This window comes from Pseudomonas sp. JV241A (assembly GCF_900275665.1).
Lineage (GTDB): Bacteria > Pseudomonadota > Gammaproteobacteria > Pseudomonadales > Pseudomonadaceae > Aquipseudomonas > Aquipseudomonas wadenswilerensis.
The window spans coordinates 54,566-108,444 of sequence record NZ_OPYO01000020.1; the positions used below are offsets into that span (position 1 = coordinate 54,566).

At 62.4% G+C, this 53,879-nt stretch carries 59 protein-coding genes and 1 tRNA gene (2 of these 60 running past the window's edge); 34 read left to right on the plus strand and 26 right to left on the minus strand.

All coding sequences use genetic code 11. The features are described 5' to 3' along the window. The 13 genes from JV241A_RS12465 to JV241A_RS12525 all read left to right on the plus strand — a co-directional run. On the plus strand, nucleotides 1-837 hold the 3' portion of the coding sequence (locus JV241A_RS12465) for an FAD-dependent oxidoreductase (protein WP_134062787.1). 279 nt of this gene lie to the left of the window's left edge; 837 of the gene's 1,116 nt are visible here — the last part of the coding sequence; its start codon lies beyond the left edge, outside the window; it ends in the stop codon at nucleotides 835-837. Further along, the gene (locus JV241A_RS12470; RefSeq protein WP_134062789.1) at nucleotides 830-1,066 is read left to right on the plus strand and encodes a (2Fe-2S)-binding protein; all 237 of its coding nucleotides are present in this window, start codon (nucleotides 830-832) and stop codon (nucleotides 1,064-1,066) included. Before JV241A_RS12465 ends, JV241A_RS12470 begins: the two co-directional genes overlap by 8 nt. Further along, nucleotides 1,063-2,319, plus strand: coding sequence for an FAD/NAD(P)-binding oxidoreductase (locus tag JV241A_RS12475; RefSeq protein WP_134062791.1), 1,257 nt, complete (start codon nucleotides 1,063-1,065; stop codon nucleotides 2,317-2,319). Before JV241A_RS12470 ends, JV241A_RS12475 begins: the two co-directional genes overlap by 4 nt. Nucleotides 2,320-2,375: 56 nt before the next feature. After that, a complete protein-coding gene (locus JV241A_RS12480) occupies nucleotides 2,376-3,125 on the plus strand; it encodes an AraC family transcriptional regulator (RefSeq protein WP_115086968.1) in 750 nt (249 codons plus the stop codon). Nucleotides 3,126-3,353: 228 nt separating this feature from the next. Further along, on the plus strand, nucleotides 3,354-4,172 hold the full coding sequence (locus JV241A_RS12485) for a transporter substrate-binding domain-containing protein (RefSeq protein WP_010223880.1): 819 nt from the start codon (nucleotides 3,354-3,356) through the stop codon (nucleotides 4,170-4,172). Nucleotides 4,173-4,182: 10 nt separating this feature from the next. Beyond that, nucleotides 4,183-5,964: an aconitase family protein gene (locus tag JV241A_RS12490; protein WP_134062793.1), complete on the plus strand. Its 1,782-nt coding sequence runs from the start codon at nucleotides 4,183-4,185 to the stop codon at nucleotides 5,962-5,964. Further along, nucleotides 5,957-6,622 carry an amino acid ABC transporter permease gene (locus JV241A_RS12495; RefSeq protein WP_115086970.1) on the plus strand — a complete coding sequence of 222 codons (666 nt, stop codon included), beginning with the start codon at nucleotides 5,957-5,959 and terminating at the stop codon, nucleotides 6,620-6,622. The genes JV241A_RS12490 and JV241A_RS12495 overlap by 8 nt, the downstream gene beginning before the upstream one ends. 10 nt (nucleotides 6,623-6,632) lie before the next feature. Further along, nucleotides 6,633-7,283, plus strand: coding sequence for an amino acid ABC transporter permease (locus JV241A_RS12500; protein WP_045196748.1), 651 nt, complete (start codon nucleotides 6,633-6,635; stop codon nucleotides 7,281-7,283). Next, nucleotides 7,276-7,998: an amino acid ABC transporter ATP-binding protein gene (locus JV241A_RS12505; RefSeq protein ID WP_010223885.1), complete on the plus strand. Its 723-nt coding sequence runs from the start codon at nucleotides 7,276-7,278 to the stop codon at nucleotides 7,996-7,998. Before JV241A_RS12500 ends, JV241A_RS12505 begins: the two co-directional genes overlap by 8 nt. A 95-nt stretch (nucleotides 7,999-8,093) precedes the next feature. Continuing rightward, on the plus strand, nucleotides 8,094-9,122 hold the full coding sequence (locus JV241A_RS12510; protein ID WP_134062795.1) for a proline racemase family protein: 1,029 nt from the start codon (nucleotides 8,094-8,096) through the stop codon (nucleotides 9,120-9,122). A gap of 124 nt (nucleotides 9,123-9,246) precedes the next feature. Further along, complete coding sequence (locus JV241A_RS12515) at nucleotides 9,247-10,164, plus strand: dihydrodipicolinate synthase family protein (protein WP_010223887.1); 918 nt, start codon at nucleotides 9,247-9,249, stop codon at nucleotides 10,162-10,164. A gap of 69 nt (nucleotides 10,165-10,233) precedes the next feature. Continuing rightward, nucleotides 10,234-11,616, plus strand: coding sequence for a fosfomycin efflux MFS transporter AbaF (abaF, locus tag JV241A_RS12520; RefSeq protein WP_134062797.1), 1,383 nt, complete (start codon nucleotides 10,234-10,236; stop codon nucleotides 11,614-11,616). A 26-nt stretch (nucleotides 11,617-11,642) separates the two neighbouring features. Continuing rightward, nucleotides 11,643-13,223 carry an aldehyde dehydrogenase (NADP(+)) gene (locus tag JV241A_RS12525; RefSeq protein ID WP_115086973.1) on the plus strand — a complete coding sequence of 527 codons (1,581 nt, stop codon included), beginning with the start codon at nucleotides 11,643-11,645 and terminating at the stop codon, nucleotides 13,221-13,223. 25 nt (nucleotides 13,224-13,248) lie between these two features. Here JV241A_RS12525 and JV241A_RS12530 read toward each other — a convergent pair whose 3' ends face one another. Then, complete coding sequence (locus JV241A_RS12530; protein ID WP_115086974.1) at nucleotides 13,249-14,256, minus strand: Ldh family oxidoreductase; 1,008 nt, start codon at nucleotides 14,254-14,256, stop codon at nucleotides 13,249-13,251. A 216-nt stretch (nucleotides 14,257-14,472) separates the two neighbouring features. On the opposite strand from JV241A_RS12530, the gene JV241A_RS12535 reads away from it, so the two are divergent. Next, nucleotides 14,473-19,047: an NEL-type E3 ubiquitin ligase domain-containing protein gene (locus tag JV241A_RS12535; RefSeq protein ID WP_166675689.1), complete on the plus strand. Its 4,575-nt coding sequence runs from the start codon at nucleotides 14,473-14,475 to the stop codon at nucleotides 19,045-19,047. Between the two features lie 69 nt (nucleotides 19,048-19,116). Here JV241A_RS12535 and JV241A_RS12540 read toward each other — a convergent pair whose 3' ends face one another. Beyond that, nucleotides 19,117-19,404 (minus strand): DUF1330 domain-containing protein, encoded by a 288-nt coding sequence (locus JV241A_RS12540; RefSeq protein ID WP_115086976.1) that lies wholly within the window; start codon nucleotides 19,402-19,404, stop codon nucleotides 19,117-19,119. Nucleotides 19,405-19,478: 74 nt separating this feature from the next. Between JV241A_RS12540 and ribBA the strand changes: the two genes are divergently transcribed. Continuing rightward, nucleotides 19,479-20,594, plus strand: a complete 1,116-nt coding sequence (gene ribBA / locus JV241A_RS12545; RefSeq protein ID WP_134062801.1) for a bifunctional 3,4-dihydroxy-2-butanone-4-phosphate synthase/GTP cyclohydrolase II — start codon at nucleotides 19,479-19,481, stop codon at nucleotides 20,592-20,594. Nucleotides 20,595-20,639: 45 nt separating this feature from the next. Here ribBA and JV241A_RS12550 read toward each other — a convergent pair whose 3' ends face one another. Beyond that, the gene (locus tag JV241A_RS12550; RefSeq protein WP_134062803.1) at nucleotides 20,640-20,828 is read right to left on the minus strand and encodes a hypothetical protein; all 189 of its coding nucleotides are present in this window, start codon (nucleotides 20,826-20,828) and stop codon (nucleotides 20,640-20,642) included. Nucleotides 20,829-21,066: 238 nt separating this feature from the next. On the opposite strand from JV241A_RS12550, the gene JV241A_RS12555 reads away from it, so the two are divergent. The 4 genes from JV241A_RS12555 to JV241A_RS12570 are packed head-to-tail and all read left to right on the plus strand — an operon-like array spanning nucleotide 21,067 to nucleotide 24,993. Then, the gene (locus tag JV241A_RS12555; RefSeq protein WP_115086979.1) at nucleotides 21,067-22,092 is read left to right on the plus strand and encodes an ABC transporter substrate-binding protein; all 1,026 of its coding nucleotides are present in this window, start codon (nucleotides 21,067-21,069) and stop codon (nucleotides 22,090-22,092) included. Next, nucleotides 22,089-23,009, plus strand: a complete 921-nt coding sequence (locus tag JV241A_RS12560) for an ABC transporter permease (RefSeq protein ID WP_134062805.1) — start codon at nucleotides 22,089-22,091, stop codon at nucleotides 23,007-23,009. The genes JV241A_RS12555 and JV241A_RS12560 overlap by 4 nt, the downstream gene beginning before the upstream one ends. 6 nt (nucleotides 23,010-23,015) lie before the next feature. Beyond that, nucleotides 23,016-23,825: an ABC transporter permease gene (locus JV241A_RS12565; protein ID WP_115086981.1), complete on the plus strand. Its 810-nt coding sequence runs from the start codon at nucleotides 23,016-23,018 to the stop codon at nucleotides 23,823-23,825. Between the two features lie 19 nt (nucleotides 23,826-23,844). Then, nucleotides 23,845-24,993, plus strand: a complete 1,149-nt coding sequence (locus JV241A_RS12570) for an ABC transporter ATP-binding protein (RefSeq protein ID WP_134062807.1) — start codon at nucleotides 23,845-23,847, stop codon at nucleotides 24,991-24,993. A gap of 102 nt (nucleotides 24,994-25,095) precedes the next feature. On the opposite strand, the gene ahpF is transcribed toward JV241A_RS12570, so the two are convergent. From ahpF to JV241A_RS12605, 7 genes are all read right to left on the minus strand, one after another. Further along, nucleotides 25,096-26,658: an alkyl hydroperoxide reductase subunit F gene (gene ahpF / locus JV241A_RS12575; RefSeq protein ID WP_134062809.1), complete on the minus strand. Its 1,563-nt coding sequence runs from the start codon at nucleotides 26,656-26,658 to the stop codon at nucleotides 25,096-25,098. 121 nt (nucleotides 26,659-26,779) lie between these two features. Beyond that, nucleotides 26,780-27,343, minus strand: coding sequence for an alkyl hydroperoxide reductase subunit C (gene ahpC / locus JV241A_RS12580; RefSeq protein WP_010223911.1), 564 nt, complete (start codon nucleotides 27,341-27,343; stop codon nucleotides 26,780-26,782). A 239-nt stretch (nucleotides 27,344-27,582) separates the two neighbouring features. After that, nucleotides 27,583-28,938: a glutathione-disulfide reductase gene (gorA, locus tag JV241A_RS12585; RefSeq protein ID WP_134062811.1), complete on the minus strand. Its 1,356-nt coding sequence runs from the start codon at nucleotides 28,936-28,938 to the stop codon at nucleotides 27,583-27,585. 89 nt (nucleotides 28,939-29,027) lie between these two features. Beyond that, on the minus strand, nucleotides 29,028-29,867 hold the full coding sequence (gene galU / locus JV241A_RS12590) for a UTP--glucose-1-phosphate uridylyltransferase GalU (protein WP_107023102.1): 840 nt from the start codon (nucleotides 29,865-29,867) through the stop codon (nucleotides 29,028-29,030). Nucleotides 29,868-30,058: 191 nt separating this feature from the next. Further along, nucleotides 30,059-30,964 (minus strand): c-type cytochrome, encoded by a 906-nt coding sequence (locus JV241A_RS12595; RefSeq protein WP_115086985.1) that lies wholly within the window; start codon nucleotides 30,962-30,964, stop codon nucleotides 30,059-30,061. Continuing rightward, complete coding sequence (locus JV241A_RS12600) at nucleotides 30,961-31,611, minus strand: c-type cytochrome (protein ID WP_134062813.1); 651 nt, start codon at nucleotides 31,609-31,611, stop codon at nucleotides 30,961-30,963. The genes JV241A_RS12595 and JV241A_RS12600 overlap by 4 nt, the downstream gene beginning before the upstream one ends. A gap of 132 nt (nucleotides 31,612-31,743) precedes the next feature. Continuing rightward, nucleotides 31,744-32,094: a hypothetical protein gene (locus JV241A_RS12605; RefSeq protein WP_134062815.1), complete on the minus strand. Its 351-nt coding sequence runs from the start codon at nucleotides 32,092-32,094 to the stop codon at nucleotides 31,744-31,746. Between the two features lie 158 nt (nucleotides 32,095-32,252). Between JV241A_RS12605 and JV241A_RS12610 the strand changes: the two genes are divergently transcribed. The 8 genes from JV241A_RS12610 (at nucleotide 32,253) to csrA (ending at nucleotide 37,979) form a co-directional block, all read left to right on the plus strand. Next, nucleotides 32,253-32,555 carry a DUF1883 domain-containing protein gene (locus tag JV241A_RS12610; protein WP_115086988.1) on the plus strand — a complete coding sequence of 101 codons (303 nt, stop codon included), beginning with the start codon at nucleotides 32,253-32,255 and terminating at the stop codon, nucleotides 32,553-32,555. A 4-nt stretch (nucleotides 32,556-32,559) separates the two neighbouring features. Next, nucleotides 32,560-32,730 carry a hypothetical protein gene (locus tag JV241A_RS27445; RefSeq protein ID WP_166675690.1) on the plus strand — a complete coding sequence of 57 codons (171 nt, stop codon included), beginning with the start codon at nucleotides 32,560-32,562 and terminating at the stop codon, nucleotides 32,728-32,730. Between the two features lie 28 nt (nucleotides 32,731-32,758). Further along, nucleotides 32,759-33,832 carry a nitronate monooxygenase gene (locus JV241A_RS12615; protein WP_115086989.1) on the plus strand — a complete coding sequence of 358 codons (1,074 nt, stop codon included), beginning with the start codon at nucleotides 32,759-32,761 and terminating at the stop codon, nucleotides 33,830-33,832. A gap of 81 nt (nucleotides 33,833-33,913) precedes the next feature. After that, on the plus strand, nucleotides 33,914-34,672 hold the full coding sequence (gene modA / locus JV241A_RS12620; RefSeq protein ID WP_134062817.1) for a molybdate ABC transporter substrate-binding protein: 759 nt from the start codon (nucleotides 33,914-33,916) through the stop codon (nucleotides 34,670-34,672). Continuing rightward, entirely contained in the window at nucleotides 34,672-35,352 is a 681-nt protein-coding gene (gene modB / locus JV241A_RS12625) for a molybdate ABC transporter permease subunit (protein WP_134062819.1), read from the plus strand. Before modA ends, modB begins: the two co-directional genes overlap by 1 nt. A 2-nt stretch (nucleotides 35,353-35,354) precedes the next feature. Next, nucleotides 35,355-36,443, plus strand: a complete 1,089-nt coding sequence (modC, locus tag JV241A_RS12630; protein WP_115086992.1) for a molybdenum ABC transporter ATP-binding protein — start codon at nucleotides 35,355-35,357, stop codon at nucleotides 36,441-36,443. A gap of 42 nt (nucleotides 36,444-36,485) precedes the next feature. Further along, nucleotides 36,486-37,499 (plus strand): DNA topoisomerase IB, encoded by a 1,014-nt coding sequence (locus JV241A_RS12635; protein ID WP_115086993.1) that lies wholly within the window; start codon nucleotides 36,486-36,488, stop codon nucleotides 37,497-37,499. Between the two features lie 282 nt (nucleotides 37,500-37,781). Beyond that, nucleotides 37,782-37,979 carry a carbon storage regulator CsrA gene (gene csrA, locus JV241A_RS12640; RefSeq protein ID WP_010223936.1) on the plus strand — a complete coding sequence of 66 codons (198 nt, stop codon included), beginning with the start codon at nucleotides 37,782-37,784 and terminating at the stop codon, nucleotides 37,977-37,979. Nucleotides 37,980-38,057: 78 nt separating this feature from the next. On the opposite strand, the gene JV241A_RS12645 is transcribed toward csrA, so the two are convergent. Genes JV241A_RS12645 through JV241A_RS12655 form a run of 3 tightly spaced genes read right to left on the minus strand, consistent with a single transcriptional unit; the run spans nucleotide 38,058 to nucleotide 41,062 of the window. After that, nucleotides 38,058-38,429 carry a response regulator gene (locus tag JV241A_RS12645; RefSeq protein WP_115086994.1) on the minus strand — a complete coding sequence of 124 codons (372 nt, stop codon included), beginning with the start codon at nucleotides 38,427-38,429 and terminating at the stop codon, nucleotides 38,058-38,060. A 19-nt stretch (nucleotides 38,430-38,448) separates the two neighbouring features. Continuing rightward, on the minus strand, nucleotides 38,449-39,894 hold the full coding sequence (locus JV241A_RS12650) for an ATPase domain-containing protein (RefSeq protein WP_134062841.1): 1,446 nt from the start codon (nucleotides 39,892-39,894) through the stop codon (nucleotides 38,449-38,451). A gap of 1 nt (nucleotide 39,895) precedes the next feature. Next, nucleotides 39,896-41,062: a PAS domain-containing hybrid sensor histidine kinase/response regulator gene (locus tag JV241A_RS12655; protein WP_115086995.1), complete on the minus strand. Its 1,167-nt coding sequence runs from the start codon at nucleotides 41,060-41,062 to the stop codon at nucleotides 39,896-39,898. Between the two features lie 230 nt (nucleotides 41,063-41,292). Here JV241A_RS12655 and JV241A_RS12660 point away from each other — a divergent pair, with 230 nt between their 5' ends. The 3 genes from JV241A_RS12660 (at nucleotide 41,293) to JV241A_RS12670 (ending at nucleotide 42,300) form a co-directional block, all read left to right on the plus strand. Then, a complete protein-coding gene (locus tag JV241A_RS12660) occupies nucleotides 41,293-41,487 on the plus strand; it encodes a hypothetical protein (protein ID WP_134062821.1) in 195 nt (64 codons plus the stop codon). Between the two features lie 170 nt (nucleotides 41,488-41,657). Continuing rightward, nucleotides 41,658-41,742, plus strand: a tRNA-Leu gene (locus JV241A_RS12665). Nucleotides 41,743-41,886: 144 nt separating this feature from the next. After that, a complete protein-coding gene (locus JV241A_RS12670; RefSeq protein ID WP_115086997.1) occupies nucleotides 41,887-42,300 on the plus strand; it encodes a DoxX family protein in 414 nt (137 codons plus the stop codon). A gap of 39 nt (nucleotides 42,301-42,339) precedes the next feature. Here the strand turns inward: JV241A_RS12670 and JV241A_RS12675 are convergent, their stop codons facing one another. Both JV241A_RS12675 and JV241A_RS12680 read right to left on the minus strand, forming a co-directional pair. Further along, nucleotides 42,340-42,543, minus strand: a complete 204-nt coding sequence (locus JV241A_RS12675) for a hypothetical protein (protein WP_134062823.1) — start codon at nucleotides 42,541-42,543, stop codon at nucleotides 42,340-42,342. 70 nt (nucleotides 42,544-42,613) lie between these two features. Further along, nucleotides 42,614-43,063: an anti-virulence regulator CigR family protein gene (locus JV241A_RS12680; RefSeq protein WP_115086999.1), complete on the minus strand. Its 450-nt coding sequence runs from the start codon at nucleotides 43,061-43,063 to the stop codon at nucleotides 42,614-42,616. Between the two features lie 108 nt (nucleotides 43,064-43,171). Here JV241A_RS12680 and JV241A_RS12685 point away from each other — a divergent pair, with 108 nt between their 5' ends. Both JV241A_RS12685 and JV241A_RS12690 read left to right on the plus strand, forming a co-directional pair. Next, entirely contained in the window at nucleotides 43,172-43,414 is a 243-nt protein-coding gene (locus JV241A_RS12685; protein ID WP_115087000.1) for a hypothetical protein, read from the plus strand. A gap of 73 nt (nucleotides 43,415-43,487) precedes the next feature. Continuing rightward, a complete protein-coding gene (locus JV241A_RS12690; protein ID WP_115087001.1) occupies nucleotides 43,488-44,153 on the plus strand; it encodes an SOS response-associated peptidase family protein in 666 nt (221 codons plus the stop codon). Here the strand turns inward: JV241A_RS12690 and JV241A_RS12695 are convergent. From JV241A_RS12695 to JV241A_RS12730, 8 genes are all read right to left on the minus strand, one after another. Beyond that, nucleotides 44,117-44,449 carry a hypothetical protein gene (locus tag JV241A_RS12695; RefSeq protein WP_115087002.1) on the minus strand — a complete coding sequence of 111 codons (333 nt, stop codon included), beginning with the start codon at nucleotides 44,447-44,449 and terminating at the stop codon, nucleotides 44,117-44,119. The two genes, JV241A_RS12690 and JV241A_RS12695, sit on opposite strands and share 37 nt — an antisense overlap. 126 nt (nucleotides 44,450-44,575) lie before the next feature. Continuing rightward, nucleotides 44,576-44,863, minus strand: coding sequence for a hypothetical protein (locus JV241A_RS12700; RefSeq protein ID WP_115087003.1), 288 nt, complete (start codon nucleotides 44,861-44,863; stop codon nucleotides 44,576-44,578). Between the two features lie 358 nt (nucleotides 44,864-45,221). Then, nucleotides 45,222-46,805, minus strand: coding sequence for a sensor domain-containing diguanylate cyclase (locus JV241A_RS12705; RefSeq protein ID WP_134062825.1), 1,584 nt, complete (start codon nucleotides 46,803-46,805; stop codon nucleotides 45,222-45,224). Nucleotides 46,806-46,984: 179 nt separating this feature from the next. Continuing rightward, the gene (locus JV241A_RS12710; RefSeq protein WP_115087006.1) at nucleotides 46,985-47,197 is read right to left on the minus strand and encodes a YceK/YidQ family lipoprotein; all 213 of its coding nucleotides are present in this window, start codon (nucleotides 47,195-47,197) and stop codon (nucleotides 46,985-46,987) included. 83 nt (nucleotides 47,198-47,280) lie between these two features. Continuing rightward, nucleotides 47,281-47,637, minus strand: a complete 357-nt coding sequence (locus JV241A_RS12715; RefSeq protein WP_115087007.1) for an I78 family peptidase inhibitor — start codon at nucleotides 47,635-47,637, stop codon at nucleotides 47,281-47,283. Between the two features lie 63 nt (nucleotides 47,638-47,700). Beyond that, nucleotides 47,701-48,144 (minus strand): GNAT family N-acetyltransferase, encoded by a 444-nt coding sequence (locus JV241A_RS12720; RefSeq protein WP_134062827.1) that lies wholly within the window; start codon nucleotides 48,142-48,144, stop codon nucleotides 47,701-47,703. Between the two features lie 35 nt (nucleotides 48,145-48,179). Beyond that, a complete protein-coding gene (locus JV241A_RS12725; protein ID WP_115087131.1) occupies nucleotides 48,180-48,374 on the minus strand; it encodes a hypothetical protein in 195 nt (64 codons plus the stop codon). Nucleotides 48,375-48,532: 158 nt separating this feature from the next. After that, nucleotides 48,533-48,937, minus strand: a complete 405-nt coding sequence (locus JV241A_RS12730; RefSeq protein ID WP_115087009.1) for a hypothetical protein — start codon at nucleotides 48,935-48,937, stop codon at nucleotides 48,533-48,535. Between the two features lie 396 nt (nucleotides 48,938-49,333). Here JV241A_RS12730 and JV241A_RS12735 point away from each other — a divergent pair, with 396 nt between their 5' ends. Further along, nucleotides 49,334-49,666 carry a YceK/YidQ family lipoprotein gene (locus JV241A_RS12735; protein WP_115087011.1) on the plus strand — a complete coding sequence of 111 codons (333 nt, stop codon included), beginning with the start codon at nucleotides 49,334-49,336 and terminating at the stop codon, nucleotides 49,664-49,666. Between the two features lie 221 nt (nucleotides 49,667-49,887). Here JV241A_RS12735 and JV241A_RS12740 read toward each other — a convergent pair whose 3' ends face one another. From JV241A_RS12740 to JV241A_RS12750, 3 genes are all read right to left on the minus strand, one after another. Continuing rightward, on the minus strand, nucleotides 49,888-50,967 hold the full coding sequence (locus JV241A_RS12740) for a 3-oxoacyl-[acyl-carrier-protein] synthase III C-terminal domain-containing protein (RefSeq protein ID WP_233674589.1): 1,080 nt from the start codon (nucleotides 50,965-50,967) through the stop codon (nucleotides 49,888-49,890). Between the two features lie 634 nt (nucleotides 50,968-51,601). Next, complete coding sequence (locus tag JV241A_RS12745; RefSeq protein ID WP_134062829.1) at nucleotides 51,602-52,267, minus strand: TIGR02466 family protein; 666 nt, start codon at nucleotides 52,265-52,267, stop codon at nucleotides 51,602-51,604. A gap of 173 nt (nucleotides 52,268-52,440) precedes the next feature. Continuing rightward, nucleotides 52,441-52,755, minus strand: a complete 315-nt coding sequence (locus JV241A_RS12750) for a DUF2388 domain-containing protein (RefSeq protein WP_134062831.1) — start codon at nucleotides 52,753-52,755, stop codon at nucleotides 52,441-52,443. Between the two features lie 896 nt (nucleotides 52,756-53,651). Between JV241A_RS12750 and JV241A_RS12760 the strand changes: the two genes are divergently transcribed. Beyond that, a protein-coding gene (locus JV241A_RS12760) for an NUDIX domain-containing protein (protein WP_134062843.1) crosses the window boundary here: on the plus strand, nucleotides 53,652-53,879 show its 5' portion. Its footprint extends 180 nt past the window's final position; 228 of the gene's 408 nt are visible here — the first part of the coding sequence; the start codon lies at nucleotides 53,652-53,654; the stop codon falls past the right edge of the window.

Below are 53,879 nucleotides of genomic sequence, written 5' to 3' on the forward strand. Positions count from 1 at the left end.
AACGCCGAAGAGATGGCCGTGGCCGAGCACAAGTTCAACGTCCTGCAAGCACAGGGGGTGACCTGCGAGCTGGTCGCCGGGCACGCCCTGCGCCAGCGCGAACCAGCGCTGCGCGAGGGGCTCGAAGGGGGGCTGCTGATCAACGGCGACGGCATCCTCTACGCGCCGGCCACCGCCCGCTGGATGCTGCAATCGCCACGTATCGAACAGCGCCGGGCGCGGGTCACTGCGCTGCAAGGCAAGCGCGTGCGCCTGGATAACGGCCAGTGGCTGAGCGCCGAGGCCGTGGTGCTGGCCAACGGCATCCAGGCCGTTGACCTATGCCCGGAACTGCCGATCGAACCGAAGAAAGGCCACCTGCTGATCACCGACCGCTACCCCGGCACCGTCACCCACACCCTGGTGGAGCTGGGTTACGTGACCAGCGCCCACACTGCCAGCGGCCCGTCCACCGCGTGCAATATCCAGCCGCGCCCGACCGGCCAGCTGTTCATCGGCGCTTCGCGCCAGTTCGGCACCACCGACCCGGCCGTGGAAGGCTGGATGCTCGCGCGTATGCTCAAGCGCGCGACTGAGTACATGCCAGGCCTGGCACACTTGAACGGCATCCGCGCCTGGACCGGCTTTCGCGCCGCCAGCCCCGACGGCCTGCCGCTGGTGGGCCGCCATCCGCACCAGGACGGCCTGTGGCTGGCGGTCGGCCATGAAGGGCTCGGGGTCACCACCGCCCCGGCGACCGCCGACCTGCTGAGCGCGCAACTGTTCGCCGAAACGCCGCCGCTGGCGGCCAGCCCCTACCTGCCAGATCGTTTCCTGGGAGCACTCGCCCATGCCTGACCTGACCCTCGATGGCCGCCCGCTGCACGTGGCCGACGGCACCAGCGTTGCCGCCGCCCTGGCCCTGGGCGGCGATGGCTGCTCGCGCATCTCGGTCAGCGGCCAGCGCCGCGCACCGCTGTGCGGCATGGGCATTTGCCAGGAATGCCGGGTGCGCATCGACGGCCGCCAGCGCCTGGCCTGCCAGACCCTGTGCCGCGACGGCATGCAGGTGGAGACCCGCGCATGAACGAATACACCAACCTGCTGATCATTGGCGCCGGCCCCGCCGGGCTGGCCGCGGCACTGGCCGCCGCGCCCCGCGCCGCGCGCATCGTGCTGCTCGACGACAACCCGCTGCCGGGCGGGCAGATCTGGCGCGACGGGCCGCAGGCCAAGCTGCCTGCCCAGGCCCGACAACTGCGCGAACAGGTACTCGCCTGTGCCAATGTGCAGTACTACAGCGGCACACGGGTGATCGCCCAACCCGGCCCGGACACCCTGCTGGTGGAAGACGCCGAGCGCGGCTGGCAGATCCGCTACGACCGGTTGATCCTCTGCACCGGCGCCCGCGAGCTGCTACTGCCCTTCCCCGGCTGGACGCTCCCTGGCGTGACCGGTGCCGGTGGCTTGCAGGCACTGATCAAGGGCGGGATGCCGGTGCACAACCAGCGCATCGTCATCGCCGGCAGCGGCCCCTTGCTGCTGGCCAGCGCCGCCACCGCCAAGGCTAACGGCGCCCGGGTGCTGCGCATCGCCGAACAGGCCTCGCGCGCTGCCGTCGCCGGCTTCGCCGCGCAACTGCCGCGCTGGCCGCACAAGCTGCTGCAATCGCTCAGCCTGTTCGACCGCCAGTACCGCACCGCCAGCCATGTACTGGCCGCACTGGGCACCGACCGGCTCGAAGGCGTGCGCCTGAAGCACAATGGCAAGGTGGTGGAAATGGCGTGCGACCGACTGGCCTGCGGCTTCGGCCTGATCCCCAACATCCAGCTCGCCCAGGCATTGGGCTGCACCGTGGAGCAGCAGGCGATTGCCGTGGACGCCTGGCAGGCAACCTCGCAGCCCGGTGTCTACGCGGCAGGCGAATGCACCGGTTTCGGCGGCAGCGAGCGCGCTCTGGTTGAAGGTGCGATTGCCGGTTGTGCCGCCACCGGCAATCGTCAGGCGGCGCAGCGGCTGTGGCGCCGCCGCGCGCGCTGGCACGCTTTTGCCAACGCGCTGAACAACACCTTCGCCCTGGACCCTGCGCTCAAATCGCTGGCCACTGCCGACACCCTGGTGTGCCGCTGCGAAGACGTCCCATATGCCGCCCTCGTCAGCCATAGCGACTGGCGCCAGGCCAAGCTTGCCAGCCGGTGCGGCATGGGCGCCTGCCAGGGCCGGGTGTGCGGCGCGGCCACCGCGCACCTGTTCGGCTGGCAACCTTCGGCGCCACGCCCGCCGTTCAGCCCGGCGCGCATCGACACCCTGCTGAGCCTGGACGAAACCGGCGACGCTTGAGATAAACGCCGGGGGCGCTCTATGATCCCGACGGTCGCCCCCGGAACGTCAGCGCCATGCACGCCACGCTCAACCACTTCGCGCCCTGCGACCTGCCGACCCTGCTCAGCAGCCTGCAGCCCATCGCGCCGCTGCTCGACACGCTCAACGATGTGGTGTTCTTCATCAAGGACCGCGAGGCGCGCTACGCCTTCGTCAACCAGACCCTGGCCCGGCGCTGCGGGCGCAAGCACCGCGAAGAGTTGCTCGGACTCACCGCCGAGCACGTATTCCCCGCTCGCTTCGGCCCGCTCTACACCGAGCAGGATCGCCGCGTGCTCAGCAGTGGTCGGGAACTGACCGACCAGCTCGAACTGCACCTTTACTTCGGCAACCAGCCCATCTGGTGCCTGACCCACAAACGGGCGCTCAAGGATGCCGAGGGCAACATTGTCGGGCTCGCCGGTATTTCCCGCGACCTGCAATTGCCCCAGTCGAACCACCCGGCGTTCCACAAGCTTGCCGCCGTCGACGCGCATATCCGCGCCCACTTCACCCGCCCGATCAGCCTCGCCGAACTGACCGCGATCGCCGGGCTGTCGGTGGCGCAACTGGAGCGCCACTGCAAACGCATCTTCCAGCTCACGCCGCGGCAGATGATCCACAAGGCGCGGCTGGAAGAAGCCTCGCGCCTGCTGCAAGACCTCGACCTGCCCATCACCGACATCGCCCTGCGCTGCGGTTACACCGACCACAGTGCCTTCAGCCGCCAGTTTCGCGCCCTCACCGGGCTTTCACCCAGCCAGTACCGCGACAGCCAGCGCTGAGTGTTCCTTTATCGGGCGCTGCGCGCAGGCAGTGCTCCGATATGTAACACCTGCGCGGTGCCCATCTTGCAGCGGTGAAACCGCCTACAACAGCCCTCCTTTGCTTCAGACGCCCTAGCCCATGGGTCGAAGGATTATTCCTACAGCAAGAACAAAACAGGCACGGCCATTGCACTAAAAAATATCGTATACGATATCTAACAGCACTTCTCCGACCACGAGGCACCTATGAAAAACCGCACATTTGCCGTAGCCCTCAGCGCTGTTCTCAGTACCGCCTGCATTGCCAATGCCCAGGCCGACAAACTCGACGACATCATCGGCTCCGGCAAGCTGCGCTGCGCTGTGACCCTGGACTTCCCACCGATGGGCTTTCGCGATGAAGCCAACAAACCCGCCGGGTTCGACGTCGACTACTGCAGCGACCTGGCGAAGGTGCTGGGAGTCGAGCCCGAAGTGGTCGAAACGCCCTTCCCCGACCGCATCCCGGCGCTGGTCTCCGGCCGCGCCGACGTGATCGTGGCGTCCACCTCCGACACCCTCGAGCGGGCCAAGACCGTCGGCCTGACCGTGCCCTACTTCGCGTTCCAGATGGTGGTGCTGACCCGCGACAACACCGGCATCAACAGCTTCGATGACCTCAAGGGCAAGGCGCTGGGCAACACCAGCGGCACCTACGAAGCCATTGCCCTGGAAAAAGATGTGAAGAGCTGGGGCAGCGGCACCTTCCGCGCCTACCAGTCGCAGAACGACACCCTGCTGGCCGTCGCCCAGGGGCACATCGACGCCACCGTGGTCACCAACACCGTCGCCGCGGCCACCCTCAAGTCCGGCAAGTACAAGAACCTCAAGGTCGCCGGTAACGCGCCCTACGTGATCGATTACGTGTCGCTGGGCGCCAAGCGCAACGAGTACGGCCTGCTGCGCTACCTGGACCTGTTCGTCAACCAGCAGGTGCGTACCGGGCGCTACAAGGAGCTGTTCACCAAGTGGGTAGGCACTGAAATCGCCCCGACCGACCTGACCGTGCCACAGGTCTACTACTGAGGTGGGCAGCATGACCAGCACCCCCATCCCCCTGACCGGGCGCAGCCTGGTCGCGGGCGCGGCCCAGGGCCCCTTGCTGTTCGCCGATACCGGGCTGAGCTTCTGGGGCGGGGTCGACGCCTCAAGTGGCGAAGTCATCGACCGTCATCATCCACTGAGCGGCCAGCGCATCGCCGGGCGCGTGCTGGCGATTCCCAGCGGGCGCGGCTCGTGCACCGGCAGCAGCGTGATGATGGAACTGATCAGCAACGGCCACGCACCGGCGGCACTGGTGCTGGCCGAAGCCGACGAGATCCTGACCCTCGGCGTGCTGGTCGCGCAGACGCTGTTCCAGCGCTCCCTGCCGGTGCTGTGCATCGGCAAGGAGGCCTTCGCCGGCTTGCGCGGTGCCGGCTGGGCGCGGGTCGAAGGCGAGCGCCTGAGCCTGTATGCCCAGGCGCCAGGCGATCACTGGCAGGCCCCGCCACCGGCCCAGGGCGACCAGCCTTTCAGCACCCGCCTGAGCCTGGAGCCACAGGACCAGGCGCTGCTCGACGGCAGCCACGGCAAGGCGGCGCAGATGGCGATGCAGATCGTCCTGCGCATGGCCGAACTGCAAGGCGCCGAGCAGTTGCTGGACGTCACCCGGGCACACATCGACGGCTGCATCTACACCGGCCCCGCCAGCCTCGGCTTTGCCGAGCAACTGCTGCGCTGGGGCGCGAAGGTGCGGGTGCCGACCACGCTCAACGCCATCTCGGTCGACCAGCGCCGCTGGCGCGAGCTGGGTATCGACCCGGCGCTGGGCGAGCCGGCCAGCGCCCTGGGCGATGCCTACATGGCCATGGGTGCGCAGATGAGCTTCACCTGCGCGCCCTACCTGCTGGACAACGCGCCGAGCCAGGGCGAACAGATCGTCTGGGCCGAATCCAACGCCGTGGTCTACGCCAACAGCGTGCTGGGTGCGCGCACCCTCAAGTACCCCGACTACCTCGATATCTGCATCGCCCTGACCGGACGCGCGCCGCGCATCGGCTGCCACCTGGACAGCCAGCGCAAGGCCCAGCTGATTGTCGAAGTGCCGGCGCTGGCGGCGCTGGACGACAGCTTCTACCCCCTGCTCGGCTATCACATCGGCGCCCTGGCCGGCTCGCGCATTCCCCTGGTGTACGGGCTGGAACAGGCGCAGCCGAGCCTGGATGACCTCAAGGCCTTTGGCGCCGCCTTTGCCACCACCTCGGCCGCACCGCTGTTTCATATCGCCGGGGTCACCCCCGAAGCGCTGGACCCGGCGCAGGTACTCGAGCCTGGCGCCAGCCTGGCCACCGAGCGTATTGAACTGAAGGGCCTGCTGCACAGCTGGCGCGCGCTCAACAGCGCCCGTGAGCCGCAGGTGGATGTGGTTTCCCTGGGCAACCCGCATTTTTCCTTGAGCGAATTCACGGCGCTCGCGCACCTGTGCCAGGGCCGGCACAAACACCCGGAGGTGGTCGTGGCCATTACCTGCGGCCGCGCGGTGCTCGAACAGGCCCGCGCCGCCGGGCTGATCGCCGGGCTCGAACGCTTCGGCGTGACCCTGGTCACCGACACCTGCTGGTGCATGCTCGGTGAGCCGGTGATCCCGCCAGCGGCGCGCACGCTGATGACCAACTCTGGCAAGTACGCCCACTACGGGCCGGGCCTGGCCGGTCGCCCGGTGCATTTCGCCAGCCTCGCCGAATGCGTCGAGTCGGCCTGCAGCGGCCAGGCCAGCGGCCGCTTGCCGGCCTGGCTGCAACCGGCTGCCTGCAAGGAGGGCCCCGCACATGTTTGACTACACCTTCCAGTGGCGCTCGGCACTGCGCGCCCTGCCAGACATGCTGGCCGGCGCCTGGGTGACCTTCGAGACCGCCGCGCTGTCGATGATCTTCGGGGTGCTGATCGCCCTGGCCCTGACCGTGATGCGCGAAGGCAAGCAGCCGCTGCTGCGCGGCTTTGCCAATGGCTGGGTGTCGATCGCGCGCAACACGCCGTCGCTGTTCCAGATCTACATCCTGTACTTCGGCCTGGGCTCCCTGGGCCTGCATGTCAGTTCCTGGATCGCCCTGCTGGCAGGGATCACCTTCAACAACGCGGGGTACCTGGCGGAGAACTTTCGCGGCGGCCTCAAGGCCGTACCGACCACGCAAATGCGCGCGGCGCGCTCGCTGGGCATGAGCGCCTTCCAGACCTACCGGATGATCGTCATCCCGCAACTGCTGCGGGTGGTGTTCTACCCCTTGACCAACCAGATGGTCTGGGCGGTGTTGATGACGTCGCTGGGGGTGATCGTCGGCCTGAACAACGACCTGACCGGCGTGACCCAGGACTACAACGTCAAGACCTTCCGCACCTTCGAATACTTCGCCCTGGCGGCGGCGCTGTACTACGTGATTGCCAAGGCGATCGTCGCGCTGGCCCGGCTGATGGCCTGGCGGCTGTTCCGTTACTGAGGAGCTCGGCATGTTTTCCACCGGTTTTACCTGGAACGACTTCGTGTTCCTGCTCGACGGGGCGCGCATCACCTTGCAACTGACCTTCTGGGCGATCCTGCTGGGTACCTTCGCCGGGCTGCTGTTCGGCCTGGCCCGGGCCCTGTGGCCACGGCTCAGCCTGCCACTGGCGTGGGTGCTGGATGTGTTTCGCAGCGTGCCGCTGCTGATCCAGTTCGTACTGTTCAACTCGTTCAAGAGCATCGTCGGCCTCGACATCAGCGCCTTCAGCGTCGGCTGCATCGTGCTCGGCGTCTACACCGCCGCGTACTTCACCGAGATCGTCCGCGGTGGCGTCCTGGCGGTGTCGCTGAGCGTGCGCCGGGCCAGCCGTTCGCTGGGCATGAGTTACCTGCAGGACCTGCGCTGGATCGTCCTGCCGATGGCCACCCGGGTGGCGTTTCCCGGCTGGCTGAACCTGGTCCTGGGGGTGATGAAAGACACGGCGCTGGTGATGTGGATCGGCATCGTCGAACTGCTGCGCGCCTCGCAGACCATCGTTACGCGGATTCAGGAACCCCTGCTGGTGCTGTGCATCGCGGGCCTCATCTACTACGTCATGAGCCTGGTGGTTGCCCGCCTGGGCGCCCGTCTGGAAAGAAGGTGGCAGGAAAATGATTGAGATCGAGAACGTACACAAATCCTTCGGCGACCTCGAAGTGGTCAAGGGCGTGAGTCTGACCGTGGACAAGGGCGAGGTGGTGTCGATCATCGGCGGCTCGGGCTCGGGCAAGTCGACCTTGCTGATGTGCATCAACGGCCTGGAGCCGATCCAGAAAGGCAACATCCGCGTCGACGGCGTCGAGGTCCACCACCGCGCCACGGACCTCAACCGCCTGCGCCAGAAGATCGGCATCGTGTTCCAGCAGTGGAACGCCTTCCCGCACCTGACGGTGCTGGAAAACGTCATGCTCGCGCCGCGCAAGGTGCTGGGCAAGAACAAGGAAGACGCCGAGGCGCTGGCAGTGAAACAACTGACCCACGTGGGCCTGGGCGACAAGCTCAAGACCTTCCCCGGCAAACTGTCCGGCGGCCAGCAACAGCGCATGGCGATTGCCCGGGCGCTGGCGATGTCGCCGGACTACATGCTGTTCGACGAGGCCACCTCGGCGCTCGACCCGCAGCTGGTGGGCGAGGTGCTCGACACCATGCGCATGCTGGCCGAGGACGGCATGACCATGGTCCTGGTGACCCACGAGATACGATTTGCCCGGGATGTGTCGGACCGGGTGGCGTTCTTCCGCAACGGCCTGGTGCACGAAATCGGCTCGCCGGACCAGGTGATCGGCAACCCGTTGCAGCCGGAGACGGCGGCGTTCTTGAAGTCGGTGAAATAGAAGCATCGCGGGGCAAGCCCGCTCCTACAGGGATCTCTGTGGGAGCTGGCTTGCCAGCGATGAGGCCTGCCCTAACAACACACGGAGTCCTGTGAATGCGCTCATCCAAGATCATCCACATCGTCAATTGCCACGCCGAAGGCGAAGTCGGTGACGTCATTGTCGGCGGCGTCGCCCCGCCCCCCGGCGCCACCGTCTGGGAGCAGTCGCGCTGGATCGCCAGCGACCAGACCCTGCGCAACTTCGTCCTCAACGAGCCGCGCGGCGGCGTGTTCCGCCACGTCAACCTGCTGGTGCCGCCCAAGGACCCGCGCGCGCAAATGGCCTGGATCATCATGGAGCCGGCCGACACCCCGCCGATGTCCGGCTCCAACTCGCTGTGCGTGTCCACCGTGCTGCTCGACAGCGGCATCCTGCCGATGACCGAGCCCGAAACACGCCTGGTGCTCGAGGCCCCCGGCGGCCTGATCGAGGTCGTCGCCCAATGCCGCGACGGCAAGGTGCAGCGGGTGGAGGTAAAAAACGTACCGTCCTTCGCCGACCGCCTCGACGCCTGGATCGAGGTCGAAGGCCACGGCTCCCTGCAGGTCGACACTGCCTACGGCGGCGACAGCTTCGTCATTGCCGATGCCCGGCAGCTGGGCTTTGCGATCCGCCCCGACGAAGCCAAGGACATTGTCGAGATCGGCCTGAAGATCACCCGCGCCGCCAACGAACAACTGGGTTTCAGCCACCCGCTGAACCCGGACTGGGCGCACATTTCCTTCTGCCAGATCGCCGCGCCCGTCGAGTACCAGGACGGCGTCGCCAGTGGCGCCAACGCGGTGGTCATCCGCCCCGGCAAGATCGACCGCTCGCCCTGCGGCACCGGTTGCTCGGCGCGCATGGCGGTGCTGCAGGCCAAAGGCCTGATGAAGGTTGGCGAGCGTTTCATCGGCCGCTCGATCATCGGCTCGCAGTTCGACTGCCGCATCGAATCACTGACCGAGATCGCCGGGCGCCCGGCCATCTACCCGTGCATTTCCGGCCGTGCCTGGATCACCGGCACCCATCAACTGCTGCTCGATCCAAGCGATCCCTGGCCGCAAGGCTACCGGTTGTCGGACACCTGGCCCGGCGCTTGAAGCCTAACCCGTTGATTTCGAAACACCCTTGAAAACCGATCAGCCACAGCCGTGAAAAAACGCTGGTCCATATTAACCACTTGAAATATCGTATACGAAATACAATAAACAACCGGAGAACACCATGAGCAAGTACGTAAACTGGAGCGGCGTCTTCCCTGCGGTCACCACTCAATTCAACGACGATTTCTCGATCAACCTGGAAAAGACCCACGAGGTGATTTCCAACGTGATCCGCGACGGCGTCTCGGGCCTGGTGGTCTGCGGTTCGGTGGGTGAGAACACCTCGCTGAGCGCCGAAGAGAAAATCGCCGTCACCGAGGTCGCCGTCGATGCCTCCCGCGGCCGGGTTCCGGTGATCTGCGGCGTGGCCGAGTTCACCAGCGTGCAGGCCGCCAAGGTGGCCAACGCGGTGCGCCAGGTTGGCGTCGACGGGGTGATGCTGATGCCGGCGCTGGTCTATGGCTCCAAGCCGTTCGAGACCGCCGAGCACTACCGTTACGTGGCCAAGCACACCGACGTGCCGCTGATGGTCTACAACAACCCGCCGATCTACAAAAACGACGTCACCCCGGACATCCTGATTTCCCTGGCCGACTGCGACAACGTGGTGTGCTTCAAGGACTCCTCCGGCGACACCCGCCGCTTCATCGACGTGCGCAATGAAGTGGGCGATCGCTTCGTGCTGTTCGCGGGCCTGGACGACGTGGTCCTGGAAAGCATCGCCGTCGGCGCCCAGGGCTGGGTCTCGGGCATGTCCAACGTGTTCCCCAAAGAGGGCGAGACGATCTTCCGCCTGGCCAAGGCCGGGCGCTTCGCCGAGGCCATGCCGATCTACGAATGGCTGATGCCGATCCTGCACCTGGACGCCCGCGCCGACCTGGTGCAGTGCATCAAGTTGTGCGAAGCCATCGCCGGTCGCGGCAGCGCGCTGACCCGTCCGCCACGCCTGGCCTTGCCGGAAGCGGATCGCGTCTACGTCGAGCAGATCATGGCCAAGGCCCTGGCCAACCGTCCGCAGCTGCCGGACGTCGGCCTCTGAGTGATTGCCGGGCCGGCTCCGTCCTGGAGACCGGCCTGCCTGTTTTGCGCCCATACAGGAAACGTCAGCATGTCCAGTCACCCTTCCAGCGCAACCAGCCCTTCGGGATTGAAACGTGTCGTGGCCGCGGCCATGGCCGGCACCGTCGCCGAATGGTATGAATTCTTCCTCTACGGCACCGCCTCGGCCCTGGTCTTCGGCCAGCTGTTCTTCCGCCAGACCGACAGCCCCGTCGACGGCATCATCGCCGCCTTCGCCCTCTATGCCGTGGGCTTTCTCGCCCGCCCGCTGGGCGGCCTGGTGTTTGGTCACTACGGTGACAAGTTCGGCCGCAAGCGCCTGCTGCAACTGAGCCTGGTGGTGGTCGGCATCACCACTTTCCTGATGGGCTGCCTGCCGGGCTTCGACAGCATCGGGTATGCCGCGCCGGTGTTGCTGGTGCTGCTGCGGCTGATCCAGGGTTTCGCCTTCGGCGGCGAATGGGGTGGCGCTATCCTGCTGGTGTCCGAGCACTGCCCGGACAACCGCCGCGGCTTCTGGGCCAGCTGGCCGCAGGCCGGGGTGCCGGCCGGCAACCTGGTGGCAACCGTCGCCTTGCTGCTGTTGTCGAGCAACCTGTCGGAAGAGCAGTTCCTGGCCTGGGGCTGGCGTGTCGCCTTCTGGTTCTCGGCGGTGGTGGTGCTGATCGGCTACTGGATCCGCACCAGTGTCGACGACGCGCCGATTTTCAAAGAGGCCCAGGCCCGCCAGGCACAGAAAGCCGAGCAGCAACTGGGCGTGGTCGAAGTGTTGCGCCATCACTGGCGCGCGGTACTGGTGGGGATCGGTGCGCGCTTTGCCGAGAACATTCTCTATTACACCGTGGTGACCTTCTCCATCACCTACCTCAAGCTGGTGGTGCACAAGGACACCTCGCAGATCCTCCTGCTGATGTTCGGCGCGCACCTGCTGCACTTCTTCATGATCCCGCTGATGGGTTACCTGTCCGACCTGGTCGGGCGCAAGCCGGTGTACCTGACCGGCGCGGTGCTCACGGCGTTCTGGGGCTTCGTCGGTTTCCCGCTGATGGACACCGGCAACAACTGGCTGATCATGGCCGCGATCACCCTGGGCCTGGCCATCGAGTCGATGACCTATGCGCCCTACTCCGCGCTGATGGCCGAGCTGTTCCCCACCCATGTGCGCTACACCGCGCTGTCGCTGTGCTACCAGGTGGCACCGATTTTCGCCGGTTCCCTGGCGCCGCTGATCGCCATCAGCCTGCTCAATGAGTTCCACAGCTCGACGCCGATCGCCTGGTACCTGGTCGGCGCCGCGCTGATCTCGATCGTCGCCGTCGGCCTGACCCGCGAGACCCGCGGCAAGTCGCTGCACCAGGTAGACGCCGAGGCCGCCCCGCGCATCGCTGCCGGGCAAGCCGCGCCTGTTCGCCAAGGCCGTTCGCTGGCCTGACCCCCCCATTTTTTCAGGAGTGTTCCATGCCGGATATCATCGGCCACAACTACATCGGCGGCGCGCGCAGCGCCGCTGGCACCCTCACCCTGCAGAGCCACGACGCGGTCAGCGGCGAGGCCTTGCCCTATCAATTCCACCAGGCCACAGCCGACGAAGTGAATGCCGCCGCCAACGCGGCTGCCCACGCTTACCCGGTGCTGCGCAGCCTGTCGCCAGAGCGGCGAGCGCAGTTTCTTGAGGCCATCGCCGCGCAACTGGAGGCCCTGGGGGATGATTTCATTGAGCTGGTGAGCCGCGAAACGGCGCTGCCCGCTGCCCGGATCCGCGGCGAGCGCGGGCGCACTTGCGGGCAGATGCGCCTGTTCGCCCAGGTGCTGCGCCGGGGCGATTTTCTCGCTGCGCGGATCGACCGCGCGCAGCCGGATCGCCAACCGCTGCCACGCGCCGACCTGCGCCAATATCGCCTGGGCGTCGGCCCGGTCGCCGTGTTCGGCGCCAGCAACTTTCCGCTGGCCTTTTCCACCGCTGGCGGCGACACCGCCGCCGCGCTGGCCGCCGGTTGCCCGGTGGTGTTCAAGGCCCATAGCGGCCACATGGCCACCGCCGAGCGGGTCGCCGACGCGATCATCCGCGCAGCCGATCTCACCGATATGCCCAAGGGCGTGTTCAACATGATCTACGGCGCCGGCGTCGGCGAAGCGCTGGTCAAGCATCCGGCCATCCAGGCCGTGGGCTTTACCGGCTCGCTCAAGGGCGGCCGTGCGCTATGCGACATGGCGGCCGCGCGGGCGCAACCGATCCCGGTATTCGCCGAAATGAGCAGCATCAACCCGGTGCTGGTATTGCCCCAGGCACTGGCCCAACGTAGCGCGCAGATTGCCCGCGAGCTGGCCGCCTCGGTGGTACTCGGCTGCGGGCAGTTCTGTACCAATCCGGGGCTGGTCATCGGCCTGCGCTCGCAGGCGTTCAGTGCATTTACCGAACAACTGACCGCACAACTGGCCGAGCAACCGGCACAAACCATGCTCAATGCCGGCACCCTCGCCAGTTACCGCAAGGGCGTCGAGACGCTGCTCGCACATCCGGGTATCCGCCACCTGACGGGGCACCCGCAACAGGGCAACCAGGCGCAGCCGCAGCTGTTCAAGGCGGATGCGCGCCTGCTGATCGAGGGCGATGCGCTGTTGCAGGAAGAGGTTTTCGGGCCGGCCACCATTTTGGTCGAGGTGGCCGACAACGAGCAATTGCAGCAGGCCTTGCACGGCCTGCACGGTCAGCTCACCGCCACCCTGATCGCCGAAGCTGCGGACCTGCACGCCCACGCCGGGCTGGTGCCGCTGCTGGAGCAAAAAGTCGGTCGCGTGCTGTTCAACGGCTACCCGACCGGCGTCGAAGTCTGTGATGCGATGGTGCATGGCGGGCCGTACCCGGCCACCTCGGATGCCCGCGGCACCTCGGTCGGCAGCCTGGCCATCGAACGTTTCCTGCGCCCGGTGTGTTACCAGAACTGCCCGGATGCGCTGCTGCCGCCGGCCCTGCAGAATGCCAACCCGCTGGGCATCGCTCGCCTGGTCGATGGCCAGAGCAGTCGCGCCGCTTTGTAGGAGCGGCGGCGACCCGAACAGGGGCTCAGGCCAGCAGCGCCCTGAGATCGTGGTACAGGGCCTGCGGGATCTCCACGCCCTCCACCAGGCTGCGCGCGCGTGCTGCATAACGGCGCGCAGACGGCAGCCGCGCGCCCTGCCCTTCGATGCTCTCGAATACCGCTTCGGCGCGGGCCAGGTGCTGATCGGCGGCATCGCCCAGAAACCTGCGCGGGTCCAGGGCGATCAGCAATTCGCCGTGGTACGGCGAGGCTTTGCTGCCGTCGGCATGGGCCAGGGATTCGGCACTGGTCAAGTCGCCGATCAAGGGACCGGCGATCAGCTCGACCATTGCCGCCAGCGCCGAGCCCTTGTGCCCGCCGAAGGTCAGCATCGCACCCCGATCCAGCACGACGTTGGGGTCGGTGCTGGGCTGGCCGTGCTCGTCGACGCCCCAGCCTTCGGGAATGGCCTTGCCCGCACGCCGATGCAGTTCGATGTCACCCCGGGCGATGGCACTGGTGGCGAAGTCGAAGACATAAGGATGCTGGCCCGCCCGCGGCCAGCCGAAGGCGATGGGGTTGGTGCCGAACACCGGCCGATGCCCGCCGGCCGGCGCGACCCAGGCATGGCTGGGGGTGAACGCCAGGGCCACCAGGCCGGCCTCGGCCAGTTGCTCGATCTCGACCCATAATGCGGAAAAGTGCACACAGCGGTTGATCGCCAGGGCCGCGATGCCATTGCTGTGGGTCTTGGCTTGCAACAACGGCAAGCCGGCCTGGAACGCCAGCTGGGAGAACCCGCCGCCGGCGTCCACGCGCACGATAGAAGGCGCCTGGTCAACGACCTCGGGGCGGGCATCGGCAACCACCTTGCCGGCCTTGAGCGAGCTGACGCACCCCAGTACCCGGTACAGGCCATGGGATGCGCAGCCATCGCGTTCGCCGGCGACGATGGTGTCGCTCACCGCCTTGGCGTGGTCGGCACAAAAGCCGTTGTGCAAGAGGATCGAACAGGCAAGCGAATGGGCTTCGGACAGGGTCAGTCGGATCATGGTCATCTCCTTGGGCTGACTGTCCAGCCTGCCCTAAGCCCAGCTGCGCCGACTTGATCGCTTTAGCCCCGTGTGATGACGAACTCGGCACAGTGGGCGCGGCGGTGCGACGACTCGACTTGCCCCGCGATGGCCTCACCCGACAATTAACTACCGCAGGCCGCCCCTGTCTCGATGATTCCATGCCACCTCACTCACCACGAGATGCTTGTGATCATGTCCTCCTCCCAAACTTCCTCCTCTGAAAGTACCGTGCGCCATTTTCGCACCCTGCTCTCCCCGCTTGAAACCGCCGAGCAACCACAATGGTTGCTGGCGGCAACCCCGCCCCAGAAGCGTTTGCTCGCCAAACTGCAGCAGCACGGTCGCCAGGCCCGCAAGGCGGCCATGGAACACTTTGCCAGGCTTTCCACCGTGTACGACTACGCCAGGCAATTCGATGACTTCGGCATCAAGGACAGCAAGGACATCACCCCCGCCGACCTGGCCAGGCACAGCAACGCCGACCTTGTGACTTATACCGATTACCTGAAGCCGTATTTTCGCCTGGCATCGCTGCGCGAGGCCAAAATGGATGCCTTCGAGGCGAGCCTGCGTGAAGAAGCGCTGATTGCGCAGATCCAGGGCCATGTACAGGCGAGCGGTTCGAGTTGCCTCAACCAGGTCCTGGCCAATCTGGCGCAAGACAAGCAAGGGGAAACACCCTCCCAGGCGCTCTTGAGCACTCGTCATCCGCTGCTGCACCTGAATGTGCTGGGTAGCATCGCCGTGCCGCAGATCCTGTTGATCTGCCACGACAGCAGCGACGATAGCCACTGCGTTGCCTTCGTGCCGGGCCACCCGCAACACCCGCTGAAGGAATACCCCAACCGCCGGCACTTCCTTGCCAGCCTGCAGCGGGAACTGGAGAACGCCGAGTACCAGGCATTCTTCGAACGTTTCATCCCCGTGCGTCATCATTCGGCCTTCTGGGCCGGCTTGCACGCCACCAGCGATGCCGCCACCGGCCCGGCGCTGGCCACCGCAGCAGTGGCATCCGGGTTGCGCGGCTGGGCGTTCGACAAGATGGTCGAACGTATCACCGACGATGCCTGGACCCTGGTGCGGGCCACCTTGCCGGATGGCCTGGGTAGCAGCGGCGAGATGCGCAATTTTTCCACGCTGATTCAGAGCCACCTGATGTTGGGTGCGGGAGTCGGCGTCAGCGCAGGCGAAGAAGCGGAAGGACGCAGCCCCTCCGACAGCATCGCCCCCCTGCGCTGGGTGCGCTTGCCCGACGGCAGCCTCGAGCGCTGGCCTGTGGACCTGAGCCGCTACCGTCTGCGCGGCGATGTCGAGGCCGGCGAGCCTGATGAGCAAGGCCTCTACCAGATCAACGGCGACACTGCGATCTGCATCAACGGGCGCTTCTACCTGGTCGAGTGGCACAACGCACTGAAAAAATGGCGTATCACCAGCCGGACCGAAGAAAACCGCTACGCGCCGATCCTCGAGCACAACCAGCACGGTGCCTGGCACCATAGCCTGGAGCAGCCGCAGCATTGGAGCAGGCTGGCGCTGCTGCGGCGCCTGGGGCCGATGGTGCAGGGCTTCAGCGATGATCAACTGCTGGATTTCGCCTGCATCAGTGGCGTCAGCAACGCCCAACTGCGCCGGGTCTACAGCCTCGACGAAGCGCCGCCGGCAATGTTGCGCGAAACCCTGCTGCGCGCGCGCATCCACGCCTCGGTGACCGAAACCCTGCAACTGATCAAAGAAGGCAAACCCCTGCCCGACGGCGATGAAGTGCCCGTGCTGTACAGCTTCCGGCAATTAGTGGACATTCGCCTGGACCGCGGCCCGACGTACAGCCGCCCGCGGCGCAGCCCGGGAGATGCCCCGCCGACGGGTACCTGCTCGGCCGATCAGGCCTGCAACAGGCCACCCGAGGACGTCTACCAGGAGTGGGTCAGCCGCCTGAACGCGGCCATTTTCAACCACCGCTACGAACTGGCGCAGGTCAACGTCGACATCGCCGTGGTGGAACTGCAACGCCACTACCCGGACATCCCTCTGACCCTGACCCGCTTTGCCCTCGACCGCGTCAGGGCAGAAGTGCGCAATGCGTTGCGCGCCCCCGGCCAGGGTCTGCTGCGCAGCCTGAGCGAAGACTTCGATCCGTTGCAGGAAGATCTGCGCATGACCCGGGCACTGGAGGGCTTCATCAACCCATCGACCGCCAACTGGGACACCTACCGGCTGGCTGTGGGCTTGCTCGAATATCTGCAGGGCTGGCCACCGGGCACCGGCCTGGTCCTGCGCGAAAGGTACCTGGGGCCCGTCCAGGCTTCGGTGGGGCCGGTACACGTGGATTCCACCAGTGTGTACCGGGACGAGGAAGAAGGCTGGTTCGCCAGCAGTGCGCATCAGGTCCTGCATAGTCAGGACTCCACCGCGCTGGGCTTTTACCGCAGCGTGCTGTACGCCCTGGGTGAATCACTCAGCCAGGGCCTGGGCTTTGGCCTGAACGAGCCTGAACGGCTGTACCAGCAGCTTGGCGAGCTGGCCATGGCCCGCCCGGTGCGCGCGCGGCTGCTGTTGGGAATGCCGGTGCATCGCCCCTGGCTCACTCCCGTAGCCCTGGATCCAGCCCAGCGCAGCGACCCGCAAGGCGGCGGCCCCGGCCTGTTCGAACGGGAACCTGTCGCCGTGCGTCTGCGCGCGCTGCACAGCGGCCAAGGCATGTTCGTGCTGAGCGCCCCCTTCGCCGAAGACTTCATTCGGGAACTGCTCAGGCGTGATGAACCGGTTCTGGAGCGGGTCCAGCAACTGGAACGCGAACATCACGCCCTGCGCAGCTTGCAGGCCTGGGTCGCAGGCGGAGCGGACATTCGGACCCGGGCTGCCCGTGCCAATGCGGCAGACCGGGTGAGGTTTGCCTGGGAATCGCAACTCAACCTGCGCATGGTCCAACTCGATCTGACTGACGCGAATCTGGACGAGTTGCCACCTGTTCCGGTGCCATTGCCGGCTGTCGAAGCGCTGACCATCAGCGAGGTGCCCATCACCACAGTCGGCGATGGCTTCCTGCAACGCCTGCCCAACCTGCGCCATATCGACCTCAATAGCCCCACGCTTGCCAACCTGCCGCAATCCCTTGGCGACCTGGCGCACCTGACGCACCTGGATCTGTCACGCACGCAAGTGCTGCCCGGGACCTTGCACATGCTGAGCCGGGCGCGCCATCTGCAGAATCTTTACCTCAATGACATGAACGTCAATGGCTTCCACTGGACTGCGCAGGATATGGCCGCTGTCAGCACAAGCCCGGTCTTGAGTACCCTGACGATAGAGCGCACCGACACCTCATTCGCCGACGGGGTCTTCGAGGTGCTGAGCCGTGCGCCCAGCCTTGTTGCCCTCAGACTGGGCGAAAGCCACTTGCACCTGGGGGCAAGCGAAGTAGCGGCACTGGCCCGGATGACCCGCTTGCGCATGCTTGATCTGTCTGGCAATACACTGGTTGCCGCACCTGACTTCAGCCAGATGAGCGACCTGGAGGATCTCAACCTGCGCAACACCGGCCTTACCCATTGGCCTGTCGGCCTGGAGCGGCTTGGGCATCTGGCCGAAGTGGATCTGCGCGGGTTGTTCTTCTACAGCGTGCCACTGGGTGCCGGGAGCAATGCCGCCCTGCAGATCCGTGAAGAGTCGATCCCCGAGGAGGATCGCGTGCGTTTTCGCAGTGAACTGGAGGCCGCCGGCGGGGATTTTTTGCTGGCGGATCACTCCAGCGCCTCGAGTGCCGGTTCAGAGAGCAGTGGCTCCGGGAGTGGCGGCCCCCTGCCCCCCGCGGCCCTCGCTGCACAGCTGCTCGTCGGCCTTTCACCGCAGGACCGCCAGCAAGCAGACACCCTGCGCGCCGACCCGGCGGCGGCGAATTTTTTCGCGGTTCTGTGGCGCATGCACGGGCGCAATCGCACGCGGCTGGCTGACATCCAGGCCGTGCTTCGCGCGGCATTCAGCGACGAGGTACGCCGCGCGCTGTTTGAAGTGGTCGACGAAATCACCTGCGTCGACCGGGATGCACTGATGTTCTCGCAAATGCAGAACCTGGCCGAAGCCGCACGGATCATGTCCGGCATCCCGGAAGACAGCACACCCCATGAGATGCTCGGCTTTGCCATCAGCCAATGGCGTTCGGCACGGCTGCAGGAGTATGTGGCCGAAAGTACTGGCGCCTGGCGTCGCCAGGGCTTTGATGTCAGCGACCCAGTGGAGGTTGAGCTGTACTTTCGCCGGCACCTGGCCGAGCGCCTGGGCCTGAGGCACCCGCCCACCGAGCAGGCCTACAGTGTCTACACCCGCTGGGTAACCCCGAACATGCTTGAGCAGGCGGCCCGCAGCGTGATCGCCGAGCAGCAGAACCTGCTTGAGCTCTATCTGGTCAGGCAGGCGTTCTGGCAACGCTACCTGCGATTCGCCCACGCGCGCCAGATGTCGTTGATCGACACCTGGCGCGCGCAGGTGGGGGGTTACCTGGATAGCCTGGCCAGCGAAGCAGAACTGCCTGGCGAACTGCCCGAGTTCGAGCACCTGCAACTGAGCCGGGTGCTGGCCCAAGTACGCGGCGTGCCAGTAGCGGAGGCACTTCCCGTCGGTCTACGGCTGAACTCAGTCCAATACACCCGAGCCTACGAGGTACTGGCCACCTTGGTCGAGCAAGCCATGATCGAGCTGAGCACGCCGTTGCTCAGTGCTTACCAGCAGCAAAGCGGCGAACCGCGTCCGGGGCCGTCCTGGCGTTCTTGAGCCAGTAACCCATCGCAGGGCAAGTCCGCTCCCATGGTTGGAGCGGGCTTGCCCCGCGATGAGTGATTTTCACACCCCCTCGACAATAATCACCTCGGCCCTCGCCACTCCCTGCCTGAACGCGCACGCCTGTTGATACTCATCCGACCGGTAACACGCCAGCGCCCGCTCATAGGATTCGAATTCGATCACCACACTGCGCTGCGGCGTCACCCTGCCCTCCACGGCCTCGCTGCGCCCACCCCGGGCCAGCAGCTTGCCGCCAAACGCGGCAAAGGCTGCCGGTGCCCGCTGGGTGTACTGCTGATACTGCTCGGGGTCGCTGACATCGACATGAGCAATCCAGTAAGCCTTCATTGCACGCTCCCGCCTCAGGTTAATTTGTATTATGGTATACCATAAAATCTAACCCAGACAGCGAGCACGCCGCAATGCCCTTCAACAGCATCGAAGACATTCTCGAGGACTACCGCCAGGGCAAGATGGTCCTGCTGGTGGACGACGAAGACCGCGAAAACGAAGGCGACCTGCTGATCGCCGCCGAACGCTGCGACGCCCAGGCCATCAGCTTCATGGCCCGTGAAGCACGGGGGCTGATCTGCCTGACCCTGACCGAGGAGCACTGCCAGCGCCTGGGCCTTGAGCAGATGGTGCCGGCCAATGGCAGCGCCTTCAGCACCGCCTTTACCGTGTCGATCGAGGCGGCGCGCGGGGTGACCACCGGCATTTCCGCCGCCGACCGCGCCTGCACGGTCGCGGCTGCCGTAGCGCCCGGTGCCCGCGCCGAAGACCTGGTGCAACCCGGGCATATCTTCCCCCTGCGCGCCCGCGAAGGCGGCGTGCTGACTCGCGCCGGGCACACAGAAGCCGGTTGCGACCTGGCACGCCTGGCCGGCTTCAGCCCCGCCTCGGTCATCGTCGAAGTGCTCAATGACGACGGCACCATGGCCCGGCGCCCGGACCTGGAAGTGTTCGCCGCCCGCCACGGGATCAAGATCGGCACCATCGCCGACCTGATTCACTACCGCCTGAGTACCGAGCAGACGGTCAAACGCATCGGTGAGCGCGAGCTGCCTACCGTGCACGGTGTCTTTCGTCTGGTAACCTATGAGGATTGCGTCGAAGGCGGTGTGCACATGGCCATGGTCATGGGCGATATCCGCCGCGAACAGCCAACGCTGGTGCGGGTGCATGTGATCGACCCGCTGCGCGACCTGGTCGGTGCCGAGTACACCGGCCCCGCCAACTGGACCCTGTGGGCGGCGCTGCAGAAGGTGGCTGACGAGGGCTGCGGGGTGGTGGTGATCCTCGCCAACCATGAGTCCTCGCAAGCCCTGCTTGAACGTGTCCCTCACCTGACCCAGCCACCGCGCCCCTACCAGCGCGGGCAATCGCGCACCTATTCGGAGGTGGGTACCGGTGCGCAGATTCTCCAGGACCTGGGCGTGGGCCAACTGCGTCACCTGGGCCCGCCGCTGAAGTATGCAGGACTTACCGGCTATAACCTGGAAGTGGTGCAGAGCATCCCGTTCGGCGCTGCCTTGTAGGGCCTATCGCGGGGCAAGCCCGCTCCCACAGTGTGGATCCCCGGGCTAGTCCTCAGCCTCGGGGAAATTGCGGCAACTCTTGCGCTCGGCCAGCTCCTTGTCGCTCGGACGCTGCGCCACGAACACGGCGCGGCCATCCTTGTAGATCTCCAGATAGCCCCATTCCAGGTCCTGTTCATGCTGACCGGGCTTGGGCGGATTGCGCCACCAGGGTTCGCGACTGATCAATTCCATGGCAATGGCTCTCGCTGAAACACATTACTTCACTATAGACGGTGAGTTCCGAAGGCTCTGGCCCGGGCCTCCCTACCCGTACAAGTGACCCGGGTGATAGCCGGTAGCCTGCAGCCTCTTGTCAAAAGTTTGGAATACCATAATATGATATCCCGTAGACCGAAAAACAATTGATGCTCCCCACTACAAGGCGGGCAACACAAAGCCCGCTCAAAACACAAGAAACGAGGGCGTACCTATGCTGTTCTCCAAACGCGCAAGCGCAGTGCTGGCTGCCAGCCTGCTGACATTGACCTGCCAGGCCGCCCTGGCCGCCGACAGCCTGAACTTCGTCAGCTGGGGCGGTACCACCCAGGATGCGCAGAAGCAGGCGTGGGCCGAGCCCTTCAGTGCCAGCAGCAAGATCCGCGTGGTCCAGGACGGCCCCACCGACTATGGCAAGCTCAAGGCCATGGTCGAAAGCGGCAACGTGCAGTGGGATGTGGTCGATGTCGAAGCGGATTTCGCCCTGCGTGCGGCAAGCGAAGGTCTGCTCGAACCGCTGGACTTCACCACCATCAAGCGTGATCGCCTCGACCCGCGTTTCGTCTCCGATCACGGTGTAGGATCGTTCTTCTTCTCCTTCGTCCTCGGCTACAACGAAGGCAAGCTCGGCGCCAACAAGCCACAAGATTGGACCGCACTGTTCGACACCAAGACCTACCCCGGCAAACGCGCCCTGTACAAGTGGCCGAGCCCCGGCGTGCTCGAACTGGCCCTGCTGGCCGACGGCGTCGCTGCCGACAAGCTCTACCCGCTGGACCTGGACCGCGCCTTCAAAAAGCTCGACACCATCAAGAAAGACATCGTCTGGTGGGGCGGCGGCGCCCAGTCGCAGCAGTTGCTGGCCTCCGGTGAGGCGAGCCTGGGCCAGTTCTGGAACGGCCGGGTCTACGCCCTGCAACAGGATGGCGCGCCAGTCGGCGTGAGCTGGAAGCAGAACCTGGTCATGGCCGACTTCCTGGTCATCCCCAAGGGCGCAAAAAACAAGGATGCGGCAATGAAGTTCCTGGCCAATGCCAGCGGCGCTCAGGGCCAGGCCGACTTTGCCAACCTCACCGCCTATGCCCCGGTCAACCTCGACAGCATCAGCCTGCTCAAGCCCGAGCTCGCGCCCAACCTGCCGACCGCCTACGCTCAGGATCAGGTGACCCTCGATTTCGCCTACTGGGCCAAGAACGGCCCGGCCATCGCCACCCGCTGGAATGAGTGGCTGGTCAAATGAAAGTCGCCATCAATGCCCTGCAAACCCCGTCCGGCGCTGCGGCCGGCGCCAAGGGAGCAGCGATGAAGCACACGCCACCCCTGCGTGAACGCTGGCGCGGCAGCCGCAACCTGCTGCCGGCCCTGTTGTTCCTCGGCCTGTTCTTTTTCGCGCCGCTGATCGGCCTGCTGCTGCGCGGCGTGCTCGAGCCCGTCCCGGGCCTGGGCAACTACGAGCAACTGTTCGCCAACTCGGCCTACGCCCGGGTACTGTTCAACACCTTCTCGGTGGCCGGCCTGGTCACCCTGATCAGCGTGCTGCTGGGCTTTCCCCTGGCCTGGGCGATCACCCTGGTGCCACGCGGCTGGGGCCGCTGGCTGCTGAACATCGTGCTGCTGTCGATGTGGACCAGCCTGCTCGCCCGTACCTACTCCTGGCTGGTGCTGCTGCAGGCCTCGGGGGTGATCAACAAAGCGCTGATGGCCCTCGGCATCGTCGATGCGCCGCTGGAAATGGTGCACAACCTCACCGGCGTGGTGATCGGCATGAGCTACATCATGATCCCGTTCATCGTCCTGCCGCTGCAGGCGACCATGCAGGCCATCGACCCGATGGTGCTGCAGGCCGGCTCCATCTGCGGCGCCAGCCCCTGGAACAACTTCTTCAAGGTGTTCCTGCCGCTGTGCCGTTCCGGGTTGTTCTCCGGGGCCTTGATGGTGTTCGTCATGTCCCTGGGTTACTACGTGACCCCGGCGCTGCTCGGTGGCGCGCAAAACATGATGCTGCCCGAGTTCATCGTCCAGCAGGTGCAGTCGTTCCTCAACTGGGGCCTGGCCAGTGCCGCCGCCGCGTTGCTGATCGCCCTCACCCTGGTGCTGTTCTACTTCTACCTGAAGCTGCAACCGGAATCCCCGGTCGGCAACAGTAACGCGAGGTAAGCCAAGATGCTCCTGACGCCCAATGCCATGAGCCGGCGCCTGCGCTTCGGCCTGTACACCACCACCGGGGTGATTGCGCTGTTTTTGCTGCTGCCGATCGTGTTCATCGTCCTGCTGTCGTTCGGCTCGTCGCAATGGCTGGTGTTCCCGCCACCGGGCTGGACGCTCAAATGGTACGAGCAGTTCTTCTCCAACGCCGAGTGGATGGAAGCGGCCCTGGCCAGCCTCAAGGTCGCGCTGCTGACCACGGTGTTTGCCGTGGCCCTCGGCCTGCCCACCGCCTTCGCCCTGGTGCGCGGGCGTTTCCCTGGCCGGGAGATGCTCTACGGCCTGTTCACCCTGCCGATGATCGTGCCGCTGGTGATCATCGCCGTGGCGGTGTATGCCCTGTTCCTCAAGCTCGGCTACACCGGCACGCTGTTTTCCTTCGTGGTCAGCCACGTGATCGTCGCCCTGCCCTTTACCATCATCTCGATCATCAACTCGCTGAAGCTGTTCGACCAGTCGATCGAAGACGCCGCGGTGATCTGCGGCGCCTCGCGCCTGCAGGCGATCGTCAAGGTGACCTTCCCGGCGATTCGCCCGGGGATGATCGCCGGCGCGCTGTTCGCCTTCCTGGTGTCGTGGGACGAGGTGGTGCTCAGCGTGATGATGGCCAGCCCCAACCTGCAGACCCTGCCGGTAAAAATGTGGACCACCCTGCGCCAGGACCTGACCCCGGTGATCGCCGTCGCTTCGACGCTGCTGATCGGCCTGTCGGTGCTGGTGATGATGATTGCCGCCGCTCTGCGCCGGCGCAACCCGGTCAGCGCCTGAGCGCCTGGAGAATAACAAGATGAGTGCAGTCCTCAACGACGGCCAACAGGCCAAGACCCTGGTCAGCCTGCGCAACCTGAACAAGCACTACGGCGACTTTGCCGCCGTGGACGACATCAGCCTGGACATCCAGGACGGTGAATTCCTCACCTTCCTCGGCTCCAGCGGCTCGGGCAAGAGCACCACCCTGTCGATGCTCGCCGGCTTCGAAACGCCGAGCAGCGGCGAGATCCTGGTCAATGGCGCCTCGCTGGTCAACGTGCCGCCGCACAAGCGCGACATCGGCATGGTGTTCCAGCGTTACTCGCTGTTCCCGCACCTGTCGGTGCGCGACAACATCGCCTTTCCCCTGGCCATCCGCAAACGCAGCGCCGCCGAACGCGACAAGCAGGTCGATGCGATGCTCAAGCTGGTGCAACTGGACAGCTTTGCCCACCGTCGCCCGGCGCAACTGTCCGGCGGCCAGCAACAGCGGGTGGCGATCGCCCGGGCGCTGGTCTATGAGCCACGCATCCTGCTGATGGACGAACCGCTGGGGGCGCTGGACAAGAAGCTGCGCGAAGACCTGCAGGATGAACTGCGCCAGTTGCACCGGCGCCTGGGCATCACCATCGTCTACGTCACCCACGATCAGGAAGAAGCCATGCGCCTGTCCCAGCGCATCGCCATTTTCAGCCACGGCAAGATCGTCGGCCTGGGCACCGGCTACGACCTCTACCAGAACCCGCCGAATGCCTTTGTCGCCTCGTTTCTGGGCAACTCCAACTTCTTGCGGGTCAAGGCCCATGGCAATGGCGCGGCGAGTTTCGAGGGGCAGCCGGTGGCGATGCGCCTTACCCCGGGGCTGGCTGAGGGCCAGGAAGTGCTGCTGATGGTCCGCCCGGAAAAAGCCCTGGCCCTGAGTGTCGAGCAAGCGGCGCGCGAGGCATTGCCAGCGGGCTGGAACGAGGTGACGGCCAGGGTCGGGGAAGTGTTGTTCCTGGGCGAGAGCCAGACCTGCAGCGTGGTGACCACGGGCGGCACGGCGATGACGGTCAAGGCGCTGTCAGCGGCGGGGATGCCGATGCAGCCGGGCGATACGGTGAAGGTACGCTGGGCGGTGGCGGATGCTTGCGTGTATACCCAGTGGGCGGAAAGTGACCTGAACAAGGCCGCTGGGGCGCATTGAAGCCATCGCCGGCAAGGCCGGCTCCCACAGTGGATGTGTGCACGCATGACATGTGGGAGCTGGCCTTGCCAGCGATGGGCCGCAAAGCGGCCCCACAATCGGTCAGGCTGGCGCCGAGGTGCGGATCAAGTGATCAAACGCCGCCAACGAAGCCTTGGCGCCCTCGCCCAGCGCAATCACGATCTGCTTGTACGGCACGGTGGTCACGTCACCGGCAGCGAACACACCCGGCAAGTTGGTCTGGCCGCGGGCATCGACGATGATCTCGCCGCGCGGGGTCAGTTCGACCGTGCCTTTGAGCCAGTCGGTATTGGGCAGCAGGCCGATCTGCACGAAGATCCCTTCCAGCGCGAGGTCATGCAGCTCATCACTGTTGCGGTCCTTGTAGCGCAGGCCGTTGACCTTCTCGCCGTCACCGAGCACTTCGGTGGTCAGCGCACTGGTGATCACTTTCACGTTCGGCAGGCTGTGCAGCTTGCGCTGCAGCACCGCGTCGGCACGCAACTGGCTGTCGAACTCGATCAGGGTCACCTGGGCGACGATACCGGCCAGGTCAATGGCCGCTTCCACCCCCGAGTTACCGCCACCGATCACCGCCACGCGCTTGCCCTTGAACAGCGGGCCATCGCAGTGCGGGCAGTAGGCAACGCCGCGGCTACGGTATTGCTGCTCGCCCGGCACGTTCATTTCGCGCCAGCGCGCACCGGTGGCGAGGATCACGGTCTTGGCCTTGAGCGAGGCACCGCTGGCCAGGCGCACTTCGTGCAGGCCGCCGTCGGTGGCTGGAATCAAGGCGTCACCGCGCTGCAGGTTCATGATGTCGACGTCGTACTGCTTGACGTGCTCCTCAAGGGCCATGGCCAGCTTCGGCCCTTCGGTTTCCTGCACCGAGATGAAGTTCTCGATCGCCATGGTGTCGAGCACCTGACCGCCGAAACGCTCGGCGGCAACACCGGTGCGGATGCCTTTACGGGCGGCATAGATCGCCGCTGCGGCGCCCGCCGGGCCACCACCGACCACGAGAACGTCAAAGGCGTCCTTGGCGTTGATCTTCTCGGCCTGACGCTCACCGGCGCTGGTATCGAGCTTGGCGAGGATTTCTTCCAGGCCCATGCGGCCCTGGCCGAACACTTCGCCGTTGAGGTAGACGCTGGGCACGGCCATGACCTTGCGGCTCTCGACTTCGGCCTGGAACAGCGCACCGTCGATGGCGACGTGGCGAATATTGGGGTTGAGCACCGCCATCAGGTTCAGCGCCTGGACCACGTCCGGGCAGTTCTGGCACGACAGCGAGAAGTAGGTTTCAAAGTTGAACTCACCCTTGAGCGCGCTGATCTGCTCGATCACCTCTGCGCTGGCCTTGGACGGATGACCGCCGACCTGCAGCAGGGCGAGCACCAGCGAGGTGAACTCGTGGCCCATGGGGATGCCGGCAAAGCGCAGGCTAATGTCAGCTCCGGGGCGATTGAGCGAGAACGACGGACGACGGGCGTCGCGGCCATCTTCACGCAGGGTAATCAGATTCGACAGGCCGGCGATTTCCACCAGCAGGTCGCGCAATTCGCGGGACTTCGCGCCGTCATCGAGGGAAGCAACGATCTCGATCGGCTGAGTGACCCGCTCCAGGTAGGCTTTCAACTGAGTTTTAAGCGTGGCGTCCAACATACGGGCGATTCCTTTTTCAAACGGTAGAAATAACAACGCCCGGGCGAAAGCGCCCGGGCGTTTTGCGGGGCGGTGACAACGTCAGGTGCGGTAGACCACCGCCCTCGGCTGGCTCACGGTCTTAGATCTTGCCGACCAGGTCCAGCGATGGCGCCAGGGTCGCTTCGCCTTCTTTCCACTTGGCCGGGCAGACTTCGCCTGGGTGGGCGGCAACGTACTGGGCAGCCTTGACCTTGCGCAGCAGCTCGCTGGCGTCACGGCCTACACCACCGTCGTTGAGTTCGACGATCTTGATCTGGCCTTCAGGGTTGATCACGAAGGTGCCACGGTCAGCGATACCGGCTTCTTCGATCAGCACGTCGAAGTTGCGCGAGATGACGTGGGTCGGGTCACCGATCAGCGGGTACTGGATCTTGCCGATGGTGTCCGAAGTGTCGTGCCAGGCTTTGTGGGTGAAGTGGGTGTCGGTGGACACGCCGTAGATTTCCACGCCCAGGTCTTTGAACTGCGCGTAGTTGTCGGCCAGGTCGCCCAGCTCGGTCGGGCAGACGAAGGTGAAGTCGGCCGGGTAGAAGAACACCACGGACCATTTGCCTTTCAGATCGGCATCCGAGACTTCGACGAACTTGCCCTGGTGGTAAGCGGTAGCTTTGAACGGTTTAACCTGGCTGTTGATGATAGGCATGAGTGACGCTCCTTCAGGGGGTTGAAAAAACTGATGGGAGAATCGTAGCCAATGCATTGGATTAATGCTCATTGGCAAAGCTCATGTTGTTGATTGGTTTTGGCTATAAGGCGGGGATATTAATAGAAGGAAATGATACTGAGGCTGCTGTGCAGCCTATCGCTGGCAAGCCAGCTCCCACAAAGCCAGTTGTACCTGTACCTGTGGGAGCCGGCCTTGCCGGTGATAACTTACGCCGCTTAACGCGAAGGCGTACGCAGGGTGACGAACTCTTCCGCCGCCGTAGGATGCACGCCAATGGTCTCGTCGAACTGCTGCTTGGTCGCCCCGGCCTTGAGGGCGATGCCCAGGCCCTGGATGATCTCGCCGGCGTCCGGACCGACCATATGGCAACCCAGCACGCGGTCGGTGTCGGCATCGACCACCAGCTTCATCAGGGTCTTTTCCTGTACATCGGTGAGGGTCAGCTTCATCGGCCGGAAGCGGCTTTCGAAGATCTGCACCTTGTGCCCCTGCTCCAGCGCCTGCTCTTCGGTCAGGCCAACGGTGCCGATCGGTGGCTGGCTGAACACCGCCGTGGGGATGTTCAGGTAATCCACCGGGCGGTACTGCACAGGCTTGAACAGGCGCCGGGCCACTGCCATCCCTTCGGCCAGGGCCACCGGGGTCAGCTGCACGCGGCCGATCACATCGCCAATGGCCAGGATCGACGGCGCGGTGGTCTGGTACAGGTCATCGACACGGATAAATCCACGAGGGTCGAGCTCGACGCCGGTGTTTTCCAGGCCCAGGTTGTCGAGCATCGGCCGCCGGCCGGTGGCGTAGAACACGCAATCGGCAACCAGCTCGCGACCGTCCTTGAGCGTGGCCTTGAGGCTGCCGTCATCCTGGCGCTCGATGCGCTGGATGTCGCTGTTGAACTGCAGGTCCATGCCGCGTTTTTCCAGCTCCTCCTTGAGGTGATCGCGCACCCCGCCGTCGAAGCCGCGCAGGAACAGGTCGCCGCGGTACAGCAGCGAGGTCTTGGCGCCCAGGCCCTGGAAGATCCCGGCAAACTCCACGGCGATATAACCGCCGCCAACCACCAGCACGCGCTTGGGCAGATCCTTGAGGTAGAACGCCTCGTTGGAGCTGATCGCCAGCTCCTTGCCCGGAATGTTCGGGATCTGCGGCCAGCCGCCAGTGGCAATGAGGATGTGCTCGGCGCTGTAGCGCTGGCCATCGACTTCCACCTCATGGGCCCCCGTCAGTTTGGCGTGCCCTTCGAGCAGGGTCACACCGCTGTTGACCAGCAGGTTGCGGTAGATACCGTTGAGCCGCTCGATCTCGCGGTTCTTGTTGGCGATCAGCTGGCCCCAGTCGAACTGGGCATCTTCCAGCGACCAGCCAAAGCCTGCGGCCTGCTCGAAGTCGTCGGCAAAGTGCGCGCCGTAGACCAGCAGTTTTTTCGGCACGCAGCCAACGTTGACACAGGTACCGCCCAGGTAGCGGCTTTCGGCAACCGCCACTTTTGCACCGAAGCCTGCGGCAAAGCGCGCAGCGCGCACACCGCCAGACCCGGCACCAATCACGAACAGATCAAAATCGTAGGTCATCTCGATGCTCTCAAGCTGCAAGTCTCAAGCTACAAGCTACAAGAAAAAGCCACCCGAAGGTGGCTTTATCAAACCGCTAGCTACCAGGCTCAGTACGCTTTGCCGGTCTTGTAGAAGTTCTCGAAGCAGAAGTTGGTCGCTTCGATGTAACCTTCGGCGCCACCGCAGTCGAAACGCTTGCCTTTGAACTTGTAGGCAATGACACAGCCATCCTGGGCCTGTTTCATCAGGGCGTCGGTGATCTGGATTTCACCGCCCTTGCCTGGCTCGGTTTCTTCGATCAGTTTGAAAATGTCCGGAGTCATGATGTAGCGGCCGATGATCGCCAGGTTCGACGGGGCATCTTCAGGCTTTGGCTTCTCGACCATGTTGCGTACACGGTACAGGTCGTCGCCGATCAGGTCACCGGCGATCACACCGTATTTGCTGGTTTCCTGCGGGTCGACTTCCATGATGGCAACAATGGTGCAGCGGTACTGTTTGTACAGCTTGACCATCTGCTTGAGCACGCCGTCACCTTCGAGGTGGACGCACAGGTCGTCCGCCAGCACCACGGCGAACGGCTCGTCGCCGATCAGCGGGCGACCGGTAAGGATCGCGTGGCCCAGGCCTTTCATTTCGGTCTGACGGGTGTAGGAGAACGAGCACTCGTCGAGCAGACGACGGATGCCGACCAGGTATTTTTCCTTGTCGGTGCCCTTGATCTGGTTTTCCAGCTCGTAGCTGATGTCGAAGTGGTCTTCCAGGGCGCGCTTGCCGCGACCGGTGACGATGGAAATCTCGTTCAATCCAGCTTCCAGCGCTTCTTCAACGCCGTACTGGATCAGTGGCTTGTTCACCACCGGCAGCATTTCCTTGGGCATGGCTTTGGTAGCAGGCAGGAAGCGAGTGCCGTAACCGGCTGCCGGGAACAAGCATTTCTTGATCATATACGTCCTTAACAAGGGCTTTGCGTACGAAATTCGGCGCAGTCTAATCAGGCGGCGGTCACCTTACAATGCCCCACCACCGGGCGGCCAATGCCATCATAGAGAAATCCTGGGGTGGATAGTTCCCCCGGATCATAAATATTGCGCCGGTGGCTGACCACCGGCACGTAAATCCGGGGGCATCGAGGTCCTTACAGGCCCTGCCCGACCAGTACCCCGTCTACCTTCTGGCCATAGAGGTTGACGCCATCATTGGCGTGGAACTTCAGCCGGGTTTTCTCGATCGAGCCGTCTACCAGACGCGGATCCTGCGGCCGCTCGTGGCGGTTGATGTAAGCGGCCACGTCCCAGGCCTGCTGGTCGCTCAGGCTGCCGGGCTTGCCCAGGGGCATATTGTGCTTGATGAAAGATGCGGCCGTATTGATCCGGTGCATGCCGGCGCCCCAGTTGTAGGAGTCCTTGCCCCACAACGGCGGCATCACGTAGTCCTTGGCCACTTTCTGCCCTTCGCCATTGGCGCCGTGGCAAATGGAGCACTGGGCCTGGTACACCTGCTCACCCCGTTTGAAGTCATAGCCTTCGGCCGATTGCGGTACGTCCGGGTAGCCGCGGCCAGCGCTCTCGACACCAATCGGCGCCTTGCTTGCCAGCCAGTAGGCATATACCGACAAGGCAGTCATCTGCGGGCTGTCAGCCGCCGGTGGCTTGCCGTTCATACTGAACTGAAAGCAGCCCTGGATACGCTCGGCGAAGGTGTTGACCTTGTCGTTTTTCTTGCGATAGGCCGGATACATGGGATACGCGCCCCACAGCGGCGCCGAGTTGCCCAGGCGACCCTGATCGAGGTGACAGTTGCTGCAGTTAAGGCCGTTACCGACGTATTCGGGCATCAACCTGCGCGTGTCGACGAATAAGGCATGGCCATCGCGGACCATCTTGCCGTAGGCATTGTCGGGCAGTTCGCTTTCCGCTGGCGGGGTGAAGCCTGGCGCGGCAGCAGGCGCGGACTTGAGCTGCGACTGGTCTTCCATGGCAATGGGTGCAGCATGGACGTTGCCCAGGCTCAGGGCCAGGGCGGCGAGGATCATCGGCTTCATGGCTTGACCTCCGGGCTGACAGGGTTGGCGAAGTAATTGGCCACGGCCTTAATCTCGTCATCGGTCATGGCCTTGGCCACACCGACCATCAGCTGGTTGGGGTCGTTGCTGCGGCTGCCGTCGCGCCAGGCGTTGAGCTGGGCAACCAGATAGCTGGCAGGTTGATGCGCCAATGGCGGGAAATGTTCGCCGACACCTGCACCACCAGGGCCGTGGCACTGCACGCAACCGGGGATTTTGCGGTTCCAGTCGCCATACAACGCCAGCTTCTGTACCGGATCTGCGGCCATTTGCTGGCGATGGCTGGCGCTGGCCGGTTCACTGGGCATGGCGGCCAGGGTGGCGGTGACCGCCTGGATTTCTTCAGCACTCAAGGCCTTGGCCAGCGGCTCCATGATCGGATGCTTGCGGCTGCCGGACTGAAAGTCCTGCAACTGCTTGCTCAGGTAGGCTGCCGGCAGGCCGGCCAAGCGCGGAAAGCCGGCTGCGGCGATGCCCTTGGCATCCGGGCCATGGCAACCCAGGCAGGCCATGGCGGCAGGGTTCTGGCCACCCTGGGTAAATACTTTCTGGCCGTCGGCGGCGTGGACGGCAGGCAGTGAAAACAGCAGCAGGCTGCTGATCAGGATTCGATCCAGTGGGATCATCACGGACTCCATTTTCTTGTTATAAGCTTAGGCTTAATAGATATAAGCCTATGGATAGTAGGCCTATACGCCGTGAGCTACAACGCAGAAAGATGGCGAGATGCCAGCTGAATCGGTTAGTTGCTGAAGAAATTACCCGGAGATGCAGCGCGTCGCCGCGGTCTTCACATCACCCAGGCGCAGCGGGAAATTATTCAACCGCTCATACAGCTTGATGCTGCTGCCGCTGCCACGCTTGTCGATATCCACCAGCGCGGCCGGGCCGGCACCCACCTTTTGCGGCACGACCAGGCGCAAACCGTCGTGGCGTTCCTCCACAGCCAGCTGCCCACGCGACTCACTCAACTGCTGCTGCACGCAGTTGGCATATTCCTGGGGTTTCTTGCCAGAAATCACATTGAGGGTTTCCGGGCTGCGCTCCAGCTCCGACACACTTACACAGCCACCCAGCGTTACTGCCAACGCTGCTACGACCCACTTCATCAAGCACACCTCCACCACGGAAAAAAGATATGACCACGCGCAGACCATTTCGCTCCCTTGATTGGCAGTTTTATCCTGGGCCTGGCACGAAGGCCGACAGTGTAACCGACATCATGGTATCGTTTTGATTTGCTGACAGATCCAATGCGGAGTGCAACATGAAATTCGTACACCAGCGCGAGCACCTCAACGAAGATGACATCGTGGTCATCCATTGCTCCCAGCGCTGCAATATCCGCCTGATGAACGACGCCAACTTCCGCAGCTTCAAGAACGGCGGCCGCCACACCTATCATGGCGGCGCCTTCGTCGACTTCCCGGCCAAGATCACCGTGCCCAGCACCGGCTTCTGGAACATCACTATCGACACCGTGGGCCCGCGTGCATTATCGGCAGTCACCAAGCCAACCTTCACCCACACGGTGAAGATCATCCGTCGTTCGTCGTCGAAACTGAGATAAGCCCATGAGCCAGACCACCAAGTTCGTGATCAAGTACAAGATCGATGGCGAGCAACGTTTCGACTTCGCCCAGTTGACCAGCGATGCTCCCGAGCAAGTGCAGGCAGCGCTGCAACAGCTCCACGGCGAAGACGCCAAGAAGATCACTGATATCAAGGTGAGCAAAGCGCTGTAAAGCCACCTCAGCACAAGGAACCCCAGGCATGAGCCAATGGCCGGACACCCGCCTCCTCGATCTGTTCGGCATCGAACTGCCGATCCTTCAGGCGCCCATGGCCGGCTCCACCGGTTCGGCCATGGCCATTGCCGTGAGCAACGCTGGCGGCCTGGGTTCACTGCCTTGTGCCACCCTGAGCCTGGAACAGATCCGCGCCGAGCTTCAAGCCTTTCGCGAGGCAAGCAACGGCCCGCTCAACGTCAACTTCTTCTGCCATCAGCCGCCCGAGCCAGACCCGGCCCGCGACGCAGCCTGGAAGCTGGCGCTCAAACCGTACTATGAAGAGCTGGGTGCCGATTTCGAGGCACCGACGCCGGTCTCCAATCGTGCGCCCTTCGACGACGCCACCTGCCAGTTGCTCGAGCAATTCAAGCCGGCGGTGGTCAGCTTCCACTTTGGCCTGCCCGAAGCCAGCCTGCTCAAGCGGGTCAAGGCCACTGGCGCCAAGGTGCTGTCCAGCGCCACTACGGTGGATGAAGCCCTGTGGCTGGAAGATCACGGCTGCGACGCAATCATTGCCATGGGCTATGAAGCCGGCGGCCATCGCGGGATGTTCCTCAGCAGCGACCTCAATACCCAGGTCGGTACGCTGGCGCTGGTGCCGCAGATTGTCGATGCGGTGAACGTGCCGGTGATTGCCGCCGGCGGCATTGGCGACCATCGCGGTATCGTCGCCGCCCTGGCCCTGGGCGCTTCGGCGGTGCAACTGGGTACCGCCTACCTGTTCTGCCCGGAAGCCAAGGTCTCGGCGGCCCATCGCCAGGCCCTGCACAGCGCCAAGGAAAGCGACACGGCAGTCACCAACCTGTTTACCGGGCGCCCGGCACGCGGTATCCGCACGCGAATCATGCGCGAACTGGGGCCCATGAGTGACCTTGCGCCCCGCTTCCCCCTGGCTGGTGGTGCGCTGATGCCGCTGCGGGCGATCAGCGAGCCGAAAGGCAACAGCGATTTCAGCAACCTCTGGTCGGGCCAGGCGCTACGCCTGGGCCAGGCCCTGCCGGCCGGTGAACTGACGCGCACACTGGCTGAAAACGCCCTCGCCCAGCTCAAACGCTGAAGCAGTACTTCCCGTTGGCCAGGCATTCGCTATATATTCACCTATATAACGAATACCCCTCAGCCTGTGGAGCTGTTTTTCATGAGTAAGTGCGCACCGCGTTTTGCCCTGGCCGCCCTGGCCACCTTCATGACCTTGAACAGCGCCTGGGCCGATGAGGTACAGGTGGCTGTTGCCGCCAACTTCACCGCACCGATCCAGGCGATTGCCAAGGACTTCGAGAAAGACACCGGCCACACGCTGGTTGCCGCCTATGGCGCTACCGGCCAGTTCTATGCGCAGATCAAGAACGGCGCGCCGTTCGAGGTGTTCCTCGCCGCCGATGACAGCACGCCGGAAAAACTCGAAAAAGAAGGCGACACGGTCAAGGGCTCGCGCTTCACCTACGCCATCGGCACCCTGGCGCTGTGGTCGGCCAAGGATGACTATGTCGATGGCAAGGGCGATGTGCTGAAGAAAAACCAGTTCAAGCACCTGTCGATTGCCAACCCGAAAGCCGCACCTTATGGCCTGGCGGCGACTCAGGTGCTGGACAAACTGCAACTGACCGAGGCCACCAAGGCCAAGATCGTCGAAGGCCAGAACATCACCCAGGCCTTCCAGTTCGTCTCCACCGGCAATGCCGAACTGGGCTTTGTCGCCCTGTCGCAGATCTACAAGGACGGCAAGGTCAGCAGCGGTTCGGCCTGGATCGTGCCGTCCAACCTGCATGAGCCAATCAAGCAGGACGCGGTGATCCTCAACAAAGGCAAGGACAGCACCGCAGCCAAAGCCCTGGTTGAATACCTCAAAGGCCCGAAAGCCGCTGCCGTGATCAAGTCCTACGGTTACGAAATCTGATGCCACTGGATGCCAGCGACCTCGGCGCCATCTGGCTGACCTTCAAACTGGCCAGCCTGACCACGCTGATCCTGTTGCTCATCGGTACTCCCATCGCCTGGTGGCTGGCGCGCACACGCTCGTGGCTGCGCGGGCCGGTGGGCGCGGTGGTGGCCCTGCCCTTGGTGCTGCCACCGACGGTGATCGGCTTCTACCTGTTGCTGGCCCTGGGGCCCAACGGCTGGATCGGCCAGACCACCGAAGCGCTGGGGCTGGGCACCGTGGTGTTCAGTTTCAGCGGCCTGGTGATCGGTTCGGTGGTTTATTCAATGCCCTTCGTCGTGCAACCCTTGCAGAACGCCTTCAGCGCCATTGGTCAACGGCCGCTGGAGGTGGCTGCGACCTTGCGCGCCAGCCCCTGGGACTGTTTCGTTCATGTGGTGTTGCCCTTGGCGCGCCCTGGCTTCATCACCGCCAGCATCCTCGGTTTTGCCCACACCGTCGGCGAGTTCGGCGTGGTGCTGATGATCGGCGGCAATATTCCCGACAAGACCCGGGTGGTGTCGGTGCAGATCTTCGACCATGTCGAGGCCATGGAGTACCTGCAGGCCCACTGGCTGGCCGGGGCCATGCTGGTGTTCTCTTTCCTCGTGCTGCTGGCGCTGTATTCCAGCCGCCGCGGCAAATCGGCCTGGAGCTGAGCATGGCAGCGATGATTCACGCCCGCTTGAAACTGGCGCGCGACGACTTCAGCCTGGATGTCGACCTGCAACTGCCCGGGCGCGGTATCAGCGCCCTGTTCGGCCATTCCGGCTCGGGCAAGACCACGTGCCTGCGCTGCCTGGCCGGGCTTGAGCGCGCGACCGAGGCTTACATCGAGGTCAACGGCGAAATCTGGCAGGACTCGCGCCGCGAACATTTCGTCGCCCCGCATCAACGCCCGATCGGCTATGTCTTCCAGGAGGCCAGCTTGTTTGCGCACCTGTCGGTGCTCGCCAACCTGACCTTCGGCTACAAACGCATCCCCGCCCAGCTGCGCAAGGTCAGCCTTGAGCAGGCCTGCGAACTGCTCGGCATCGAGCACCTGCTGGAGCGCAAGCCTGCGACGCTTTCCGGCGGCGAAGCCCAGCGCGTGGGCATTGCCCGGGCGCTGCTGAGCAGCCCGCAACTGTTGTTGATGGACGAGCCGCTGGCGGCCCTCGATGGCCCGCGCAAGCGCGAGATCCTGCCGTACCTTGAGCGCCTGCACAGCGAACTGGAGATTCCGCTGATCTACGTCAGCCATGCCCAGGACGAAGTCGCGCGCCTGGCCGATCACCTGGTGCTATTGGAACAGGGCAAGGTCCAGGCCAGCGGCCCGATCGCCGCCACCCTCGCCCGCCTCGATCTGCCCCTGGCCCAGGGCGATGATGCCGGGGTGATCATCGAAGGCCAGGTCAGCGCCTACAACAGCGACTACCAGTTGCTCAGCCTGCAACTGCCGCACAGCGACTTGCAGGTGCGCGTTGCCCACGAACCGCTGGCCGTCGGCATGCCGTTGCGCCTGAAGGTCCAGGCGCGTGACGTCAGCCTGAGCCTGGGCGCCGATCAGCAATCGAGCATCCTCAATCGCCTGCCGGTGACGGTCAGCGGCCACCGCCCGGCCGACAACAGCGCCCATGTGCTGGTCAGCCTGGACGCGGCCGGCACCACCTTGCTGGCGCGCATCACCCGCTATTCCGCCGACCAGCTCAAGTTGCATGCCGGGCAGTCGCTATGGGCACAGATCAAGTCGGTGGCACTGTTGGGTTGACGTTGCGGTCCATAGTACAAGCCCCGTCACTGGACCCGCGCCATGCCCGACACCGCCCTGCCCGCCGCCTTGCAGTATGTCGATGACACCCAGCCCGGCCTGCGCCGCAAGACGCTGCGCGGCAGGTTCGTCTACCTCGATGCACAAGGCAACCGGGTCACCGACCCGGCCACCCTCGAGCGGATCAAGGCCCTGGTGATCCCGCCGGCCTACACCGATGTATGGATCTGTGCCGACCCGCGAGGCCACCTGCAGGCTACCGGCCGTGATGCCCGCGGACGCAAGCAGTACCGCTACCATGCCGACTGGCGCAGCTATCGCGACAGCCACAAGTACTCACGCATGCTGGCCTTCGCCAGCCTCTTGCCCAAGGTGCGCCGGCAACTGGACAGTCATCTGGCGCGGCCGGGGCTTGATCGACAGAAGGTCATGGCCCTGGTGGTCAGCCTGCTCGACAGCACCTTGATCCGCATCGGCAATCGCCAGTACGCCCGCGACAACAAGTCCTTCGGTCTGACCACCCTGCGCAACCGTCACGTCAAGGTCAACGGCAGCGCCATCCGCTTTCAGTTTCGCGGCAAGAGCGGCATCGAACATCGGGTGACCCTGAAGAACCGGCGTCTGGCCAACCTGGTCAAACGCTGCATGGACCTGCCCGGCCAGGACCTGTTCCAGTACCAGGATGAACAGGGCCAGCGCCACAGCGTCGGCTCGGCCGACGTCAACGCCTACCTGCAGGAACTGACCGGCAGCGATTTCACCGCCAAGGACTACCGTACCTGGGCCGGCAGCGCCCTGGCCTTGAGCCTGTTGCGCCAGCTTGAGTGGCAGCCGGAGCAGGAAGCCAAGCGGCAGATCGTCGAGACCGTCAAACAGGTCGCCAGCCGCCTGGGCAATACCCCGGCAGTATGCCGGCGCTGCTATATCCATCCGGCGCTGCTGGAGCATTTCACCCTGGGCGGACTGGCCAAGCTACCACGGCCACGCACCCGCAAGGGGCTGGAGGCCGAGGAAGTGGCCCTGGCGTTGTTTCTGCAAAACCTCCCTGCCCCTTGAAAAGCCATTCAGCGAAACCCACCTTCACTATCATGCAGAGAAATTTCCCATATTCCTTCAACCCCCCTATGCTTGCGGGTATGAGCAGTACTCGCTGTTCGGGAGCGCTCATCCAGCCAATCGGCACCTGCGACTAAAGACTCACTACAGAATCTGTGTTCGGGGGAATTAATATCCGCCGAAAGCGTCTTTAATGAAGGGAAAGAGGGATGCACCCCCTGTGTGATCCCGGCTTCTGCGGGCTACGCCTGCAAGGCAACTTACGTTACCAAGGAGAAATACATGCTGATACTCACCCGCAAGGTTGGCGAAAGCATCGTCATCAACGATGACATCAAAGTCACCATTCTGGGCGTCAAAGGGATGCAAGTGAGGATCGGCATCGATGCACCGAAAGATGTACAGGTGCACCGCGAGGAGATTTTCAAACGCATTCAGGCCGGTAGCCCGGCACCGGAAAAAGGAGGCGACGAGCACTAAGTAGCCCCCAGCTCACTCAAGCCGCACGGATGCGCTTGATCCTGACCCTGACAACCCTCCAGGTTGCAGTCGCAGGTCTCAAGGCGCCTCAGGCGCGCCAACCAGTTCCTTCACTTTGGCAATCAGTTGATCGATGTCGAAGGGTTTGTCGAACACGGCAGCGAACAGCCTGGGATTATCCCGCCCCTTGTGAGCCTGTGCCCCGCTCATCAATATGATCGGCAAGGCCTGTAGCAGCGGCTCTGCACGAATACTGACGGCCAGTGCCTCGCCATCCATCACCGGCATCATGTAATCGGTGATCACCAACTCCACTCGTTTGCCTTTCAGCAAGTCCAGGGCCTTTTGCCCATTACCGGCCAGTTCCACGTCGAAACCTTCGTCCTCCAGGGCCCAACCCAGGATATTGGCGATCAGGTACTCGTCGTCGACGACCAGAATGGTACTCATGGTGTTGCCGGCCCCATTCTCATGATCCAGGCACCTGCGAGGGCGTCCCGGACATCACCCCCGTGGCCTGGGAAAAGGCCTTTTGCAGATCGATACCGTGGTCGCTGATGATCAGTTCCAGCAGCGCCGGATCGTAATAGCTGTCGCGCACCTTGAGGATCGACAGCAATCGCTTGAGCTCGGACTCCATCTCGACAAAGCGCATCAACAGCAGGTTGTCGACGATGCTCGAGAGGTCGGGCGCCGGTGCGTTGATTTCCGAACCGAAGATATCGCGCATTTCCCAGGTGGCCAGGACACTGACGTCACGGGCGCGCAGCTCGCCGGTCAGGGCGCGAAAGAATTCGTTCAGCCGCATCGGATTGCTTGCCAGGCGGGTGAAAGCACCGAGGCTGTCGATCAGCACACGCTTGATGTTGTGCTGCTCGACCAAGCGCAGCAAGCGCATGCCGACATCATCAAGCACGCCTTCGGTAGTCGGTTGCCAGGCAATACGCAAGGCCCCGGCGCGCTCCATGGCGGTAAAGTCGTAGCCCAGGGCGCCGGCCTTCAGGCGCAGGCGATGCGGCGTTTCATAAAAGCCGAAATGCAGACCGGGTTCTGCGACTGTCGCCGCGCCCAGAAAGCTCACGCCCAGGGACGTTTTACCGATGCCCGACGGGCCCATTGCCAGGGTCACCGAGGCAGCGGGCAGCCCGCCTCCGAGCATGCTGTCAAACACCGGCACGCCGCTGGGGACGCGGGTCAGCTCGCCCGTGCCAGGCCCGGTCGGGTGGCTGTACAGCGACTCCAGGCGCGGGTACACCTGGATGCCGTCCTCGGTGATTTCACACTCGTGGATACCCGACAGGGCGCCGCTGCCGCGGGTCTTGCGCAACTGGATGCGGCGCACCGAGCGGCTGCCGAACAGCTCGTCACCCAGTTCGATGACACCATCGACCATGGTGTGTTCCGGGCTGCCATCGTCCAGCCGCGAGCTGGTCAGAAACAGCACGGTGCAACCGGCAAACGCCGCATGGCCATGCAGCTCGGCGATGAATTTCTTGGTGTCCAGCGGGGTTTCCGCCCGCGAGCGGGCATTGAGCAGGCCATCGACGATCAGCAGGCTGGCCTGATGGCGGCTGATTTCCCCGCGCAGCAGTTTCACCACTTCGTCCAGCCCCTCCTGCTCCATGGTGTCGAAAGCACTGACGAACTGCAGTTGCGCGCCGATTTTCGCCGGATCGAAAAAGCTCAAGGTCGACAGGTACTGGAACAGACGCTCGTGGGACTCGCTCAACAGCGTCGCCACCAGCACCCGTCCGCCATGCGCCACATGGTTGAACGCCAACTGATTGGCCAGGATGGTCTTGCCTGAACCGGGCCGCCCTTGAACGATATAGGAAGCACCGACCACCAGCCCGCCCTTGAGCAGTTCGTCGAGCCCGGGGATACCAGTGGCGAGGCGTTTGAGTGGTTCCACGATGCTATGCACCTCCGTGTTCAGGGACGGGGTCAATGGAGGCTGTGTACACCGGCAGGTAGACACTCATGCAGGTACCCTTGCCCGGCTCGCTGCTGACGCTGACCGCGCCATTGCTCTGCTTGGCAAAACCATAGACCTGGCTCAGGCCCAGCCCGGTGCCCTTGCCAAAGCTCTTGGTAGTGAAAAAAGGCTCGAAGATGCGCGGCAGCACCTTGCTGTCGATGCCGCGGCCGGTGTCGCTGATGCTGATGCAGACAAAGCGCCCCACCAGGCCCTCGGGGCGGCCTGTAAGCGTGCAGTTTTGCGCCTGCATGCTGATCAGCCCCTCGCCGTCGATGGCGTCGCGGGCATTGAAGATCAGGTTGAGCAATACCATCTGCAACTGCCCGGCATCGACTTCGACATCCCACAGGTTGTCGGCCAGCAGCACCTGCAGTTCCACCGACGCGGGCAGGGTCTGGCCGAGCAGCACGCGCGTCGACTCGATCAGTTCCGGTACTTTGACGCGACCGAACTTCAAGGCCTTGTGCCGGGCGAAACTGAGCAGTTGCTGGGTCATCTGGCTACCGCGCTCGCCCGCATCGAGGATGTGTTCGAGCAGGCGCTGGGTACGTTGCGGGTCTCGGCTGTTAAGGGCCAGGCGAGCCGAGCCGATGATGATGGTCAGCAGGTTGTTGAAGTCATGCGCCATGCCCCCGGTCAATTGCCCGAGGGCTTCAAGCTTTTGCGACTGGAACAGCTGGGCGCGCATTTCATCGAGTTGCAGTGCGGCCTCGCGGCGGTCGGTAATGTCGCGGGTTATCTTCGCCAGCCCCACGACTTCGCCATCGGGTGCCCTGATCACGTCCAGCGCCACCAGCGCCCAGAACAGCGTGCCGTCCTTGCGCATGCGCCAGCCTTCATCCTGGGCTCCGCCAGTACTCAAGGCACGCTCAAGCAGCCAGTCCGGCTTGCCGTCGGCACAATCCTGAGGGGTGAAGAACATCGAGAAATGCTTGCCGATCACTTCATCGGCACGGTAGCCCTTGATGCGCTGTGCGCCGGCATTCCAGGACACCACGTGACCTTCGAGGTCGAGCATGTAGATAGCGTAATCAACCACCGTTTGTACCAGTTGCTCGAAGCGACTGGCATGCATCACATGAAGTTCGGAGTCGGATGAGACCATGGCTGCCCCACGAAGCCGTAGATGGCTTGTCTGGATATGACAGCATACGCTGCAAGCGATTCCCTGCGCTGGTCTAAAACTTAGTCGGATTCTTCAGGCACTGCCAGTCGACGGCGTGGTGAAAGCAACAGTGGCCCAATGACAGCAAGGAATCAATTGCTCTATAGTCGCCCGGCACTTCAGACCTGCCACCTACCTCGAGGGAACGACGCGTGGCCGCAGACCTACGAATGAAAGCTATCCATGATGACCTGCAGCACACCGCCGCCGACCTTGAGCGGGTGTCGCTCGACCTGCGCGGGCACGTGCTGTACCTGCAGCACTCGGTACACCAGGCTGACGCCGCCGCAGTGCTGGGTAGAATCGCGGGCCTGCAATCGTCGGTGGACGACTTGCGCGGCGTCGCCGATACGATCAGCTACTGATCACGAACACTGCGTGGCGCTGGCGGCGACTGCGACATACTGAATGACGGCCATTGCCGATTTCGGCACGGAGGCGCCGTCCAGAGCCCTGCACGCGGTTGACTCGAATATAACGATGGGTTATAAAGCTCGCTCGATTGAGGGAGCAAATGCATTTTCCTCAACCCAGTGCGAGTGTGGTGGAATTGGTATACACAGCAGACTTAAAATCTGCCGGCGTGAGCCTTGCGGGTTCGAGTCCCGCCACTCGCACCATCTTCTGAGAAGGCGCCTTAGCGGCGCCTTTTTGCTGTCTGGCGTTCGCCCAAACAACCCTTATGCCCTTTTTATGCTGGGCTGGCCGCAAATCCTTCCGGCAACTGCTAAGGTAAAATTGCCCAACAACAAAGGAAGGCCGCCATGCGCTATACCCTGTTCGACAACCAGCGCGACGTCATCATCCTGCTGGCGCGGATACTGCTGATGATCCTGTTCGTGATGTCTGGCTGGAGCAAGCTCACCGGCTTCGACGGCACGGTTGACTATCTGGCATCCCTGGGAGCTCCGGTGCCAACAGTCGCAGCTGCGGTGGCGGTGGTGATGGAGTTTTTTGTCGCCATCATTCTCATCCTCGGCTTCTACACTCGCCCGCTGGCCTTCCTGTTTGCCCTGTTCGTGATCGGTACCGCCGTTATCGGCCACCCATTCTGGAATATGGTCGACCCGGCCAAGGCGGCCAACACCGTGCAGTTCTTCAAGAACATGAGCATCGTCGGCGGCCTGCTGCTGCTGTCGGTTACCGGTGCCGGGCGCTTCTCGGTGGATGGGCGTTAACCCGCAACCGCCTCCAGGCGCCAGCGCCGCTGCTGGCGCCTAGAGGTCGTCGAGGGTGTCTACGCCTTCATCCCAGAATGCATCGTCATCACCTGCACAATCGCTGGCATTCGGCTCGTCGTCATCCTGCGGATCGAACAACGGGTTGACCTCTTCCTGCACTTCGTAATCATCCTCGGCGAAGTCATGGTCGAGCAAGTGATCATGCTCAGGTTCGTGAATGTCCAGATCGTCGTCGTTCATTGCAGGGCCTGCCTTGCCGGTGTGGGGGGCGCCTGTATAAGCGCACTCTGCCCCGCCGTCAACTACGGTTTCAATCGAGCACGTGAGTCAGCACTTCGTAGATGATGCCGGTGGCGATCGCTACCAGAATCAGGTCGGTCCCGGCCTGGCGCCATTCGTAGCCATCGTAGTGCGGCAGCCTGCCGATCAGGCGGTCATCGAGCTTTTTCGCGATGCCGGGTGGCAGGGGTTTGCCGCGCGCCAGGTTCTTGCGTACACCCGGGGGCAGGTCGGCGCCACGACTCCAGTAATCGGGATAGCCCAGCAGCACATTGATGACACGGCTGCGATCGATGGCCGGGCCATGACTCCATTGGTCAGCGCTCTTGCCACCTTTCTGGCTGGCACCCTGACCACCCTGCTTGCCCTGGCCATGCCCCGGATTACCTTTGCCATTGCCCGGATCGGCAACAGCGCCAAGTGAACCGAGTGCCAGGCTCAACGAGGTGGCGACGACAACCAGCAAGCGCGATCTGAACATGATGATGTGCTCAAGAATGGGACATCCCACATCAGCTTAGACGTTGTGCAGGCACAAGGTTCCGTGACAGGGTAATGGCACCAGGGACGGGCAAGCCAAGGAGCGACAATGAAGTACCTGCTGATTTTCATCGCCAGCTATGGCGCGACATTCTTCGTGGTCGGCTCGATCATCGAGGCCCGCTTGCATGACCTGGCCGAGCACCTGCGCTATCGCGAGCGGGCGCCGACCAAGGCGCAATACCTGCGCGAAGTTCGCGCCAGCGTGCAACGTTCGAAGTTCGAAGCCTGCGCCTGGCTGGGCACATTGTTGGCTCTGGTGGTATCGCTCTTGGTCTGGGTGCTGAGCTGACCGTCGCAGGAGCGGGCTTGCCCCCCGATAGCGTCTATCCTCCACCGGTAGGCACCTCGCGGAGCTTCGCAGCATGTGCGGCAGGTTATCCCAATACCATGGCATCCACGATTTCGTCGAGGCCCTGAGCATGCCCGGCGCCCTGGTCAACAGCGTCGGTGATCAGCCGCTTGGCCACTACAACGTGGCGCCGACCACCCGCGTGGCGCTGCTGCATATCGAGGCTGACATCCTCCACGCCGACCTGCTGCCCTGGGGCTGGCGCCCGCACTGGGCCAGGGATCGCGCCGCCCCCATCAACGCGCGGGTGGAAAAGGTCGCCCATGGCGCCTTCTTCCGCGCCATCTGGCCACACCGGGCCATCGTGCCGATCGACAACTGGTTCGAATGGGTCGATGAAGGCGGCCCGAAAAAGCAACCCTACCTGATCCGCCGCGGCGATGGCCGCCCTGCCCTGTGCGCCGCGATCGGCCAGTGCAGCGGCGAGCATGCGGGGTTCGTCATCCTCACGGCTGACAGTGAAGGCGGTCTGCTCGACGTGCATGACCGCCGTCCAATCGTGCTGGCGCCGGCTTTTGCCCGGCAATGGCTGGACCCGGCCACCGCCGGCGAACATGCCGAGCAGATGGCCTTGAATCTGGGTGAGCCGGCAGCGCAGTTCGAGTGGTACCCGGTCAGCGCTGCGATCGGCAATGTGCGTAATCAGGGCGCCGAATTGATCGCCCGCATCCCGGGGTAGTGGCTGATGGCAGGTAGCTCATTGAGTTCGATGACGTCGGCGGCAATTGCGCGACAACGTTTTACGCCCCAGATGATCGCCCGGGTCAGGGTGACTTCATCGAGATGGTCGTGATACTCCTCCACGATGGGTAGACCGGCACTGGTGTAAACCCCGAGAAACAACTGAGTGCAACCGCTGCGCGACAGCCGCGCCTTGACATCAAGTGTGATTCCCGACTCCAGCGATTCTTCATGCTCCTGGCTGTGCAGTTGGCAGTCTGCCCAAGCCCAATAGTGTGCGCCTCTGTACCTCATTATTATTTTCCTTGTGAGTCGGCAGCACACGAAAGATATATAAAAAAAGTATGAAACAGAAGAACTCAATTAGGTGTTGGACAGTGTGCAATAGAGCCAGTCGCTATAAAGCAGGCAGGCACAACTTCACATCAGCGACAGATACCATCCAATAAAGGCGATCAGCCCTATCGCCTGCAAAATCAATAGCGTACCGGCACCTGCCGGCTTCCCGGCGAGCACCCAATAAGTGCCGACCAGCGGCAGGCACAAACCATTGGTTACACCCAGGGTAAATATTGCCAGCGCGCGTCCAAGGCTGGGAAAAGGACCTCCAGGGGCTAACAGAAAAAACACGAAAATGCCGCCACCTATTGCCGCGACAATGATCGCGGCCAATGCAAACAAGCGTTGCGCCAGAGAAGGGTCGTCCATGATCAGTCCTTTGCATTTACGAGGCGGGCATCTTACCCATGCGTTGGCGTTTTATCACGCACGGCCCCATCAACGCGCTCCAGGCAGCCGACTGCCTAGTCGTTGGGCAACGGCATATCCTTGTCGTCGGGATACTGTTCCTCATTGTCGCCCTCTTGCCAATCGCCTGGGCGCTCCTGCGGAATAACCTGAGGCCGGGTCAAGGGATCGTATTCTTCGTCAGGCTCAGATTCGGGCCGTGGGGGTATTTGCATCGAGACATTAGGCATAAGCACCTCGGTTGCAAGGCACAGGAGGTCTGGGCCGTATTCATTCGAGCGGTACGCTGTGGGCAGCGTGCCGTTCGAGCGACGAATGGCTAGAGCTTGGAGCTCGCCCGCCCTTCGCCCAGGCCGTCAACCAGGCACCAACCGTTGCGGCCCTTGTCCTTGGCCAGGTACAGCGCCGAGTCGGCCGCGCTCATCAGCATGTCTGCGCCAACCGCCTCCTTGCCCGGGTAGCCGAGGGCAATGCCGGCACTGGCGGTCACCCTGCCCGAGGGGCTTTTCACATGCTCGATGTGCAACTGGCGGATCGCCTCGAGAATGTCCTCGACAATCCTGCTGGCCCCCGCCGCATCGGTGTTGGGCAGCAGCAGGGTGAACTCTTCGCCACCGTAGCGCACGGCCAGGTCGCCGGGACGCTTGAGGCTGCCCTGAATGGCAGTGCCTACGGCGCGCAGGCAGTCATCCCCGGCGGGATGTCCATAGTTGTCGTTGTACCGCTTGAAGTAGTCCAGATCCATCATCACCAGCGCCAACGGATACCCCTGACGCCTGGCCCGACGAATTTCCTCAGCCAGGGCAGTGTCCAGCCGCCGGCGGTTACCCAGGCCCGTCAGGCTGTCGCTCAACGCCAGGTCACGGACCGTCTGGTGTGCACGTCGCAGCGCGGTCTCCATCACGATTCGCTCGCGCAGTTGCCTGAGCACCAGGGCGCCGAAACCGCTCAAGCCCACCAGCAACAACAGCAAGACCATGGCGGTCTTGATCAGATCATCACGCCAGGGGCCAATGATCGAGGCCCGGGAGAGCCCGGCTTCGACCACCAATGGATAGGCGTCCAGGGCCTTGTAGGCATACAACCGCTGGGTACCGTCGACCACTGCGGTGGTTTCGACCACGCCCTCGGATGAGTGCGGCAGGTACTCCTGGAAGATCTCGCTGCCGGCCAGGCTGCCGCCAATCACCCGCTCGACAAAAGGCCGGCGGAGCAGGATGGTGCCGTCCCGTTTGGCCAGCACCAGCGCGCCACGGTCATCGATCTTGAACGCACCGTAGAACTCGACGAAATAATCGACCTTGACGGTGCCCAGCAGCACCCCGAAAAAAGACCCGTCGGGGTTATCGAGGCGCCTGGAAACGGGAATGATCAACTCGCCGGTAGAGCGGCTTTTCACCACGGCGCCGATGTATACGCCACGGTCCACATGGGTGCGGTGATACTCGAAATAATCGCGGTCGGCGTTATTGGCATTGGTCGGCGTTTCGCTCTTGTCGGTGACGATCCAGTGACCGTCCGAGCCATACACAAACAACCCGTGCAACTGTGGCATCAACACCGCCTGCTGCTTGAGCAGCCTGTGCAGCCGCGGAATATTCATCCGCGCAAAGCCGTCACCTTCAAGCCGCTCGCCAAGCATCGCGGTCACCACATCGACCTGGCGGATAGCATCTTCGGCATGCTGGGCGGTGGCGCTGGCAAGGTTGGTCACCGAGTCATGGGCGCTGGCAAAGGCGTGCCGGTAGTCGCGCCAGATCCGCCAGCCTTCAATGCCGACGAACAGCAGCACGACCACCAGCATGAAACTCAGGATCAGGCGGAACAGTGGCGCCGAACGCCCTTCGCGTGGCGAGAACGATTCTGCGGCTTCGTCCCCGTTCAGGTCATCGGATGGGTGCATACAGGTCCCTGTTCCATAAAACTCCCACCACTGTGATAAACCACCTCCAGACTGTCCAACAGCGCCTGGCGTTTAACATAGACCACCGGGACGTGCTCACCTAGGGCAAGCATGCAAAAAAGCCCCACAGCGCCATGAGCCTGAGGCCTTCACTTGACTGGGAGGGGAAATGTTACCTTTCAGAGCCAGCAAAAAGGCAGGGAAGCGGTATCCGCCACAAGCGTGAAAGGCAGGTCGACAAGCACGAATGGCCCGATGAATTGCGCGAGCTGGTACTCGGTTTCCAGCCCGCCATAGCAATCGTATGAACGGTCGCGATTGCCGACGGCGGCCAGCCAGGCGCAGCCGTTCAGCTGTGAAAGGGCGACCATCAAGATGAGTTTACGTACCACGCAATGTCCTTATCGCTATTGAGCTGTCGATACATAGACGCTGCTATAACCGGTGAGTCACCTAAGCCCTGCACCGGCACGCGCTAACCGCAGAAGGCTGCAAAAATCCGGCGCTGTCCATTCACCTCAAGATTCAGCCGATCGGGTACGTAACTCAGGTCGCGACCGGGCGCCGACAACACACGCACCGAACTGACACCCGATAACATCTTGGCAATCAGCAGTACTTCCTTGCCCACCTCCTGGCCGAACAAGATCTGGACGGGCTCTGACGAGCACTCCTGCACATCGCTGGTGTAGGCACTGGAATCATCGGTAATGGCGTCTGTGAGTTCGACGATCACCACGCTGAACACCAGCCAGCCGACCAGCGCCAGGGCGAGCCCGAGAATGAGGGTGGGGAGCGCGTCGAGCACACTTCGTGCTGCACTGTTGTCCATAAAAAGAGAGCCTTGAAAGTCAGCTCAGACCGAATAGACAAACTCAAGTTCCCTGGCCGCAGGTCAACCGCGAATGCGTTTGAAGTAGACCAGCTCCGGGTCCTGCTCATCGAGGTTTTCGATGACGCCACTGGGCACAAAACCGGCTTTCAGAATAAGCCTGCGCGACGGCAGGTTGGACTGGTTGGTCGAGATGAACAGCTTTGCTGTCTTGCACGCCGCTTCGGCTGCGGCAAGAAGCTGAAAAGCTACACCCTGGCGCCGATGAGCAGGGGCAACCACCACCAGGGCAACGAAACCGTAATCAAAAAAATGGTAGGTCAGCACCACATAGCCGATCACAGCCCCTGAACAAAGCGCAACCAGGCACTGGTGCTTGCCGATGGACTCTTCAAGAAAATGCCCACGCCCAGGGTTAGTACTGGCGTAGGTATCGAATGCGAGCATTGCGCTCAGGTCGTCGGGCGTGGCCTGACGGACAAGGGTCAGCTCTTGTGTTGCGCTCATTCGGCCTCCTGCCTGGATGTGAACCAAACCTGATTCTACCGCTGGCCCAGCAATGCCGCATTCGCTTGACGGACCATAGCCACCCACTCCCCCGGGCTGACCAGACCGGACTGCTCGAGCTGCTGCGCTGCCACCAGAGCCTGGTCGTAATCAGCCTCCTGCAAAGTACCTTCATCCAGGAAGCGGGCCCTCCACTCCAGAATCGCCGCCATCCCTTTCTTCGTCTCCATTCCCGCCCCCACGTGCACTGAAAACAGGTGCGCGACCGGGTCGCCACCTGAGCGGCGGCGAGATTACAGGAGAACGATAGTTTTGAGAATGCTTCGTAATACCGTTTGTCGTTGAAAGCCCTGCAACCCTTCGCTACCAGCACAACGACAAACAGCCACTAGCCCCGCGCGCTCCTGCGTTGTTCGAGGACAACGGCCAGCACCGCCAGCACAATGGCCAGCGTGTAGGCAAACAGGCCGAGATTGATCCCCAGGATCATCTTCTCTGAACCGTCGCTGAGCACCATCGATCCACCGTAACCATCGCGCAACCAGTACGCGATCAAGAAGCCACCGGTGACGAACAGGGTGAGCAGGCTCGCAAGTTTGAGATGGTCTTTGATCCACACCAGCCAGACGCTATAAACGCCAATTGCGGTGTTGGTAAACAGTTGCCAGGTTTCATGTAGCCGCGCGTGAGGCTCCCACGCCGGGTTGAAAACGTGAGTCTGGTTGACCTCAAGAAGAGGAACCACAACGGCGTAAAAGACGATGCCGATCGTTACCAGCAACTTCGCAAGCATTACAAACCTCCTTGTCTGTATTGACCGAGCAGATCGCCAGCGCTCCGGCAGATGCCTACCGGGCAAAGTTTTGCGGACACGCCTGACTTAAAATGAAGTGGGACGCACCGTCAAAATACAGGTTCCATATACCAATTTAAACAATATTTCGTCGCCCGTAAGGCATGTTGAATCTCTTCAGTTTCGCCCGTCGAATCGACCACAACACCAACGCCGCCGGCCGCTGGACCGGGCGCCACCAGGAAAAACCTCGGCACGCGGGGAAGCGGGACGACGCCACGGGGGCATCACCAACAGGGAATAATGCGGAATGTGAACGTTGAAATGGGCGTGCATGACCCCTGGCATTTTGAATTTCGGTAATAATCACCGCCAACTTCAGCACGGACGCGCCACATGAAATTCTTCAGCACTCTACTGATCTCGATCTCGTTAACCGGTTGCGGGACGATCAACACGGTCTTCAGGGATGACATGATCTCCAGCAACAAGCTTGCCCGTTGGCACTCCAATTGCGATTCAATTCCACGAATCTACAGCGGTGCGGCATTGAATTACTGCACACTGGACGCAGCGCCCCGCCGTTCTGTCGGCTTTGATGGGTACCCTGCCGCGCCGTTGATACTTTTCGACCTGGCCCTGTCTGGCGTAGCAGATACCGTAGTGTTGCCCTACTCCATCTACCTGCAGAACGAGCACGGAGATATTCAAAAGGCACGTTTCGAGTAGCGGCGATTACTGCCGCAGGTTGGCGAACATGTGTTGTACGTAATCGGCTTGCCCAAGCGGTACGCAATCGAACTGGCGTAGACGGATTTCGCCTGGATGCTCAACTTGCCGCACAGATGCGGCAAGTTGATAGGTGCTTGCTGAGGAAGCTCAACAGCGGATTTCGGAACGACGACTTTCAGCTAGAAAATCGTCCCCGCAATGCCCTTTGCAATAGCACCCTACAAGGTAAATGACAGCGCAGAAAACACCATTCCGCCACTTCCTGCCCAGCCCATGCAGAACTGCCCTTTCTCGGCCTCCCCTCGGCTAACCGCATCAAAAATACCAAAGGGGATCGACGCAGTAATAATATTACCTGTTTTATGTCCAACGTGATGCAGCTTGCTATCAATACCAATCAACTGGCCAATGTGCTCCCACATTTTTGGCGAGCCGGTATGAATGAATACTTTATGGACATCCGCAGCCGAGACGTTTTGCAGATTGAACACTTTTATCGCTTCATTTCGACCATCTTCATGCAAGGCTGCTGCGTAGGAGTTGAACAGATACTGCCCACCGGTTGGTGCGATACGCGCAATATCCTCCTCATTGCAAAACAGCTTCCAGTCCGGCAGGGAAATAGTCGACAAGTCGCTCAGGTCAGGCCTGTTGATGTACGAAAATTTAAAATTCCCCGGGGCTTCATTACTGAGGATGGTGACGGTGGCCGCTTCACCGATGGTAAAACTGGGGAACTTGTAAGCCAGTTCTGCCGGTGACTGCAAAGAAAAGTTCTTTGGCATGACCGGCCCGCCATCCGACATGCCAAATTCCATGTTAACGATGGCTGCGTAGCGGATCTCCCCCGCTTCCATTTTGCTATTGATCACATCCATGGCCGTCACCCAACCGTTGCAGGCGTCGACAACATCAAAATTTCTGCAGTTCAGGCCCAGCGCCTTGGCAATGAAGGTACTGTTGGCAGGCTCGATGAACCCTCGCGTTACGTTCGGATAAATCAATAAATCCAGGTCTGCCTTGTTGATATCAGCTTGCGCGAGCGCCGAATTGAATGCTGCTTCCATCAGCTCCATCGGCTTCTCGTTGGCCGCCAGCCAATGCCGTGTTTCGCTGCCACTTTTCTCAAGCAGCTTGCCGATGGTCTTCAATGTTTTTGGCAGGTCATCCTGAAACGTATTTCTTGAGTGCTCCTCGACCAGGTTGATAACGTCCTGATTGGTGACGACGCGTGATGGAAGCAACCCAGACAGCCCAACTATCTTCATATAACGTCCTTGTTTGAAGTATTCATCCATTGCAATGACTGCGCATGAGTAGAGGCTTACTCATCCCTGTAAGCAACCACTGGCCGCCTCTATTTCTAGCACAAAAAAACAGTAAATCAAGGCCGCTAACAAAATTTACAACCTGCCATTCTGGCCAAGTAAACCACCCACTAAACACTCAATTATGTGCCTTAACAAAGGCTCAATAATGACGCAAATCAAGATTTAGCCAATTGGCGGCTGGCGTAATGCCATACAACCAGGTACGCAGCGCGCTATGAACTTGCTTCAGATACGCAGCTGTTTACCAACCACTTTGCTCCCCCGGCAGCCGATGAGATGCATTGCTCTATATCCAATGCGACCGATGGCGAATTCCTTGCTGTACCATCAGCCTTATAACGTCAGACTGATGTGGGTCATTCGCCTGGAAGACGATGTTTTTATAAACATCATGATTGAAACTTCCACACTTGGTGGCTTTATTGATACTTTGATTGATTAGGCTGCAACGCTTAGGCGCAGGCGCTCGACTTCCTGGGCAGACTGACCTGAATCCTGGGCAGCGTGGTATCGGCGCTGCGCATCGATGGCCGCTTCAACCCAACGCAGCTATTTCTGGATCGCTATGTCATTCACCGTTGCTCAATTGACCAGAAAGTCTTTAAAGTCCAAAATTAAAGGCTATGGATATGCGTGGCCTGGTGCCTTCAAAGCGTTGTACAGAATGCATAAGCCACGATGGAAACATAATGAATTTTCCACTTTCTGCAACACACGCACTACTAAACCCTGCAGTAAGACAGTCTTCAACTCTCATCCGTAGTGCCGGATTGTATGTCGAGGCGATCATGCCGCGCGGGTCCATAAACTCTATATCACCGCCAACAGCCGGATCTTCCTCTCGGCCGCCGTTGTCGACCCAGTAAACGCCTGACCAAAATGCACCAGGATGCCCATGAAGAGCATTACTGTCGCCAGCCTCAGTAACATTCACCCATGCATTAATCGTCCATTCGAAGCGGGGTTCAATAAATCCGAACTTCTCACTATGGACCGCTGTCAATTGAACGGCAAACGCTCTAGCAAATCGCACTAACGCATCACAGGCTTCCCCACCCCATTCAGTGAAGTCGCTTGCCGACTGCCAACCGCCTTCATTGCTATGCTTAACACCGTTTCGATTTTCCGCCATACGGCGGCTGATTAGGTTTTTCAGCTCGACATTGAGTCTTTCTGCGTCAGGGTAGTGAATACTGGCCAAAGGGGTCGCAAACAAACGCCGAATATTTATAAGTTCAGGGTTGAGTAAGTCAATGCTGGGCTGCATACATTTTTCCAAATTGCGTCAGTTACACTGCTGGACGTCGATGCCCCTGAGCTTGGTCAGATCGTTAATTGGCGTCATCGTCCCTGGATGTAGAGCGGTGTTAGTAAGGTGCTCGAAAATTGCTATTTGGCACCCTTCAACCACGAACAACAATCACCCCCGGCCAGATCAGGTCAGAGTGTTAAGATGGTGCACGCAAGTTGCTGGTCCGATATGCGGGAGACATCAAGCACCTCGCGAATCCTGACAAATGCTGCTTCAAGGCGAACTCCTCGAATGTCTCCATCGCTGGCGACGAAGGCGGCGGCGTCCTCCTTGGCGGCCAGAACGATTTTGTCGTCCTTGAACGAACTGCTGGTACCTTTGCTGGCACTCATACTCAGGCTTACGCTGAGGTCCGTGGTCATCACGAAGCTGGTGGCCTGCGCATGGGCGCCTACCAGGCAACCGACCAGGCAGAGCAGACGAAGCAGGGGGGTGGTTTTCATGAAGAGCTCGAAGTACGGCGAATGGGAGCGCACCTTAGCAAGAGCGACCACTTGATAACTTTATGAACATTGCTAAGTATTGTTAAAAAAATCTTTCCCAAGGCCCAGTCAATCGCCTTCGTAACTCATCAAGCCAGGCCCATTGGCATCGCCAGTCAATATTGCTGCCGGTACCTGCGCTGGCATCGGCAGTCGGCGGACGTCTCGGTTTAGCGAGGCGCGGGACAAGGTGGCGCGGAAGCTAACTGCCGACGGCAATGCGGACCTGGCTGTCAAAGTGCGGCAGTTCCAGTCTCGCGTTATCAGGCCGAAGGCGGCCTCAAAGATCGAGGACGTCGCGTTGGCGAAGTGGTCAGCCCGACCAAGTAATACGCTGATGCGGAAACGGCGCCTGATTATGCGGAAATGATCGGCTTTTCCGACCCACAAAGAAAAACCCCGCAGACGTTAATCTGCGGGGCTTTCAATAATGGAGGCCGAGGTCGGAATCGAACCGGCGTAGACGGATTTTTAGTTCCAAAACTTTCAGTTTTCAACGCCCGTGAAAGCCGCATTCTACAAGGGTGCCCACGTTCAGTTTTGGAACTGATTTTTCCCCCTCCTCCGGCGTCCTGCCGACCGAACACAATCCCCTCTTCCCCTGCAACCCGTCACCCTGAGCTGGTCAGAATTACCTTGCCTCGATTACTGCACATCCAAACAGCATTGATAGACCGAACCGTGATCATCGAAGAGGGCAGCTTCGCACTGGGTAAGCGCTCAGCCAAGTCACCTAGCATGGCTCAGGCAGGCAGCCAACCATTGGGTCAACAGTTGAGTGAGATGTAGACACGCTGCTAAACGCCGTGCTCAGATACCCCGCGAATGAAAAACGGATTAAATAGGGAGGATATATGATGTTTGAACTGCCTCGACTAGGCTGCGGCGCTGCGATAGTCCGCGATGGCCGCATTCTATTAATCCAGCGCCTGAAGGAGCCGGAAGCAGGTTGCTGGGGCTTACCCGGGGGGAAAGTAGATTTTCTCGAGGAGGTTGAACACGCTGTCGTGAGAGAGATCGATGAGGAGTTGGGTATCCAGCTTCGCGATATGACTCTCCTTTGCGTAGTCAACCAAATTGACTCA

Coding starts and splice junctions, on each gene's coding strand:
- JV241A_RS12470 (WP_134062789.1), top strand. CDS start 830: ATGCCTGACCTGACCCTCGATGGCCGCCCGCTGCACGTGGCCGACGGC.
- JV241A_RS12475 (WP_134062791.1), top strand. CDS start 1,063: ATGAACGAATACACCAACCTGCTGATCATTGGCGCCGGCCCCGCCGGG.
- JV241A_RS12480 (WP_115086968.1), top strand. CDS start 2,376: ATGCACGCCACGCTCAACCACTTCGCGCCCTGCGACCTGCCGACCCTG.
- JV241A_RS12485 (WP_010223880.1), top strand. CDS start 3,354: ATGAAAAACCGCACATTTGCCGTAGCCCTCAGCGCTGTTCTCAGTACC.
- JV241A_RS12490 (WP_134062793.1), top strand. CDS start 4,183: ATGACCAGCACCCCCATCCCCCTGACCGGGCGCAGCCTGGTCGCGGGC.
- JV241A_RS12495 (WP_115086970.1), top strand. CDS start 5,957: ATGTTTGACTACACCTTCCAGTGGCGCTCGGCACTGCGCGCCCTGCCA.
- JV241A_RS12500 (WP_045196748.1), top strand. CDS start 6,633: ATGTTTTCCACCGGTTTTACCTGGAACGACTTCGTGTTCCTGCTCGAC.
- JV241A_RS12505 (WP_010223885.1), top strand. CDS start 7,276: ATGATTGAGATCGAGAACGTACACAAATCCTTCGGCGACCTCGAAGTG.
- JV241A_RS12510 (WP_134062795.1), top strand. CDS start 8,094: ATGCGCTCATCCAAGATCATCCACATCGTCAATTGCCACGCCGAAGGC.
- JV241A_RS12515 (WP_010223887.1), top strand. CDS start 9,247: ATGAGCAAGTACGTAAACTGGAGCGGCGTCTTCCCTGCGGTCACCACT.
- abaF (WP_134062797.1), top strand. CDS start 10,234: ATGTCCAGTCACCCTTCCAGCGCAACCAGCCCTTCGGGATTGAAACGT.
- JV241A_RS12525 (WP_115086973.1), top strand. CDS start 11,643: ATGCCGGATATCATCGGCCACAACTACATCGGCGGCGCGCGCAGCGCC.
- JV241A_RS12530 (WP_115086974.1), bottom strand. CDS start 14,256: ATGATCCGACTGACCCTGTCCGAAGCCCATTCGCTTGCCTGTTCGATC.
- JV241A_RS12535 (WP_166675689.1), top strand. CDS start 14,473: ATGTCCTCCTCCCAAACTTCCTCCTCTGAAAGTACCGTGCGCCATTTT.
- JV241A_RS12540 (WP_115086976.1), bottom strand. CDS start 19,404: ATGAAGGCTTACTGGATTGCTCATGTCGATGTCAGCGACCCCGAGCAG.
- ribBA (WP_134062801.1), top strand. CDS start 19,479: ATGCCCTTCAACAGCATCGAAGACATTCTCGAGGACTACCGCCAGGGC.
- JV241A_RS12550 (WP_134062803.1), bottom strand. CDS start 20,828: ATGGAATTGATCAGTCGCGAACCCTGGTGGCGCAATCCGCCCAAGCCC.
- JV241A_RS12555 (WP_115086979.1), top strand. CDS start 21,067: ATGCTGTTCTCCAAACGCGCAAGCGCAGTGCTGGCTGCCAGCCTGCTG.
- JV241A_RS12560 (WP_134062805.1), top strand. CDS start 22,089: ATGAAAGTCGCCATCAATGCCCTGCAAACCCCGTCCGGCGCTGCGGCC.
- JV241A_RS12565 (WP_115086981.1), top strand. CDS start 23,016: ATGCTCCTGACGCCCAATGCCATGAGCCGGCGCCTGCGCTTCGGCCTG.
- JV241A_RS12570 (WP_134062807.1), top strand. CDS start 23,845: ATGAGTGCAGTCCTCAACGACGGCCAACAGGCCAAGACCCTGGTCAGC.
- ahpF (WP_134062809.1), bottom strand. CDS start 26,658: ATGTTGGACGCCACGCTTAAAACTCAGTTGAAAGCCTACCTGGAGCGG.
- ahpC (WP_010223911.1), bottom strand. CDS start 27,343: ATGCCTATCATCAACAGCCAGGTTAAACCGTTCAAAGCTACCGCTTAC.
- gorA (WP_134062811.1), bottom strand. CDS start 28,938: ATGACCTACGATTTTGATCTGTTCGTGATTGGTGCCGGGTCTGGCGGT.
- galU (WP_107023102.1), bottom strand. CDS start 29,867: ATGATCAAGAAATGCTTGTTCCCGGCAGCCGGTTACGGCACTCGCTTC.
- JV241A_RS12595 (WP_115086985.1), bottom strand. CDS start 30,964: ATGAAGCCGATGATCCTCGCCGCCCTGGCCCTGAGCCTGGGCAACGTC.
- JV241A_RS12600 (WP_134062813.1), bottom strand. CDS start 31,611: ATGATCCCACTGGATCGAATCCTGATCAGCAGCCTGCTGCTGTTTTCA.
- JV241A_RS12605 (WP_134062815.1), bottom strand. CDS start 32,094: ATGAAGTGGGTCGTAGCAGCGTTGGCAGTAACGCTGGGTGGCTGTGTA.
- JV241A_RS12610 (WP_115086988.1), top strand. CDS start 32,253: ATGAAATTCGTACACCAGCGCGAGCACCTCAACGAAGATGACATCGTG.
- JV241A_RS27445 (WP_166675690.1), top strand. CDS start 32,560: ATGAGCCAGACCACCAAGTTCGTGATCAAGTACAAGATCGATGGCGAG.
- JV241A_RS12615 (WP_115086989.1), top strand. CDS start 32,759: ATGAGCCAATGGCCGGACACCCGCCTCCTCGATCTGTTCGGCATCGAA.
- modA (WP_134062817.1), top strand. CDS start 33,914: ATGAGTAAGTGCGCACCGCGTTTTGCCCTGGCCGCCCTGGCCACCTTC.
- modB (WP_134062819.1), top strand. CDS start 34,672: ATGCCACTGGATGCCAGCGACCTCGGCGCCATCTGGCTGACCTTCAAA.
- modC (WP_115086992.1), top strand. CDS start 35,355: ATGGCAGCGATGATTCACGCCCGCTTGAAACTGGCGCGCGACGACTTC.
- JV241A_RS12635 (WP_115086993.1), top strand. CDS start 36,486: ATGCCCGACACCGCCCTGCCCGCCGCCTTGCAGTATGTCGATGACACC.
- csrA (WP_010223936.1), top strand. CDS start 37,782: ATGCTGATACTCACCCGCAAGGTTGGCGAAAGCATCGTCATCAACGAT.
- JV241A_RS12645 (WP_115086994.1), bottom strand. CDS start 38,429: ATGAGTACCATTCTGGTCGTCGACGACGAGTACCTGATCGCCAATATC.
- JV241A_RS12655 (WP_115086995.1), bottom strand. CDS start 41,062: ATGGTCTCATCCGACTCCGAACTTCATGTGATGCATGCCAGTCGCTTC.
- JV241A_RS12660 (WP_134062821.1), top strand. CDS start 41,293: ATGAAAGCTATCCATGATGACCTGCAGCACACCGCCGCCGACCTTGAG.
- JV241A_RS12670 (WP_115086997.1), top strand. CDS start 41,887: ATGCGCTATACCCTGTTCGACAACCAGCGCGACGTCATCATCCTGCTG.
- JV241A_RS12675 (WP_134062823.1), bottom strand. CDS start 42,543: ATGAACGACGACGATCTGGACATTCACGAACCTGAGCATGATCACTTG.
- JV241A_RS12680 (WP_115086999.1), bottom strand. CDS start 43,063: ATGTTCAGATCGCGCTTGCTGGTTGTCGTCGCCACCTCGTTGAGCCTG.
- JV241A_RS12685 (WP_115087000.1), top strand. CDS start 43,172: ATGAAGTACCTGCTGATTTTCATCGCCAGCTATGGCGCGACATTCTTC.
- JV241A_RS12690 (WP_115087001.1), top strand. CDS start 43,488: ATGTGCGGCAGGTTATCCCAATACCATGGCATCCACGATTTCGTCGAG.
- JV241A_RS12695 (WP_115087002.1), bottom strand. CDS start 44,449: ATGAGGTACAGAGGCGCACACTATTGGGCTTGGGCAGACTGCCAACTG.
- JV241A_RS12700 (WP_115087003.1), bottom strand. CDS start 44,863: ATGGACGACCCTTCTCTGGCGCAACGCTTGTTTGCATTGGCCGCGATC.
- JV241A_RS12705 (WP_134062825.1), bottom strand. CDS start 46,805: ATGCACCCATCCGATGACCTGAACGGGGACGAAGCCGCAGAATCGTTC.
- JV241A_RS12715 (WP_115087007.1), bottom strand. CDS start 47,637: ATGGACAACAGTGCAGCACGAAGTGTGCTCGACGCGCTCCCCACCCTC.
- JV241A_RS12720 (WP_134062827.1), bottom strand. CDS start 48,144: ATGAGCGCAACACAAGAGCTGACCCTTGTCCGTCAGGCCACGCCCGAC.
- JV241A_RS12725 (WP_115087131.1), bottom strand. CDS start 48,374: ATGGAGACGAAGAAAGGGATGGCGGCGATTCTGGAGTGGAGGGCCCGC.
- JV241A_RS12730 (WP_115087009.1), bottom strand. CDS start 48,937: ATGCTTGCGAAGTTGCTGGTAACGATCGGCATCGTCTTTTACGCCGTT.
- JV241A_RS12735 (WP_115087011.1), top strand. CDS start 49,334: ATGAAATTCTTCAGCACTCTACTGATCTCGATCTCGTTAACCGGTTGC.
- JV241A_RS12740 (WP_233674589.1), bottom strand. CDS start 50,967: ATGGATGAATACTTCAAACAAGGACGTTATATGAAGATAGTTGGGCTG.
- JV241A_RS12745 (WP_134062829.1), bottom strand. CDS start 52,267: ATGCAGCCCAGCATTGACTTACTCAACCCTGAACTTATAAATATTCGG.
- JV241A_RS12750 (WP_134062831.1), bottom strand. CDS start 52,755: ATGAAAACCACCCCCCTGCTTCGTCTGCTCTGCCTGGTCGGTTGCCTG.